The organism is Pseudoalteromonas sp. BDTF-M6, assembly GCF_018334135.1.
In the GTDB taxonomy this organism is placed as follows: Bacteria; Pseudomonadota; Gammaproteobacteria; order Enterobacterales; family Alteromonadaceae; genus Pseudoalteromonas.
Map to the genome: position 1 here is coordinate 461,374 of NZ_JAGXTQ010000001.1, position 57,671 is coordinate 519,044.

Here is a 57,671-nt window from a genome sequence, read left to right on the forward strand (position 1 = left end):
GCGACGACGATGAAGACCATCGCATGGAGCAGTATTTATACCCAAGCAGTAGTGGTGATGAGGCTGGGCTCAGCAGTTATGAATTCCCCAAAGGCCCGGGGCCGGGCAGTTGTTTGCACGATATTCTCGAGCAAATTTCCTTCGCTGGAGTCGCCAATGGCGAGATATCGGCGCTAGCTCAGCTGGAGCAGGTGTGTGAGCAGAGCTTGCACAAGTACGCCCTGGATGAACGCTGGTTACCCCTGGTGCAGCGGTGGATGGTGGATATAGTACGCTGCCCCCTTAATGACAGCGGCCTTAGCCTGGGGGCGCTTCAAGACGGGCACTGTCTGGTGGAAATGGAATTTCATTTACCCCTTGTTGAGCTGGAGCCAACGGCCTTTAACCACACCATGTTAAGTCTGTTCGGCTATGATTTCGATTTTGATTTTGACCGCGTGAAGGGCGTCTTAAAGGGTTTTATCGACCTTATTTTTTGCTATGAAGGTCGTTATTATGTACTGGATTATAAATCAAATTACCTGGGTGACAGCGCCCTTGATTATGATCAGAATGCGCTTACCCATGCCATGAATGCACACAGCTATCATGTTCAAGGAGCCATTTATATGGTGGCCCTGCATCGTCTGTTGCAACAACGTTTGCCAGATTATGATCCAGAGCGTCACTTAGGTGGGATGCTCTACACCTTTATGCGCGCCATGCCCGAGCAACAAGGGGTGTACGGCAAAGCCTTTAGCATCGATGAAATTAAGCAACTGGATGCCTTATTCGCCCAAGGAGAGCGTGGTGATTGAGTTATTACAAGCGCAGGATAAAGTGCGTACCGTAGATATCGAGCTGGCCAAGCTGTTGGTTGGCGAGCCCCTGCACGGCGGCAATGAAATGGGCTTCTATGTGATTTTATTATTGCTTAAGGCCATGAACGAGCAACACTCTTGTCTGGACTTAAGCAGAGTCGATGCCGTCAATCCTTTCGCTCTTGATGTTAGATCTCTTGAGCCGCATCTTGACCTCTGCGTGAACATAGAGCTGGGGCTGTCGCAATTACGCTGTATTGGCGAGCAAATGCCCCTGCGTCTGCGTGACAACGCCCTGTATCTGGCTCGTTATGATGAGTATGAGGCCTTGCTGGCACAGCGTTTTAGTAGCTTGGCCGCTGCGCCACTGGCGTTAGATACTGCGCGTCTGGCGGAGCTGATCGCGCTGTATTTTGGCGCCGATGACGAGCAAAGCCCAAATTGGCAGAAGGTGGCCTGTGCCACCGCGGCGATGCGCAAGTTTTGTGTGATCAGCGGCGGTCCGGGCACAGGTAAAACAACCACAGTGACCCGGCTTTTGGCCATTTTACAATCCCTGTATCGTGAGGCACCCTTGCATATTGAGCTGGTGGCGCCCACGGGTAAGGCCGCAGCGCGCTTAAGCGAGTCCATTCAGGGGGCTAAATTGGACTTACCTCAGGTGGGTGAGGATGTGGCCGCGCTTATCCCCGAGCAGGCACAAACCCTGCACCGATTGCTCGGTACCTTGCCATACTCCAATCAATTCCGTCATAACCGCGCCAACCCGGTGCATGCGGACTTGGTCGTAGTCGATGAGGCCTCCATGATAGATATCAGCTTGATGGCCAAGCTGGTCGATGCCTTGGCGCCACACACCCGGCTGATCTTGCTTGGCGATAAAGATCAATTAAGCTCGGTGGACAGTGGTAATATCATGGCCGACCTGTGCTGCCAGTGTCAGCTTGGTCAGTTACCCAATTACAGCGCCACCTGGGCGCAGCACTTGGCGAGTCTGTGCGGGGAGCACCAGTACCACAGCCAGCAGCAAACCTCCTATCTGCTGCGCGACAATATTGCCTTTTTGCAGCACAGTTACCGCTTTGCCCAGGGCAGTGGCATTGGCCGTCTGGCCTATGCGGTCAATCGCGCCGAGCAAAGCACCGCCAAACAACTGTTGCAAAGCGATGCCAACGACATCAGCTATTTCGATTTGCACGAGGGTTTTTATTCTCAGCTTATCGACCGAGCCGCCCAGCATTATAGCGCCTATTTAACCTTGGCCGGCGAGGGGATGGATGCCAAAACCGTGCATCAGGCCTTTGCTCAGTATCAATTGCTGGCGGCGCTGCGCGAGGGGCCCTTTGGCGTGGAACAGCTTAATCAACGCATTGAGCAGCGTTTGGCGCAGCAAGGGTTGATCGATCTCAGGCAGCGTTTTTATCTTGGTATGCCCTTGATGATCAGCCAAAACGACTACCAATTGCGTCTCTTTAACGGCGATATCGGCATTGTCTTACCGGGCGAGGACGGCACCCTTAAGGCCATGTTTATCGGCAGCGATGGTACTATACGGGCCATTGATCCGGGACGCCTGCCCGGATTCGATAAGGTCTTTGCCATGACCATACATAAGTCGCAAGGCTCTGAATTTGCCCATACCGCCATGGTGTTACCACCTTTGGGTCGTGGCGGGCAGCGCCTTAACCGACAACTGGTGTATACCGGCATTACCCGGGCAAAGCAGCATATTGAGCTCATATGCGATATGCGCACCTTGTCTTTTTCCATTAACCAGCCCATTAGTCGTGCCTCCGGGCTTTACCAGCGGCTGCAAGGATAAAGCGCATGTGGCCATACATTATTTTATGCCTGATCCTGGTAAAAACGTCACTGTTGGGGTTGGGTATGCTTTCAATCGTGCTGGCATTGCTGGGTTTATTACTGCTGCGTTTAGGTCTGGGTCAACCTCGGCCCTGGGCGCACCGGCGGGCGGCGAAAATATTTAAGCTGGCACTTGGGCTGCATTGCCTTGTGTACTCCTTGCTGCTGGTTAAACTCCTGCTGCTGGAGTCCTGGGAGGAGGTCCCCATGTTTATTGCCAGCCACCTGGTCTTGCATCATATGATGGCGGCCTTTATTGGCGCGACACTTATCTTTATGCTGATAAGAAGCTATTTTACCTTTAAATATCAGGTGAATAGCGGCCAGGCGGAAAAGGCGTAGGCAGATTAGATTTTTTACTCTAAACTGGTTTTTACCTATAGAAATATACGTAAAGCAGGTTAGAGACGATGAAAACACTTGTCAGCCAACTGGCTAACTACGCCCACTATCATAGGGATAAGCGCAATATTTACACTCACTTTATTGGCATCCCGTTGATAGTGTATGCCTTGGCGGTGTTGTTATCGCGCCCTAGCTTTACGATCACGCCCGAGCTCACACTCACTCCAGCAGCGCTCGTCGTTGCCATTAGCTGTGTTTATTATTTGTTTCTATCCCTGTCTTTGGGGTTAGTCATGGCGGTACTGATGGCCGCCGCCTTGGTGGGCGCGGCACCCTTGGCCGCCTTACCCTGGCCACAATGGCTGGGGTGGGGCGGTGGGCTCTTCCTGCTCGGCTGGCTATTTCAATTTATCGGCCACTATTTTGAAGGCAAGAAGCCGGCGTTTGTCGACGACCTTATCGGCCTGGTGATCGGCCCGCTGTTTGTGGTGGTGGAGCTGTTGTTTATGCTCGGCCTATACAAGGGACTGAAGCAGAACATTGAACAGATTGTCGGTAAAGTCCGTTAGCAGGTATTGAACTTGGTAACCTGCGGGAAAGCTGCTTACCTGCCTAACCGAACTAGTTCTTTTTTGCGCACCTTGGCACAGGACTTGATTGCCTGTTCTTTATCGCGCCGATACGTTTTACACCTGATTCGCTTTGCTCGCTTAGTGTAAGAGAGCAGGGGGGATGGGCTGGTGAACAGCGGGCGACAACGCGGGAACAATCAAAACCAAAATAGTGCATCACGCACCAAAAGGGGGCAGCAGTGAGTTATTACGAGGTTAATTTTGATGGCCTGGTAGGGCCTACCCACAATTATGCAGGCTTGTCGTACGGTAATATTGCATCTAAATCCAATGCCAATAAGGTCGCTAATCCCAGGCAAGCGGCGCTGCAGGGCCTGGAAAAAATGTGGTCTTTAGTACAACTGGGGCTGTACCAAGGAGTGCTGGCGCCCAATGCCCGCCCTGACTTAGCGACGCTAAGAGCCCTGGGCTTCAGCGGCTCGGATGCGGCGGTGATCGACAAGGCAGCGAAAACCGAGCCCATGCTGTTGAAGGCCTGCTATTCGGCATCATCCATGTGGGCAGCCAACGCCGCTACCGTCTCGCCCGGGTGTGATACGCAAGACGCTAAAGTGCACTTTACGCCGGCCAACCTGAATAACAAGCTGCACCGAGCGATAGAGGCTAAAACCACGGGGCAAATTTTGCGTGCCACCTTTAATGATGATACGCATTTTGTGCATCATCCGCCTTTGCCCCAGCACTCACTCTTTGGTGATGAGGGGGCGGCAAACTACACCAGGCTGGTCGACAGTTATGGTCACCATGGACTTGCCTTGTTTGTCTATGGCGAGGACATGAATGCTAATGTTAGGCCCTCCGCGTTTCCCGCCAGACAAACCCGCCAGGCGAGTGAAGCGATAGCACGTAGTCATCAGCTCGACCCGAAGCGCACCTTGTTTATTCAGCAAAACCCCGACGTTATCGATCAGGGGGTGTTTCACAACGATGTCATAGCCATTGGCAATGAGAACGTGTTTTTGTTTCATGAGCAGGCGTTTTATCAACAGCAGGCGGTGATAGAGCAGATCCGCAACGGATATTCAGGCTCTCGCCCTTTGCACCTGATAGAAGTAAAAACAACAGACGTGACCCTGGAAGATGCGATTAAAAGCTATATATTTAACAGCCAATTGGTTAGCCTGCCAAGTGGGGGGATGGCCATTATCGCCCCAAGCGAGTGCCAGACCATAGGCAGGGTAGAACGCTATCTGTCACTGCTTTGCAAGGCCAGTAACCCGATTAATGAGGTGATCTATATGGACCTGAAGCAAAGTATGCAAAATGGTGGCGGACCGGCTTGTCTGCGTTTGCGTGTCGCACTGTCACAGCAGGAGCTGGCCGCGGTGAACCCCTCCTGCCTGTTGGATGACAGGCTTTACGCCGTTTTATCCGCCTGGGTGAAAAAACACTACCGTGACAGACTCTCAGAGAAGGACTTGGCCGACCCCAGTCTGATGATTGAAGGCCAAACGGCGCTCGATGAGCTGACTCAGATACTGTCCATTGGCTCCGTGTATCCCTTCCAGCAAAATTAAGCTTAGCAATATAAAAAGAGCAGCCACCGGCTGCTCTTTTTTTACCTGAATTTAGCTCTATTCTCGAAGAGAAAGAATGTGTCACAGCGACACGGTGGGTGGGGTGGTCTGACGGTTGACCAGTGCCAATCACACAGCCGCTTAAAAAAACGGATAAGTAAAAACCTGTTAATTATGGGTGTCTTGGCTCGCTATGTAATACTGAAAACCGGCTCGGTTATGTGATGATTAAGGCTAACTTTTTGATGTTGAATGAGAAAATAATTTACATAGCGAGCCACACAAGGCTCGAATAAGTGAAGGCACGTTTTTTATGACTCGTTTCTTGATTGCGCATGAGAAAAACACCTGATAACTTAATGTTATTATTAAGTAAAAATTTTATTGGTGGGAAAAGTTAGGGGTGTGGATAACTTCCTTAACCGGGAATTCGCACTAATAAGCTGTTCTGTCCACACGTAAATGAAACTATGATCGAGATAATTAAATCCATCGACGGCAAAGTTTTAGCAGCTTTAATAAGTGCTATCACTACTATTATTGTTTTGATTTTATCGGCGGTAGGAAAATGGTTCTATTCCAAAAAGTCTTTACATTATAAATTAAAGACTGAATACACCTTTGAGCAGCAAAAATCTATCAAGGAAGAAATTTCAAAAACAAAGGTACCATTGCTACAAGCTGCCGAAACACTTAATTATAGATTGTGGAATCTAGTTGCTCATGCGGATGAGAAATGGTTAGAAATACCCCAAGAAAAATGGAAAGAAGAAAAACATCACTATATTAGAAGCTCGGCATATCGCATATTGTTACTTTGGCACTGGATATTGAAGGCCGAAGTATCCGTAAGCGCTTATGATTCAACACTTTCACCGAAAGAAGATCTCCTTTATTTGAAATATATTAAGGCTATAAAATATTGCCTATGCGATCGGTTGCTTCTTAAGGAACTTGGATACGAGTCCGCAGCTACAGATAATCATTTCTATATTGATGATCTACCAGAGTTTACGTCGTTAATCATTGAGAATGGAGAAGTAATAGATTTTCATGTTTTCGATAAAAAGGTAATCGATGGCACAGTTCAACTAGATAAGGTTCTAGCTTTTCTTTCAGCCTACAGAAAGGAGTGGAATAACTTCACTAGAAATCAGCTGTCAGTTCTACACTTGCTAATAGTTGGTTTTCTCAATGAGTTCGGTCATGAATACCAGAACACAGACAAGAAAAAAGTCAAAGAGCTAGTGCTAGATAAATATGATGGTGTAATGATTACAAGAGAATATAAAAAATTCTTAGAGCGTCATAAGTTACAAAAAGATCAGGCGTTCATTACTAAGAAAATGACAGAACAAGTAGCTGCATCGGACTCGCCAAAGCGTCACGCCTTTTGTTCCAAAAGCCGCGCCACTTTGACGAGCCGATGAGCTAGGCGTTATGCACTGAAAGGATTCGACATCGTGCAAATAAATAGTCATAGAACTCCCTACTATAAAAAAGGTAAGCATGTCGAAAAAGTATTCTAGATCAGACTTCATGAAATTAGCTATAGAAGAACATCTCAAGTGCAGTGAGTATCCCAGAGTTGGTGTCGTAATTGCCAAAAGTGGTGAAGTACTTTCCACAGGGTATAGAGGTGAAACTAGAGGCGTTCATGCTGAAAGAGTAGCGATAAGGAAGATCTCTGATGAAGAGGTGCAAGGATCGACGGTTTTTACTACGTTAGAGCCATGTGTCGAATTACACGATGAGCAAGAAATTAAATCTTGTGCACAATTATTAATTGATTCTGGAGTTCAAGAAGTTGTAATTGGAGTTTTAGATCCAAATGGAACAATTTATTCTCAAGGCTATAGGAAACTGTTGGAGAACAATATAAATGTGGGCTTTTTTAATAGAAGACTGAGGGAAGCAGTTGAAGAAGAAACATTTGAATTTGGTGACATTCATAAAGTTTATGCTAGTGGAAAAAGAAGAATACCCGTAGTGCACAGTGGCACTGATATTGAGGTTCAGTTTAGTAAGAGTGACGAGAGAATAATAAACATAAAGTGGGCAACTCTTCAGCATAATCATGGATGTGTTGATCTTTCAAGTAGCAATGGTTCTGTTAGGGTGGCTGCTGGAGCTAGAGATTTTGGAGATATTAGTGATCCAATGGTGTTTCGGTTTCCAAGTCATTTCGCCAGAATGAAAAAAGGAATGATCGCTATCGTTAAACCAGCAAATACGACATTTTTTGTACTTATTCAGCTGCTTGATATTTTTGAAAACGATATAATTTTTAAGTGGGCTGTTCGAAATGATAGATGAACTCCCGTTTTAAAAAATGCATAACAAGCGCCTGCAATCTGACCTCCGGCCACTGTCACCTTTTGTGCAAAAAGCCGCACAAAAGGTGACAGTGGCCTCCGGCAGTTGAGGCGGGCGGTATATGCACAGAGAGAATCACAGATGATTCGTAATTTTTTAGAAACGGAAAAACAAATACAACATTCTGCTCATGATGGTATTGGGTCCGTCGAGTTATATGAGATTTGGGGGAAATCAGATTTTTTTAGCAACTGTGACTTCATAGACAGACAAATTATCCCACCTAATTCTACGGTTGGTTACCATAAACATGGTAATAATGAAGAAATGTATATAATTCTTGAAGGCTCTGGAACAATGACCATTGATAACCAAATCGTTAAGGTTAAAAAAGGCGATATGATAAAAAATAAGCCTTATGGGGAGCATGGCTTAATAAATGACTCAGATTCAAACATTGATCTTTTAATTATTCAGTTTAGTTTGGATTAATGCGCATATAACAAGCCACTGAAGCAGGACTCGTAATAGCTGGCTCGGTTTCGCTTCGCTACACATTTTAGCCAACTATTACTCGCTCCTTAGTGGAGCGTTATGTTTTCAAGATGTTTTACTCACGTATTTTGTCGCAGGTCTGAGTATTACTGGAAGCCACATATAGCAACCTTCTTTGAGGAATGTCATGTTCAAAAACCTATGCTTACTAAACGTCTTTCTTGTTTTGATTGTTTTTTCGAGTAGATTACATTCCTTAGAGTTCAGTGTGGAAGAGCAAAGCTTCAGTAAGCAGTATTTGTCGAGCGCGAAGGAAAGCAGTAGCTCAAACAAAGTTTTGGTTGCCATCTTAATTGCAAGTCAATTATCTCAATCAGAAGCACTTGATAAATTTTATACCCAAGGACGCACGTTAGCATTCGACAATATTCTCTGGGTTGACCAAGCGACTAAAAGGTGTTTATTCTCAGAGAAAAGAATGATTTGTAATCCTACTGAGTCAATTGAAGAGTTGAAAAAAATGGACCAAGATAACGGTCTTCCTCACATCTACTCAGCAATCTACCATGTCCGTAAGAATGATTTGTTAACTGCATATGAAGAGCTAAATAGCGCAGCGAAAAAGAAGAAGTATGACGATTTTTACTGGAAAAGATTTTCAATATTACTAGAAACGCTAAAAGAAGCTGGCTATCCGAAAACGCATTTACATACAGCGGCGATAATATATTCCCATAATATGGTAGTTCAACCATATCAAGAACTGATGCATTTATGTAACGAACAATCCAAATCAAGCTTAGATTGGAGGAACAGTTGCGTCAAAATAGGCAAATTATTGGAAAATAAAGGAACTATCTTTTTTGCCAACATGGTTGGATTTGCATTACAACGTGAAGCGCTAAAAAATGATACTAATGATGTTGCGAGGCTAAAGAAAGTGATGGAGGAAAGAGAAGCCCTTAATCAGTGGCGAATTAATGCAGTAAAAACTTTGGACTTCATAGAAGCACAAAAGAAAGGGCCCGACTCATATTACAGCGACTTAGTTGAATTTGGAGAGCGTAAAGCAATTGAAAATGCACTTATGCTTAATAATGAACATAACAAACCAAAGCAGTAGATAAACTACTGTTTGGGGCGATATAGAGGGGTGTGACATGAATGTCCAATTTGTTCTAGATGCTTTAGATTGGGTAACTAAAAACAAAGATTGGATTTCAATCCTTATCGCAATAATTTCTGTAGTCGTCTCAATTATAGCATTAAATAAATCTAGGAAGGCGCAAAAGGAACAGTTGAAACTCGAACGGATAACAGCAAAGTTATCGCAGCAGCAAATTGATCAAACTAATAGAATCAAAAGCACTACTCTCGCTTTGTTTTTAAATGAGTTGATCGGACACTTAGCTTCACTATCAAGAACACTAGACCACATTAATCCGATATGGATGCATCGAGGCGCTCAAGGAGTATTTGATAATAGGGAAATATCTCATTCGAACCTTCATGTTATATGCTATGAAAAATACATATCAGGTATTGAGAGTGTTGATACTAGACTTAAACTTAATGCCTACTATCAAGGAGTTCTTGAGTTCAATGCAAATGGCGATGAAATATCGGGGAGTGAAATTAGAAATGCCCTGACTGTTAATTACTTTGTTCGGGGCGCAGACATGCTAATCCGTACAGGTATTGAGTTGAGTGATGAATTAATTGAAATGATCGGCGCAGATTTCCTAGAGAGTGAACAGATTAGACGTTCTGTAGAGAACCTGGAAAACCAAAGAAAGTATTACATAACAATCTGCAATGCCAGTAGGCTTGATTGTGCAAGTTTAGGTAAAATTATCCAGGAATACAGAAACAATTCACACGATAAAGAAGAGTTTGAACGAAAATACCCGGCAAAAGGTTACATTTCTGGTTTATGGGAAGCGGCCTCAAATTCGTGAGTAACTATAACAAAAGCAGGCAGAAGGAACGCAAAAGCATTGCTACGCTCTGGTTTACGTTCCCTGCTGCTGGCGTTATATTTAAAGTCATGTATCGATATATCCTGATAGCATTAGTTCTCAATTTAACCGGATGCTCCTCTCTTAAAATAGGGGAAAATGTTGTGATGATTTCGGGAAAAGTTGCAGATGTATGTCAGCTCAGTTTAAAAACAGAAAATGACTCTGAACTCAACTCCATAAATGTGCGAGACGTATCAGGTAGTTTTTCTAGTGATTTTGTTATTACAGCCGATGAAGGAAATTATATTGTCCAGATCATTTTCAATAATAAACTGGTATTAAATCGTGTAGTTCATTACCCACAAGAAGTGGCTAAATTTAGGTTGGGCGAAGTTAATTAGTCGTGTATTTTAGGAATAACAAGACAATTATGGATGGGACGTTATCTATCAAACTCTTGTGGTTGAGGTTATTTCTAATAACTTTATTGCCGGGCTGTGTAGCACCTTCGCAAATAGAAGACTTTAATCTTGAATATAAGGGTGTATTTGAGAAATATAGTTATAGAAGTGAATCTTATGAAAAAAATTTATGTAGTGACGAAGGCGACTATCGAGCTACTTTGAGGTTAAATAGAACGGATGTTGCTTCAATTTTGAGGGAAGCGGAAAAAATTAAATTTTTTGAGCTCCCAAAAGAGATAAAACACTCTATACCTAGTTTTCATGTCGAATATCCAGATGAAAATGAAGAAGTTATTTATTTTTGGCGCCTTGTCCCGTAACGGAACTTACAATTAGAAACTCAGATAGTGAAAATACAGTGATATGGAACTGTAATTGTTTATCTCGTTCTAATCGAGTACCTGAGAAACTTATTAAACTCGTAAATAGGATAGAGAGGGCGATAAAAAATAGTAGCGCTTACAAAATGGCACCTGATACTAACTGTAGGTTACGTTAACCCTAACAAGCTGTTGAAGAGTGGATGAAATTTAGTTGACTGATTTCGCTCCGATCAAGATTATAGCTAATTAAATTTTATTCATTAGCAGGGCGCTAGCTTTGTTTAGTTTCAACTAACGTAAACAATGGAATCACCAGCTCCTATGTCGACAGTAATTTCAACGGTTCTTATAATTGCATTTTTTTCATACGTAATAAAAAGTAAGCCCCTTTCTGGTCCAGCTGCTGTGGGTTTAGGTTTGGCGTCAATGACTGCGATATTAGTTCTCGGTATTTATGCCGTAAACTTTTTAGATGAATTGTTTTCCTTCCCTGAAAAGGGCATTCCTTTTTATGCTGTTATGAGTTTCTTTCTGGTTACTTTCATGTTGTTTCTCGCTGGATATGCGGCATCAAAGACCTGGGAAAATACTGTCACTATGAATGTAAAAATCGTCATGGTCATAGGGCTTATTCCTTTTATATTCATTGCCTTAATGTCATTTTCAAACATATCGCTTTGGTTTGTATTGGCGTGTTTAGTCGTTTATATTCCGTCAATCTGGGGTGGTCACTTGTGGTTCAACTATCACCAGAACAAAGTTGTAGCTCACGATAATAGCTAACAAGCGCAGTCACAATCGGCCACTGCGTGGCCTGGACCATAACCGCTGCGCGGGTTTTGGCCTGTGCAGCGAGCGTCAGATGCTCATCCTAGAAAGGAGTCTAAATTGAGATTCAATAAAAAGAATTTGGAAGACGCTGTAAGTGAAAATATTATTTCATTAGAGCAGTTTGAAAAACTAATAGAGTTTTTAAATAAACAACCAAACGCAGCTCCTAAGTTTGATTTTACTCACGTTCTTTATTACATCGGCGGAATGATTGCAATTGGCGCAATGACGCTTTTTATGAACTTAGGGTGGGAGTCCTTCGGAGGAATTGGAATACTATTTATTTCTCTGTTTTATGGTGCCGTTGGGCTGAAACTAACTAATATCTTTAAATCTAAAGGATTAGCAATTCCTGCTGGTATTTGCGGCACGTTTGTTATCGCGTTAACGCCATTAGCCGTTTATGGATTGCAACATGCACTGGGTGTTTGGCCTGACGAAAGTGTTTATCGCGAATACCACCGATACATAAAGTGGCATTGGCTTTATATGGAATTAAGTACCCTAGCCGTAGGTACTATTATTGCTTGGAAATATAAATACCCTTTCTTAATCATGCCTATTGCAGTCACGCTTTGGTATTTAACTATGGATGTCGCCGTGATGTTAAATGGGGGAGATTATAGTTGGGAGCTAAGAAAGTTAGTTTCTATGTATTCAGGGTTACTTATGATAGCTCTCGCTTTTTGGGTTGATATTAGATCGCACGCTAAAGCGGATTATTCATTTTGGATATATCTTTTTGGCGTCATAGCATTTTGGGGCGGAATGTCATTTCAACATTCAGATAGTGAATTGTCTAAGTTTATATATTTCACCATTAACCTTTTTATGATCTTTGCAGGTGTTCTCATTGTGAGAAGGGTGTTTGTTGTATTTGGGGCGATAGGTTGTTCTGGTTACATCGGACATTTAGCGTCAAATATATTTAAAGATAGTTGGTTGTTTCCTATTGCATTAACTCTGCTAGGATTGTTCGTTATTTATTTGGGAGTTCTTTGGCAAAAAAATGAATCCCTAATTACAGCAAAAGCGCGAAGCTTTTTGCCAATAGCATTACGTGAATTATTAGCGTCTAAGCATGCGTAATCGCTATCTAACAAGTTACTCAAAAGGACGCAGAACGCTTGGCTTGTGCTCCTTCGTCGCTAAATTTGCCAAGCATTTGTGCGCCCATTAGTAAGGCACTATTTATAAAAGGAATTTGAACTATGTCTATCAATACTACTCTTTTCGGACAACTGATTTTAGCGCTCGCCATCATTATGGCTATTGTTGGTTACTATCTTGGCAAAAGAAAAACTCAGACACCGTTTCTTACTTCATGCTTGGGTTTTTTTAGTGCTTTAATACCTCCCGTTGCACTGATTTTTTTGATTGTTCTTGTGTTGAAAAATGACGTGCAACCAACTCGTAGCCATTAATTTACCTATTTATCGGGCGTTGCCGATCCCCGCCTTTCGCTTACAGCCATCAGTTACTGTGCTCCTTTATGATCGACCTACACCTGTGGGGTCATGGCATGTTGCTTAATCATCCTTTTTAACTAGGCTTTAACCTTAAATACCGAGTTAAACCAAGGGGGTTAATGTGCCTGGGTTAAATGTAATTAAGCCAATTTTGAGCTTTGCTCTGGTCTGTATGTTATCTGCCTGCGAAGCGCCTCAAAGCGAGACTCAAAGTGAAATGGCGAGCAATGAGCAAGAAAAGATGGCGTCACAGGCATTGCCACAGGCTGTGCCAAAGGCGTTGCCACAGGCTGAGCTAACGCCGGTCAATAAGGTGGAGGTCACCACCACAGAATACGCCATTTTGGCGCCGGATTATTTACCCACCGGGTGGACTACTTTTTCTTTTACCAACCGCGGTGGCCAGGAGCACTTTGTGGCCATGTATCGCTTGGTTGAGGGTAAGACCATAGAGGATCAGTTGCGAGAGGTAGCCCCCGCGTTTGACCCCATAATGCAGGGGCTGCGCAGCGGCGAATTAACCAAAGCGGATATAGGTCCATTTCTGGAGCAGAATGTCCCGGACTGGGGGTTGCAAATGACCTGGGTCGGGGGCGCCGGGCTCTTGTCCAATGGCCACAGCGTCGAGGCGACCTTTAATATCGATAAGCCCGGTATCTATTTGCTCGAATGCTATGTGAAAGCCCCTGACGGTCAATGGCACACGCTGATGGGGATGCTGCATCAGATACAGGTCTATCCTGGACCCACAGAGCAACAACTACCAGAGGCCACCCATAACCTGACAGTCGCCAACACGGGCATTAGCGGACCAGAGGTGGTGAAAGCGGGTAAACACACCTTTCGCATCGATATCGGTGAAAACCCGCCGAGCTTTTTACCCTATGACCTACACCTGGCCAAACTCGAAGAGGGCACGGATTTACAACAGGTGTATTTTTGGATGGACTGGACCAATGTCGGTGGCTTACGGGCGCCGGCGCCGGTGACCTTTTTAGGCGGTATTGAACAGATGGGCGCCGGTAACCATGGCTATGTCAGCGTCGATTTGGCGCCAGGCAAGTATCTGTGGGTGTCCGAGGTCAATGCCGCAAACATTAATCTGCCGTTTGTGGTGACCGAGTAATAAGTGACCTTAGGGGGCTAAATAGCCCATTTTTTTTATATGGAAATTATGCCCTAACTCCGTTCTTGCTGGTCACACTTGGTAACAAATATGTTAATATAATCAGCAAGTAAAATTATGGGACAAGCATAATGGCAAGGCGTAGTAAGGCCGATGCAGAGCAGACTCGGGCGGCAATTTTAGATGCCGCCGAACATCAGTTTTTTGAACATGGGGTGTCCTGTACCACCTTGGCGCATATTGCCGCGGCTGCGGGGGTGACGCGCGGTGCCATTTATTGGCATTTTGCCAACAAGAATGACCTTTTTAACGCCATGCTTGAGCGCATTCGCTTGCCGTTTCGCATGATGCTCAGTGAGTTGCAGCAGGCCAATGAGCAAAGCACCCTGGCTCAGGTGAAAGATGTGATTTGCCGCTCCATGTTGCTGGTGGAGCAGCAGCCTCAATATTATCGGGTGCTCACCGTGGTGTTCCATCGCTGTGAATATGTGGAAGAGCTTAATCCCGTGGTGGCACAGCAAAAAGAATTAAATCAGGAAGTGATTGCCACATTAACCCTGGCTTTTAATCGTGCCCTGGATAATGGCGAGTTGAACCCCTGTATTCGCCCCGAAGATGCAGCCATATCGCTCAACGCCTTATTCGTCGGTTTGCTGAGCCAGTATCTACAGCACCCGGGCTGCATGAACCTGACCAAACAGGTTGAGCCGCTACTCGATACCTTATTTGTAGGCCTAAAAAAGCCGGGCTAATTTAGCCCGGCTTGCAGTGCCCGTTGGTTATTTGTTGCGTACAAAGATTTTTTGTACCACCAAATAGAACACCGGGACGAGGAAGATTGCCAGGAAGGTGGCCGTTGCCATCCCGCCTAGTACACCAATACCTATAGCGTTACGACTCGCCGAGCCCGCACCGGTACTGATCGCCAGTGGCAATACGCCCAGTGAGAAGGCCAGTGAGGTCATGATGATAGGGCGTAAACGCAGGCGGATAGCCTCAAGCGTCGCCTTAATCACATCCAGGCCTTGTTGTTGCAGATCTTTGGCAAATTCCACAATCAAGATGGCGTTTTTCGAGGCCAGACCCATGGTAGTCAATAGACCTACCTGGAAGTAGACGTCGTTCTCCAAGCCGAAGATAAAGGCCGCACCCAGGGCGCCGACGATACCTAGAGGCACCACCATGATCACCGAGAATGGAATCGACCAGCTCTCATACAGCGCCGCTAAGCACAGGAATACCACCAGGATCGACAGGGCGTACAAGAAGGGCGCCTGTGAACCAGACATCTTTTCCTGATACGAGGTGCTGGTCCACTCGAAGTCGATGCCTTCTGGTAGTTGGTCTACCAACTCGGCCACCACGGCCATCGCCGTACCCGAGCTGTATCCCGGCGACGGTTGACCTAAGATCTCCATCGCCGAGATACCGTTATAACGCTCTAAACGTTGTGGGCCATACACCCAACGGCTGCTGGCAAAGCTGTCGAACGACACCATCTCGCCTTGGTTGTTACGCACATACCAGTGGCTTAAGTCTTCCGGAGTCATACGGAACTCCGCATCAGCCTGCACGTACACCTTCTTAACGCGACCACGGTCTACGAAGTCATTCACATAGGTTGAACCCCAGCCGATAGATAGGGCGTTGTTGATCTCGCTAATTGGCACACCCAAAGCCTGAGCCTTAAGTTGGTCGATATCCACTTGCAGCTGTGCCGCATCTTCCATGCCGTTTGGACGCACTGCCATCAGCTCTGGACGCTGTGCGGCCATGCCAAGGAACTGATTACGTGCCTGTAACAGGGCTTCGTGGCCCAGACCACCGCGGTCTTGCAAGAACATGTTAAAGCCGGTGGCCTGACCCAGTTCAACGATGGGCGGCAGGTTAAAGGCAAAAATCTGTGCTTCTTTAATGGTCGAGAACTTGCCCATGGCGCGGCCAATAATCGCTTGCACGCTTTGGCTTTCGTCACGCTCACTCCAGTCTTTCAGACGGGTGAAGGCAAGACCCACGTTTTGACCCTGACCGGCAAAACTAAAGCCACTTACGGTGAATACGGATTGCACCGCTTCTTCGCTGCCATAGTGATCCGATACTTGTGTCATGATCGCTTCGGTACGCTCCTGGCTGGCACCACTGGGTAGTTGCACCATGGTCAGGAAGATACCCTGATCTTCTTCCGGTAGGAAAGACGAGGGTAGGCGGGCAAACATCAGTGCCATTACCGCCACGATCACGCCGTACAGCGCCATAGAGCGAACAGGGCGTTTCAACAGGCCGCCTACGGCCTTACCATATTTGTCATTACCGCGGTCAAAGGTGCGGTTAAACCAGCCAAAGAAGCCGCCTTTGTTGTGATGATCGCCATGCAGTGGCTTCAAAATGGTGGCACACAGGGCCGGGGTAAAGACGATAGCGACAAGAACAGACAGCGCCATGGCCGATACTATGGTAATTGAGAATTGCTTATAAATGGCACCGGTGGCACCGCCGAAGAACGCCATGGGTACGAATACCGCCGACAATACCAGACCGATACCCACCAGGGCGCCGGTGATCTGGCCCATGGACTTACGTGTGGCTTCGACCGGGCCCAGGCCGTCTTCGCTCATTACCCGCTCAACGTTTTCTACCACGACTATGGCATCGTCCACCAAGAGGCCGATGGCCAGTACCATACCGAACATGGTCAAGGTGTTGATAGAGAAGCCCATGGCCGACATGATGCCAAAGGTACCAAGTAAGACCACGGGAATAGCCAGGGTCGGGATCAGCGTGGCGCGGAAGTTCTGCATAAACAGATACATGACTACGAATACCAGGATCACGGCTTCAAACAGGGTTTGAACTACGGCGCTGATAGACACTTCAACAAAGGGTGTCGTGTCGTATGGGATGGTGATCTTCACACCCGCCGGGAAATAGGCTTCCAGCTCGGCCAGACGTGCTTTTACCGCGTTGGCCGTGTCCAGGGCGTTGGCACCGGTGGCCAGCTCAATGGCAAAACCTGTGGCCGGCATGCCGTTATAACGACCCATAACCGCATAGTTTTCACCACCGAGTTCAATACGGGCAACGTCGCTTAGCAAAACGCGAGAGCCGTCGGCATTAACGCGCAGTAGGATTTGTCCAAACTCTTCCGGGCTGCTGAGACGGCTTTGTGCCGTGATTGCAGCATTATACTGCTGACCTGGTAATGCCGGTGCACCACCTAGCTGACCTGCGGTCACCTGGTTGTTTTGCACACGAATGGCGCTGGTTACATCCGTGGGTGTTAGCTGAAACTCGTTCAGTTTGTCTGCATCCAACCAGATACGCATGGCGTATTGGCTACCGAACACGGTGAGGTTACCCACACCAGGAGTACGGCTGATTGGATCTTTAATATTAGACACTACGTAATCGGAGAGGTCTTCACGAGTCATTGAACCGTCTTCGGAAATAAAGCCGATTACCATCAGGAAGCTACCGCTCGATTTAGCAACCGCCACACCTTGTTGCTGCACTTCTTGTGGCAACAGTGGGATCGCACGCTGTAACTTGTTTTGTACCTGAACCTGAGCGATGTCCGGATCGGTGCCGGTTTCAAAGGTGAGGGTCAGGGTCACGTTACCCAAAGAGTCACTCTGCGCCGACATGTACATTAGGTTGTCGATGCCGTTCATGGCTTGCTCGATAACCTGGGTAATGGCGTCTTCAGCGGTTTTCGCCGTTGCACCCGGGTAGCTGGCGGTGATGGTCACCGCAGGTGGTGCCACCTGCGGGTACTGCTCCACCGGCAGTTGTTTAATTGATAGCAGACCGGCCAGCATGATGACAATGGCTATCACCCATGCAAAGATTGGCCGGCTAATAAAGAAATTCGCCATGCTTATGCCTCCGATGGGTTATTGGTAACTTTAACCAGCGCCCCTGGGCGGATTTTTTGTAAACCCGAGGTCACAACCATATCGCCTGCTTTAAGGCCCTTGCTGACGAGCCAGCTTTGATCAACCTGCTGTGCCAGCTCGACCACGCGCACCTCAATGGTGTTTTCGGCATTCACCACCATCACGGTGGCTTCGCCCTTAGGCGTGCGCACTACCGACTTTTGCGGTACCAAAAGGCCGTTATCTGTATTACCTAGTTCAAGCTGGGCACGTACGAACATACCAGGTAGCAATTCACCATCTGGATTTGGGAATACCGCACGCATGGTGACCATGGACGTAGAAGGGTCAACGCTGACCTCGGAGAATTGCAGCTCGCCGGAGTGGCCATACCAAAGCGCTTCATCAAGCTTGAGTTGTACCGCTGGGGCAACGCCTTTGTTACTGGCGTTCGTAGTAATGGCCTGACGTAAAGACGCGAGCTTTGAGGCCGCCTTGGTCATGTCCACATAGATAGGGTCTAACTGACGAATGGTGGCCAAGGCATTGCCTTGGTTGGCGGTCAGCAGGGCACCCTCGGTGACCAAAGAACGACCGATTTGACCGCTGATCGGCGCACGAATGCCCGTGTAATCCAGGTTTATTTGGGCGCTGAGCACCGCGGCTTTGGCGGCAGCTAAGTCAGCCTGCGCCTGAAGACGCTGGGCATCGGCATCGTCGAAATCCTGTTGGCTAACGGAGTTGGTGCCAAGCAGGCTTTTAATACGCTTAGCGCGGGCGGTGGAATTTTTAACCGCGGCCTCGGCTTTTGCCAGGCTTGCCTTGGCACTGGCCAGGGCGGCTTCAAAAGGCGCGGGGTCGATGCGATAAAGCACATCGCCCTTTTCGACCATTTGTCCTTCTTCAAAGAGGCGAGATTGCAAAATACCACTTACCTGAGGGCGAATTTCCGCCTGGCGGTAATCCACCGTGCGGCCCACCAACTCGGTGTGTTGCATCACGGTTTGTGGTTGCAACTGATACGCTTCGATTTCCACCGCGCGTGGCGCGCTTTGGGTTTGAGCTTGAGCGCCCGACTGTTCACAGCCGCTAAGGCCAAGCGTCGCAACTATGGTTAAGGCGACCAGGGTTTTTGCTTTCATATCCTACCTTCTAAGAACAACAAATCGATCATATAGAGCGCAAATATACATACATGAACGTATGTAAGCAAGGTAAACTATTCCGTTTACACGTAACCCATTGTAACCGAAGGTAATAAACTTGGTATTAGAATGTGGTTTTTAGGCTTTTTTGGTGGCTGAGTGGCCGCCTATCCGGTTGGGAAGGCGGCGCAGAAGAGGGGCAGTTTTTGCCTTAGAGGGCGTAACTTAGGTGTTGATAGAAGCGCGTATTGATGTCTTGACGTTCGGGGTTGACGTGCAGCTCCATACACAGGGATTTGATTACACTTTCTACCTGATTCATAAAGCGGCCATAGCCCATATCATGTCGGTCTTCGGTGCCGGCGACGATAACGAAGTCGATACTTTGTACCAGTTGGCTGCCATCATAAAGCAGGTAATTCTGGGTGCTGTCGACACAAGGTAGAAAGCTCAGCTTTTCCAGCTCTTCATTGTGGGCACTGGTATCTATGTCGCGGTGGCGAATAAGCGGCGTGCGGCCATTGGCCACCATGGCACGACGGGGCAGGCGCTTGGCTTCACAGGCGGTGACAAAGGCATCGGCGATACGGGCGTAAAACGGGGCAAAGTCGGTGGCGTCGTTGTCCAATAATTGGGTTTTGACCTGCCGAGTTAGGGGCAAAGTAAAGCGCGCGTAAGTGAGATCTCTGTGTTCCGGCAGCGGGCAGCCACGGGCTTCATAGCGAGAGTCCAGGGCTCTAAGCTTGTAGCCATAACTTTCTTTATAGCCCTTGGCGCGGGCAAAAATATCATAGGTTAGGTGCTGGTGATCGCGCACCCTAAATGGTTGCGCCTGATTTGGTAGCTGCTCTTGCAGTTTTGTTAAAACCTTGGCGACGCGTAAATGAAAATCGGCGCTGTGGGCGCGAATATCCTCGCCGGTGGCCAAAAACAGCAAGCGCACCTTGCGTGCCTTTTGTGTGTCGTCGCCATGCAGGGTATGAGCCTCGTGGTAACGCGGGTTGTAGAAAAACATTTGCTGACGTTTGGTTTCTAAGCAATAAGCTTCTTCGTGGAAACGTACGATTGGTAGCTTGTCATTAACCAATACGTGGACATTGTACAGTTCGGCGTCGTCACACAGGGCAAATAGCTGGCGAACTATGCGCTGATGGGCGCTGGCATAATCGCTAAAGCAGGCATAAAAATCCTCGTCGGGTTTGAACTCGGCGAGGATGTATTGGTTAGCTCGGGCGTTGGTGGGTATATAGACCCTATGTTGATTTTGTGAAGCCATGGTTGTTCCTTATTCCTTGGTGTTTTCATTGGCTTCATTCTAGTGCTCATAAATGTCAACGATGTTGCGCTAGATTAAACTTTTATGACTTTTCCATCAGGGTAATACTGAGTCTGACAAAATCCGATGAAGTTAGTACGCCCACTAACTTTTTCGCCTCTAAAACCGGCATGCAGCCGTGGCGGTTATTTAAAAAAAACTTCGCTATATCAATGAGCTGATCGCTTGATTCCACGGTATCAAAGCTGGTCAGCATGATATCCCTAACATGGGTTTGCTTTTCTTTGCGCTCGAGGGCATCGGCGCCAAACACAGAGATAATCTTCATCACCTGGGCGATGATCACTTTTTGCGTCAGCATGCCCACCAAATGCTGCTTATCGTCGGTGACCGGGATATGGCGAATATTGTACTCACGCATCAGTTGATGAACGTCATACAAAGAGGCATCCGCATTTGTAGTGACGGGGGAGGCCGTCATTAGATCGGCTGCACACTCCAGAGTAGGAGTTAGCTCAGGCTCGTTCGGCTTAGACATAGTGGTTCCTTATCTCTTCGAATTATGTGCTTTTAACGCTACCTTTAAATATATAAACAAGTTTAGATCTCAATCAAACAAAGGTGGCATATGCAATTACAAGGCTTAGATCACGTGGTCATTCGTACTTCAAAGGTAGAGCAGCTACTGGCGTTTTACCAGCAGGTGCTGGGGGCTACACTCGAGCGGGTGCTGGAGGATGAAGGCTTGTATCAATTGCGTGCCGGTGCGGCGTTAATAGACTTACTGAGTACCACAGGCAGCCTAGATAGTGGTGCGCCACCGGATGCGCGTAGCTCACCTATCGCCCATATTTGCTTGCAGGTGAGGGCGCCAAGCGAACAGGCGCTCATTCGCAGCCTTAAACGCAAGGGGGTAATGGAGACATTGGTCTTTGCCACGCGCTATGGTGCCACCGGTTTTGGTCGTTCTTTATACATTCACGACCCCGACGATAACACCCTTGAATTAAAACTGGTTTGACCCTACTAAAAGCTGTATGTTAACGCCAGATTTTGTCATAATGACTCAGGGTCTGTTGACCTTTGCTGTTTGTTTCTGCAGCAGTTTGTAGTGTATTTATACAAGGCAGAGCAGGTGTGGTGTAGTTATTCTACATGAGCATGCGATAACACAGTAGAAATATACTACAAGGGCTGCCCTATGGGTTCATCTAAACGCCTCCTGCTCTTTGTTGCTCGCTATGTACATAGAATGACTATGCAGCATAACGAGCGTCGTGATCAGAATGCGTTTAGATTGAACATAAAGTAAACTGCAAAGATAAACAGACCCTAGTTAAAAGCCACGTAAAATTCAGAGGAAAGTATCCCAATGGCGGAGATTGAAAATCGCCCAACGAACTTTATTCGTAATATTATCGATGCAGACTTGGCGTCGGGTAAACATCAAAAAACACACACCCGTTTTCCGCCTGAGCCCAATGGTTTCCTGCACATTGGCCACGCTAAATCAATTTGCTTAAACTTTGGTATCGCCCAAGACTACCAGGGCCTGTGCAACCTGCGTTTTGATGACACCAACCCGGAAAAAGAAGACATAAACTATGTTAACTCAATCAAAGAAGATGTGAGTTGGCTAGGCTTTCACTGGGATGGCGAGATTCAATATTCTTCAAACTATTTCGATAAGCTCTATGAGTATGCGGTTGAGTTGATCACCAAGGGTTTGGCTTATGTGTGCTTCCTAACACCTGAGCAGGCTCGCGAATACCGTGGCACGCTAACCGAGCCGGGTAAAAACAGCCCATACCGTGATACGCCGGTGGAAGAAAACCTGGCGTTATTCGAGAAGATGAAAAACGGTGAGTTTAAAGAAGGCGAGTGTGTGCTGCGTGCCAAGATAGATATGGCCAGCTCATTTATGGTGCTGCGCGATCCTATTATCTATCGTATTCGTTTTGCTCATCACCACCAAACCGGTGATAAGTGGTGCATCTATCCTATGTACGACTTCACCCATTGTATCAGTGATGCCTTAGAAGGCATTACCCATTCATTGTGTACTCTGGAGTTCCAAGATAACCGTCGTCTTTACGACTGGGTGCTTGATAACATCAGCATTGAATGTCATCCGCAGCAAATCGAGTTCTCACGTTTGAACCTTGAATACACCATGATGAGTAAGCGTAAGCTTAACCAATTGGTGGTTGATGGTCATGTAGACGGTTGGGACGATCCACGTATGCCGACCATTGCAGGCTTGCGTCGCCGCGGTTATACACCGGCGTCTATTCGTGAGTTCTGTAAGCGCATCGGTGTGACTAAGCAGGATAACCTGGTTGAAATGGGCATGCTTGAAGCCTGTATCCGTGACGATCTGAACGAAAACGCCGCGCGTGCCATGGCGGTACTTGACCCAGTGCGTATCGTGATTGAGAACTACCCGGAAGATCAGGTAGAAATGCTCGATGCGCCTAACCATCCTAACAAGGAAGAGATGGGCTCGCGTCAATTGCCATTCACCCGCGAAGTATTTATTGAGCGTGACGACTTCCGCGTAGAAGCGAACAAGAAGTTTAAGCGTTTGGTTCTGGGTAAAGAAGTGCGTTTACGTAACGCCTATGTGATCAAGGCCGAGCGTATCGAAGAAGACAACGATGGCAACATCACCACCATCTACTGTACATACGATGCCGAGACGCTAGGTAAAAACCCCGCCGACGGCCGTAAGGTAAAAGGTGTTATTCACTGGGTGAGCGCAAGCCACTGTATCGATGCCGAAGTGCGTCTGTACGATCGCCTGTTCAATGTGCCAAACCCAGGCTCTGCGGATGATATTGCCGATGCTCTGAACCCTGAGTCACTCACCATTGTCAGCAATGCCAAACTTGAGCCAAGCCTGGCGGATGCAAAAGCACTTGTAGGCTATCAATTTGAGCGTACTGGCTACTTCTGTCGTGACGATCATTTTGAGCACCTGGTATTTAACCAAACCGTTGGTTTGCGTGATTCTTGGGCCAAGATTGAGCAACAAGACTAAGCAATACGCTGAACACTTAACTAACTACTAAGTTAATTGAAAACGGATACTTTTATAGGTATCCGTTTTTTTGTGCTAGCGTAAAAGGAGCGTAACAACTTTAAGAAACAAGCATGCCCTCAACAAGTCACGAAAAGTTTAATTACATCGAGTACCCGGCCCGGGATTTAAGCGCCACCAAAAATTTCTTTACCCAGGTCTTCAACTGGCAATTTACCGACTATGGGCCAGAATATGCCGCCTTTAGTGGCGCCGGGCTAGACGGGGGCTTCTATGCCAGTGAGCAATGTGCCAGCACGCAAAAAGGCTCGGCACTGATGGTGTTTTATTCCAGCGCCCTGGAGCAAACGCAGCAAAAAATAGAAGCCGCTGGCGGGATTATCTGTAAGCCGATATTTTCGTTTCCCGGTGGCCGGCGTTTTCATTTTATCGAGCCCAGTGGCAATGAATTTGCGGTCTGGTCTGAGCCTGAATAAGTAACGGCGCCTTGGTAAGGGGCGAGTAAAAAAAGATGAGACTGAGGTACTTGAATAGGTGTGAGGTTAAAAAATAACCAAATATTCATTAAGTCGTCATATAGGGCTAGCGTCGTGGCGACGGATGTGTTTTGATGACAAGAAAACAATAATAACCTTTGTATTATGCTTAACAATCTGTCCCTTCGAAAAAAGATACTTCTATTGATTGGCGGCACCTTAAGCGTGCTTATGGTCCTGGTGGCCGCGTTTTTTATCAATCATATTGCCGACCTTTCGCGCAACAGTGTGGAGCGCGAAGCGCAGAATTATCTGCAAGCCGAGCAAATGTCCATGCGCTCTTTCTTTGCACAGTACGGCAAGGTGGTTGAAACCTATATAAGCAACCCTTCCTTGGTCGCCTTTTTTGAAGGTTACCAACAGCGCGGCGTTAACCTAGATAGGATGCCTGGCTATAACCTGATCAATCAAGATTTCCAGCGTATCAGTGGTCGTGACAGCAATATTTTGTCGGCATTTTTTGCCTCTGCTAATACCGGCGAATATTTTAAGGAAAACGAGCGAACCTCCAGCTATGCCGACGGTCGACCTTATTACGCCTATGAGCGCCCCTGGTGGCAGGATGCCATGGACAAGGGCAGCTTGTATGTCGGCGCCATCTCGGTGGATATCAGCACAGGTGATGTATCGGCTGTTGTGCAGCAACCCGTGTATAACGATGCGGCTAAATTAGTGGGTGTAGGCGGTGTAGACCTGCAAATTAACGCCATTAAAGAAATGGTAGAAAATATCTCTTTCCAGGGTCAGGGTTATGGCTTCTTGCTCGACAGTGATCTAAATGTAGTGCATTTATCGGAGCGCACCGAGCACCAACTCTCCATCACAGATGAGAACGGCGGCAAGGATAATTTAAGCGCTCTTGAACAGCAGTTTACCGACACCCAAGGTTTTAGCGCCCTAAATAAGGCGATGAAGGATCAGCCAAGCGGCATAGTCGAGGTAACACTCAAGGGCGTGCGATATTATGCGCTTTTTAACGCCCTGCAGTTGGATAAGCCGATGATCGACTGGCACGTAGGTGTGCTGGTTCCAGTGAGCCTGATTGAAGAGCCGGTTAATGCTGCCGTGATGTCGGCGTCGGTGGCCGTGGTGGTGATCCTCGCGGTCATCGTGGCGATGATCTTCTGGGTAACGCACCTGGTTATCCAGCCCATCAGCTCGCTTAGTTCCGTGATGCGGGATATTGCCACCGGGGAGGGCGACTTGACTCGTCGTATCGAGGTAAACAGTAACGACGAAGTAGGGCAGCTTGCACGCCATGTAAATACCTTTATCGATAAGCTACGGGCGCTAATGGTGGAGACCGCGCAGCAGGCGCAGCAACTCAGTCATGCCGCGAATCACTTACAAAGCGTCTCCAGTGAAACCAATACCGAGATCCAAAAAGAAAAGGTCCAGGTCGACAGCGTTAGCACCGCGGTCACGGAAATGGCCACAACGGTAACCGAAATATCCCGTAACGCCCAACATACCAATGCCGCCGCCGAGTCTGTGCAGGCGATCAGCGAGCAAGGAAGACAACAATCGGGCGACTCTCAGCGGGTAATGAGTGAGCTGGCCTTGCACATTGGCGCCGCCGCTGAGGTGGTTACCGGTTTGGCACGTGAAAGTAACAATATTGGCGCCGTTGTCGATGTGATCAATGGCATCGCCGAGCAAACCAATCTGTTGGCACTGAATGCCGCCATTGAAGCGGCCCGTGCCGGCGAGCAAGGTCGCGGTTTTGCCGTGGTTGCCGATGAGGTGCGTTCCTTAGCCAGCCGCACCCAGGAGTCCACCGATGATATCCGTACCATGATAGACAAGTTGCAACGCATTGCCGAGCAGGCCTCTGAGATGATGCAACAAGGGCAGGAGCGGGCGCAAAGTTCGGTGACTCAAACCGAAGCAGTTCTCGATTCTTTGCAGCAGATCAGTGAGGCGGTAACGCATGTGCTCGATCAGAGCCATCAAATCGCCACCAGCACCGAGCAGCAAAGCATAGTCGCCGAAGACATCAATACCAGCCTTAATGCCATCAACGAGCTGGTAAACAGCACCGCCAGTCATGCGGATGTGCTCGCCCATGAAGCCAGTGAGTTAAATGCGTTAGCGAGTTCACTCAATGGCACGGTAAGCCAATTTAAACTTTAATTTTCAGCGCCTAAGCTATTAATCAAAGAACAAACCAGCCCTCGTTTTCGGGGGCTTTTTTATGTCCAGTTTTATGCCGAGAAATACACGGAGAAATTTGGTACGACCGAGTGGATTCGAACCACGGGCACGGGATACGGGTCATAGAGAGTAGGTAGTGCTCTAAAGTGCAGAGGGAGTGATTATAAAAACTCGAAAGGTATTGAAATGAATTGGTACGACCGAGTGGATTCGAACCACCGAGCCTTGGTACGGGTCATAGATAGCGGGTAGTGCGCTAAGCAACTGAGCTACAGTCTTAGTGAATAAAAATGTGTTGTGAAGGTTTGGTACGACCGAGTGGATTCGAACCACCGACCCTTGGTACGGGTCATAGAGAGTAGGTAGTGCTCTAAAGTGCAGAGTGAGTGATTATAAAAACTCGAAAAGTATTGAAATGAATTGGTACGACCGAGTGGATTCGAACCACCGACCCCCACCATGTCAAGGTGGTGCTCTAACCAACTGAGCTACGGTCGTACAGAATACGAGATGTATTTTTAAGAATTGGTACGACCGAGTGGATTCGAACCACCGACCCCCACCATGTCAAGGTGGTGCTCTAACCAACTGAGCTACGGTCGTACAATCTAGTTTTCGTGCCAAAACGTTAACCCTTGGCAACGCCGTGTAATATATAGTGTGTCTAGGACCTTAGCAAGTGCAATTGGCTAATTTCCTGATTGTTTGCTTTTTTTTTATTCATACCGGACTAATATCGCACTGCTTGTAAAAACCTTGCCACCAGCGGACATGGTTTCTGCTCGATGCTTTAAGGCGTGCCAATAAACTTGCTTGCTCCTGGGTGCCGATAAGAGATCGCCTTATATCGCTGTCACTGCCGGTAAATTGCCAGACTTGTGCCAACAGCGGCGTAAATTCCTCCAAGGAACCGGAAAGTTGCCCCTGGTACCCCTGCAATTCCTTAAGAAAGAAGAGATTAAAGATATTATGTAAGATACCGGCCGCATCACTGTGGCGCCCCGGTCGGCACACCTCGGTGGTTAAACTCACTCCCGCCAACTGCGAGGTCAAATGATTGTTTAGCGCAATTTGCTGGCGCGCACCGGTCAGAAGTTTACGCACATAGTCATTGCCGTTGAGTTTGGCTAGCGCCGGGGTAATCGCCTTGGCATCTATCGCCTGCCAATCTTCTTTGGCCACGGCATTGGCGACATCAGCCAATGTGGTTAAGGCTTCGGCGCTCGCCGCTCGACCCGCTTGTTCATCATAATCCAATTCGCGGGCGGCAAGCGTAAAGAGGCGGGTAAGCTCGGGTTCTTGGCTTAGCATCAGGTTAAACGCCTGTTTGGCGTGAGTGATTTTAAAGCGTTTTTCCGCTTCCAGAGCACTGCGTAGTTCCTCTGACAGGGCGTTGCTCTGGTCGTGAGCCAAGCAGGGGTCGACCAGTTGTATAAAGCGAATATGGTACTTAAAGCGTTCGGAGGCACTGGCCACCTTGCCAAGTTGATTATTGCGGGCGGCAATATGGGTCGCCAAGCGGCAATGATTTATGTCTGCCAGCGCCAGCAAACTAATGTTTTGGCTTGGGGGCAGTGGTTCGCTGTGAAGGCGCTGCCAGGGTGTTAACCGAACCTGGGCTTGCTGATCTATGGTTAAATATTTACCAAGGCGATATTGGTATTCGTTATAGCGGGCGCTCGAGGGATCGCTACACCCCCCAAGTATTATTAGTGTGCTAAAAATTAAAAGGAGCTTGTGCAAGGCGCCTCCGCAGCACGTAAATTAACAGTACTGCAGCACAGGATAGCCCAACTATGATGCCGAGCCAAAACCCTTGTGCGCCCATGGCGGGCACAATCAGGTCTGTGCGACCCAAAACATAGCCCAAGGCAAAGCCCACCAACCAATAGGAAATAAAGGTGATATAAGAGATGGGCGCTGTGTGTTTAATGCCGCGCAGCATGCCGCTGGTCACCACCTGCAGCGCATCCGGCAATTGATAGAAACACGCCAGAACCATAATGGCCGTGGCCAGAGCCAACACCTCGGGGTTGTCGCTGTATAAGGCACTAATATCTTCACGCAGCAGGTAGGTTATTAGCGCAACAAATGCGGCGATAGCAATGGCGAGTATAAAGCTGGTGCTCATACAACGGCGTAAGGCTTGATAGTCCTTTTGCCCATAAAGGTTGCCAAAACGAATTGCCACCGCCATGGACAGGCTATAGGGCAGCATAAACAACAAGGTGGTCACCGACGCGGCAACCTGGTGTCCGGCGACAACCACGGCTCCGAGAGAGGCGATAAACAAAGGGATACAGGCGAACAGGGTGACCTCAAAGAAAATCGCCAGGGAAATGGGCACGCCTAGCTTAAATTGTTGCCACATCGCCTTTGTGCTGGGGCCGGCAAAAGCGGTGATAAGGTAGCGTCCGTTAATGCGCTTGCTCATCATGCTGTAGACCAACAAGGAAATGCCCATTGCACTCATGACAATCGCCGTAGCCACACCGCAGCCGGCCCCACCGAGGGCTGGAGCACCCAACTTGCCATGGATAAAGATGTAGTTTGCGGGGATATTGACCAGCAGACCGATAATAGAAATATAAAAGGCAGGGGTGGTGTACGCCTTGCCCTCGGCAACATTGCGAAACAAGGAGTAAATGATAAAGCCCGGCAAGCCAAATTGTACGTAGGTAATGTAATCCCCGGCCAGTGATTTAACCTTTTCCCCGGTGTCGAGTAAGGCAATCACCTCATCCGCGAAATGGCCAAGGACAAAGCCGAGTAAACACAAGAGCACGGCAAGATAGCAGGCTTGTTGGAAATGCCCGGCGATGGCCTTTTCATCGTCGGCACCAAAGCTGTGCGCTACCAGCGAGGTCAGCGCAATCAAAATTCCAAGGAGAGCGAATACCACAGGGTTCCATAAACCGGTAGCGATAGACAAAGCCGCTAAGTCGGTGGCGCTGACCTGACCGGCCATAATGGTGTCAACGACAGACATTAATACCAGCGTCACCTGGGCAAAAAACACCGGTGCAGCAAGGCGCAACAGGCGGCTTGCTTCCCAAGTACAAAACTTCATAAGTGAAAAAACATCAGATAAGATAAAGCGCTATTCTATCTTGTTGGTTTCAACTTAAAAAGGAAATACGATGTTTACCGGTATAGTGCAATGCCAAGCTCAGGTGCAAAGTAAAACACTTACAAGCGGCGTACAGCGCTTAGTCTTGGGCGTGTCGCCCAAATACCTGCAAAACCTGGAGTTGGGCGCCAGCATTGCCGTTAACGGCTGTTGTTTAACCGTGGTTGAATATAACGCCGATACCGGCCCTTTAGGGAGCGTGCAGTTTGATGTGATTGATGAAACCTTGGCGCTGACCAATTTGGGTCAACTGGAATGCGGTGATAAGGTCAATTTTGAGCGCTCCATGACCTTTGGCAGTGAATTGGGCGGACATATTCTGTCCGGGCATATTCATTGTGTTGGCAGCCTGTTAGAGCGTATCGACACCGAGGACAACTGCCGTATGCATATTGCGTTGGATGCCAAGTGGCATGAATATGTTCTCTATAAGGGATTTATTAGCGTGAATGGCGCGAGCCTTACGGTAGGGGAGTTATCCGAGCGGGGGTTTTGGTTGCATCTTATTCCGGAAACCTTGGCTATCACCAATCTAGGTCAGATGGCGCCCGGTGCCGCGATTAATATTGAGGTCGATCAGCAAACCTACACCATAGTGCAAACGGTGCAGCGCTATTTACGTCAGCAGCATTAAAAAATTTGTTCGTCGTCGGCATCTATCCGTAATTGCACCGTGTTCAGTGCATGGTCTATGTGCATATTGACATGAATCGGGTTGCAGCAGGCGGCGCAATCTTCATAGTAATCCTGATCGCCCGAGCTGGTGTCGACGTCGACAAAAATGTGGTGACCGCAATGTGGGCATCTCACCCTTTGTAAGCTGTAGTCTTTCATAACTACCTCGTGTGACAGTCTAATGACATCACTTAAAGTATAGTTATGTTTTGCCTGCGCTTTGGGAAAATTTCCACCTTAATCGTACTCTTTCATCACGCTGTCTATGGTCTCTTTGGCCTGGGTTAGGTAGTGACCAGCAAAGATGTTGGCATGATTAAGCAGATGATAGAGATTATAGATGCGCTCCCTTTGTTCATAGCCTTCGGCTAATGGGTAGACGCTTTGATAGGCATCGTAAAAGGTGTCTGGAAAGGCGCCGAAAAAACGGCTCATGGCGATATCCACTTCTCGGTCACCGTAATAGCAGGCCGGATCGTAAACGCAGGGAACGCCGCCATGAAAGCCGACATTGCCACGCCAAAAATCGCCGTGTAATAACGAAGGTTTTATGTGATGGTGGTGCAGGGTGTCTTTAACCTGGCTGACAAACTCATCGATGTCGCAAAAGTAGAAGCCCTTTTCGGCCAATAATTGCAACTGCCAGCCAATGCGGTCTTCACTGAAAAATACGTCCCATTTTTTATGCCAGCAGTTAGGCTGTGCGGTGATACCGATAAAGTTATCCCTTTCATTACCAAACATGCCCTGTTCGTGTTTGGCGTGCAGCTGCGCCAGATACTCGCCCATATGGACCCACCCCATCTGCTTGGCATGGTCGGTAGTGGGTTCTAAATCGAGCCACTCGAGCACATTAAAGCAATACTCCAAGGTGGTGCCGGTGAGCAGGCAATCGGGCACCATAAACAAGGATTCTTTGGTCAGCAACTCAAGGTCGGCGGCTTCGCATTCGAGCCGCTCAAGGGACGCTATAGGCGCCACCTTAACAAAAAACTGGTGCTGGCCATCGGAGATTTTAAACAGGTGATCGGCGGAAGAATTCGTTAATTGCTGTTTGTGCGCCAAGGTAAAAGGGCTGTTTAGTGTCTCGCTGAGTAACTGAGTCAAGGTATTCCACATAACCGCAAACCGCTTAATTTCAGGGGTACCTCAAGTATGGCAAAGTTCTGATTCACTGCAAAAATAATCATGGCTTAGTCAGGCCAATGTGGTGTGAGACGAAGTGATTCTAGATGCTTAACAAGCGCTAACGGGGCTCAAAGATTACGCTAGCACCCCTGGATATAGAAGAAGCCCGCAGGTGCGGGCTTCAGGGAATGCTGTGGCTAGTTATTTAGAGCCAGATACCACCAAGATGGTGTCGCCATGTACTTGGGCCAAATCGTGAATTGATGTCTCAGTAAGTGGAGTTAGGCGTAGCTTTTTAAGGCTGCGTTCAAAACCATAAAGGCTTGCAAACTCACGGACGCTTAGGTCATTGCATAACAATTTTTTAGTCATAATATGATGACGAATGTGATGTTTATCCATTTCCCGATCCAGTTTAAAAGGATTATCCTTTGTAATTGCCATACACAATTGCGTACCGACGGTGTTGTCAGCAGCAACAAATTGTTCATTGGCCATAGCGTGTGATGAAAGCGCTCCAAGTATAAGGGCGCCAGCAGAGCCTAACAGAGTTGTGCGTTTCATGGAGTTTCTCCTTATTTGTGCGTTGGGTGCTGATTAAGTATGAACCGTGTTTGTTGTCATGGAATGAATAGGATAAGTCAGAATGTAAGAAGCTATTTCAATTGTGAACACCCATGCTTAACCGCCTAATTTTTATCATTTTTCCAATCTCATTTGTTTACATTGGAGGCAAAAAAAAAGCTTTTTTTTTGTACAGCCCGTACTTGTACCCATTTCTTCAGGCGCTTTTGCTTTGCCTTGTAACATTTGCCCTCAAAATGGTACCAAGCCACAGGGGAGACTGGATAAGGAGCAAGGCGCAGTGACGTTTATCTCGATTTACCGTCTATTAACCTTTTTTCTTCGCAATTCGTAGCGCTATTCGATACAGTTAGGCGAAAAATAGGAGTAACAAAAACAATGCTAACTAAAACACCAAGCCTCAGCGTGTTAGCCTTAGCTATCACGCTCGCCGGGTGCCAACAAAATGAAGGTCCTCAAGGCGAAAAGGTAACCATTAATAAAAATCCTTACCCCAGCACCTATCAACCGCTTCCTCGTCAATCGATGCTGATCACTAACGCCACCGTACTGACCGGTGACGGCCAGCGTATCGATGACGGCGACGTATTTGTGGTCGACGGTAAGATCCAACAAATTGGTACCGATCTGCAGGTAGAGGCCGATGTAACACTTGATGCCCAAGGCAAGTGGCTAACGCCGGGCCTGATCGACGTGCACTCACATTTAGGGGCTTACCCTAACCCAGCGGTGGCCTCACACCAGGATGGCAACGAAATGACCAGCCCGGTTACCGCAGAAGTATGGGTTGAACACTCGGTATGGCCACAAGATCCCGGTTTTAACCGTGCTCGTGAAGGCGGTATTACAACCTTACAAATCCTGCCAGGCTCAGCCAACCTGATCGGCGGCCGCGGCGTGACTCTGAAAAACGTACCCGCGCACACCATGCAGGCGATGAAGTTCCCACAAGCACCTTATGGTTTGAAAATGGCCTGTGGTGAAAACCCTAAACGTGTTTACGGCAGCAAGGGCGTATTGCCATCTACCCGTATGGGTAACATGGCCGGTTATCGCAATGCCTGGATTGATGCGACAGAATATAAGCGTGCCTGGGAAAAGTACGATGCCGACTATGCGGCCGGTAAGAATGTTGAAGCGCCCGAGCGCGACCTGACCATGGATACCCTGCGTGGCGTTCTCGATGGTGACATTCTGATCCACAACCACTGCTATAAGGCAGAGGAAATGGCGATGATGATCGACCTGTCTAAAGAATTTGGTTATCACGCGGGCACCTTCCACCATGGTATCGAAGCGTACAAGATTGCTGATTTACTGGCAGAAAACCGTAACTGCGCGGCTCTGTGGCCAGACTGGTGGGGCTTTAAGATGGAAGCCTACGACATGGTTCAGGAAAACGTTGCCATCGTTGATGCGGTTGAAAACTCTTGCGCCATCGTCCACTCTGACTCAGACACCACCATTCAGCGTCTGAATCAGGAAGCGGGCAAGGTGATGTATCGCGCCAACGAAAATGGTTTTGATATTGATGAAGCCCATGCCATTAAGTGGTTGACCTCAAATGCGGCTAAGGCCCTAGGGATCGACGACAAGACCGGCTCTCTTGCCACGGGTAAACAAGCGGACCTGGTGTTGTGGGACAACAATCCGTTTAGTGTTTACGCTAAAGCCGAGCAGGTATTTATCGATGGTGCCAAGGTGTATGACCGTGATGACGAGAAATACCAAGCCCAAAGTGACTTTATGTTAGGCCAACGCTAAGGAGAACAAGATGAAACTGTTTACAATGACATCGGTTGCCGCAGCCTTAGCGATGAGTGTATCCGTTGGCGCGCAAACATTGGCTATTACCAATGCCACCATTCACACCGCCACCGAGCAGGGCGTGTTAAAAGACGCGTCTGTGCTAGTCAAAGACGGCAAAATTGTTGCCGTTAATCCGGCGCAAATTGATGCCGACGAAGTGATTGATGCCGACGAAGTGATTGATGCGCAAGGTAAAATTTTAACACCTGGCTTTATCGGCTCGCTGAACCACCTGGGTTTGGTGGAAGTGGGTGCGGTGGCTGGTTCACGTGATGGCAGCGATAAAAAAGCGTCGATTACGTTTGACCCAAGCCTTGCCTTTAATCCGCGTTCGTCGCTGATCCCATATGCCCGTAAAGGCGGTATCACCCGTGACGTGATTGTGCCAGGTGGCAGCGAAGACATTTTCAACGGCTTGGCTTCTGTAGTGTCGCTCAGCGGTGAGTTCGACAGTGTAAGTCAAAAGCAAGTGGCCTTGGCCATTGAGCTTGGTCAAAAGAGCAAGGGTTCACGCGCCTTATCTATGCAGACCCTTATTGATAAGCTAGAGGGCCATAAGCAACGTGAAAAGAAAGACAGCGATGCGCATAATCGCGAAATTCAGGTGTTAGACGCCGTATTTGCGAAAGAGATACCTTTACTTGTTGGCGTATCACGTGCCGCTGAAATGCTTGAATTGTTGAAGCTTAAAGCCAAGTACGATATCAACATGGTGTTTGCTGGGGCTCATGATGCAGTATTGATTGCCGATCAGCTGGCTGCCAGCAATACGCCGGTGATCATCAGTGCCATGGATAACCTGCCAGGCAACTTTGATTCCATGCATGCCGATCTGGCCAATGCCGGAAAGCTTGAAAAAGCCGGAGTTAAGGTGATCTTGACCATCGCCGGTGACAGCGCTCATAACCTGTATCAGCTGCGTTTTGACGCCGGTAACGCGGTGTCTTATGGCATGAGCCAGCAAGGTGCCATGGAAGCTATCAGCAGCAATGTTGCCGAGGTGTTCAACATTGATGCCGGCGCTATCAGCGCGGGCAAAGCGGCGGACCTGGTACTTTGGAGTGCCGACCCGTTTGAGCTGAACGCCAAGATTGAAAGCATTTGGATTGATGGTGAAAAGGTATCGACCGAGGCCCGTCAAGACAAGCTACGAGAGCGTTATACTACGCCTTCGGACATGCCGCGTGGTTACACCAAGTAATTGCTGATGCATAGAAAAAAGGAGCCAATGGCTCCTTTTTTACTTTAACGTGGCATTAAATGCAGCGGGCGGGTTTGGGCAGGCCGGCAATCTTCGTGGCTTGTTTCGCTGGGCCCTTAGGAAACAACTTATACAGGTATTTACTGTTACCCTTGTCTTCACCAAGCTTTTTAGCCATGGCCTTTACCAGCATGCGGATCGCCGGGCTGGTGTCGAATTCTTCGTAAAACTCACGGACAAAAAAGATAACTTCCCAATGGGCGTCGCTGAGCTCGATGTTTTCCGTTGCGGCAATAATAGGGGCTAGCTCACGGTTCCACAGGCTGCTATCAAGCAGATAACCCTCTTTGTCGGTCTCAAGTTGTTGGCCGTTAAATTCAATCATGGTTACTCACTAATACATCTTTGAAATTGAAGGGTTAATGCGACCCATTCCAGGTCATCGATCAGCTGCACCTTGCTACAACGTGACTGCGCGCCACGGGCATCCACATCCGTTTTCAGGGCATAAACGGGCACCTCAAACATACTAAAGGCCGCTGGGTTGTAGCAGGCATCGCCACGCAGCAAGAGCGCATCGTTTTTGCTGAGCTTGCTTGCTAATAAAGGCAATGAGGCAAGGGGGCGGCTGAGGATAAATAAATTGTTGTGACTCATAGTACTGCCACCTGAGTTGCCTTTGCTAACAGGGCTTGTTTATCCTGCGCTAGAGCGTTTTTTACATCCAGGATGAGTTCACTCTCATCCATACCTCGGTCGCTCAAAGACTCGCTGCACACATAAATGCTGTCGATATCGTAAAGCTCAAGCATCTTCAGGGCCTTGGTGAAGTCCTTCTGACCAAGTAGTTTGGGCTGCTGCTCGGCCAATAGCGCGAACACCGCATCGCCTTCAATCAGCCAAGACACTTCCTGGTCGATGGCGGCAAAGATAAGCAGCAAATCAAGCGCTTCCTTAAGGCTTTGCTGCTGATAGGGGGCCTGTTGGCTAATAATCACTATATGCTTCATTTAAATTGCACCCATCTGTCTGCCTGTGCCGCCTCCATGGCAAATTCTGCTAAACCGGAGACACTAAAGTGTTTGCATTGGTCCAAGTCGATGCCGCGCTTAGTGGCTGCGGTAACGCACAGATGTAATTCAATGCCTTGCTTGTGCAGGTCTTGCCATATCTTGGCCGGGTCAAATTCATCGCTGGCTAAATCAAAGCAAGGGGAGGCGTGATAGACCCCATCCTGATACAGGAAAATACAGTGAATTGTGTGCCCCTGCGCCAGCGCTGAAGTGGCAAAGCGTTGCAGGGCATTGAGCGTGTCGGTATCGCTCGGCGCACTGTGTAGTGAAAGTACGAAACTGGCCAAATTCAATCCAAAAAAAAGCCCCAATGAATGGGGCTTATTCTAACAAATTCTATTTATTAGTCATCTGTTGCGCCAAGTAGGTGCAGAAGTGACGTAAACAGGTTGTATACGTTAAGGTATAGGGCAACCGTGGCGCGGATATAGTTAGTTTCGCCACCATTGATAATACGGCTGGTATCGAACAGGATCAGACCCGACATGATAAATACCACCGCCGCGTTGATCGCCATAAAGGCAATTGAGCTGCCGATAAAGATATTAACGATACTGGCAACGATCACCACCAATAGACCGACGGTCAGAAAACCACCCATAAAAGAAAAGTCTTTTTTGGTAGTAAGTGCATAGGCAGAAAGACCAAAGAAGATTAGCGCCGTAGAACCCAAAGCTTGCATGATCAAGAACGGGCCACTTGGCATTGCCGCGTAGTGGTTAAGCAGGGGACCCAGGCCGAAACCCATAATGCCAGTAAAGGCAAATACCCACATGACGCCTGATGCTGTTTCGGCTTTCTTGTTTACAACAAAAAGCAGACCCAAACCTACTAACGAGCAAATGATCCCCGTGAAGAACGGAGGGTTAAGCGCCATAGAAATACCCGCAGTCACAGCACTGAATGCCAACGTCATCGCGAGTAAAAAGTAAGTGTTCTTTAAAACCTTATTCGTCTCAATGGTCGACATCATCGGCTTAGCCGTGCTGTACGAGTTATTAAACGCCATTGTTAAACTCCTTCAAATTAATCAATCCTCGGATGCAACTTACATCCAGGTTCAAGATTATCAAGTCTTATAAATATGGGCAAACCTTTCACTTTCAATACCGAGGAAATAGCTCCTTTTGTGTGATACTTATACAAAACAGTCAAAAATTAGGCGGTTAAACAAAAAAATGAAAATAACACTTCACAAACGCAATTCATTTATCTAATATTCGCCCCGCTGCGGAGAGATGGCTGAGCGGTTGAAAGCACCGGTCTTGAAAACCGGCATAGGTTAATAGCCTATCTAGGGTTCAAATCCCTATCTCTCCGCCACTAAATTTCACTTGGATGATACGTCGTCCGGGTACCGCGTTTGGAGAGATGGCTGAGTGGTTGAAAGCACCGGTCTTGAAAACCGGCATAGGTTAATAGCCTATCTAGGGTTCAAATCCCTATCTCTCCGCCATATAAGAAAGGGCTGCTTTATTTAAGCAGCCCTTTTTTGTGCTTGGTGCAACGGCATCGCATCTTATCCTTCGCCACGATTTCTGTCTGGTTTTACACCATGCCCAAGGTCGGTTAAAGCGATGCGACTAAGGTCGTAATTGGCAAGGGCCGCATTCTTTGCCACTCTGCATAGATGCAAAATTTAAGAATTCTCCTTCTATGAAACAACATTTGGCGAAGGCCGTACTCTATTCATTACTAGCCCCCGTGCTGGTGGGGCTGGTGCTTGGCATCTACTATGCGTTATCGGTCCAGGAAAATGGCTCGGCCATCTTTTTCACCGTGTTGTTGTCTGCACTGGCGAACGCGCATATCGTAGGTTTGGCCATGGCGGTGCTGGTGGTCCCCGGTTACTTATTGATGTACAAATATAACAAGGTGCATTACAGCGGTATTTTGACGCTCGGCTTACTGGGAGGGGCGATGTTTAGTTTCCTTTTTGGTGCCGGAGCCGGATTCTTACTTATCGTCAATGCGCTGATGGCAGCCTTGGGCAGTGGCTTATTCCTGTTCGGTTTGCGCCGTGGTCGTGCCAAAATTGCTTAACCGCTTTGTAACGAGTGATTTAAATTTAAGCAACCAACGCGTTTTCAAGTGTTCACAGCACTTTTTTCAAGATAAAAGGTTTCATTTGCCCGCTACAAAGAGTACCTTAAACACTGCGTATTCTATGTGAAGTAGTATTTAAATGAGCAAAGCGGAATTTTATCGCTCTGTGACGGAGCAGGCGCAAGCACTGATTTGTGACGAGCCCAACTTAATTGCCAATTTAGCTAACATCAGTGCCTTGTTGTATATGTCGATGGACGATATCAACTGGGCTGGTTTTTACCTATTGGAGTCGCCTGAGCAATTGGTGCTGGGGCCATTTCAGGGGAAACCCGCATGTGTGCGTATTGAAGTTGGCAAAGGGGTGTGCGGCACTGCCATCGCGGCGGATCAAACTCAGTTAGTCACAGACGTGCATCAATTCCCAGGCCATATCGCTTGTGATGCGGCATCCAATTCAGAAATTGTCCTTGTGGTTAAGAAAAACGGTGAGGCCATTGGCGTATTGGATATCGACAGCCCTACGGTTGGACGCTTTGACGAGCATGATAAGGCAGGCCTTGAGCTTTTGGTTGAGTGTTTGGAAAAGCATCTCGCATGAAAGATCTACTGAATGTACAAGACTACCTATTTTCAATAGCAGACGTAGGTGATTGGGAAGGCGATGAAGAGCTGGTGTGTGAACGCTTGAATGAGCTAATTCACCATGCTTGGGAGCGACTCCCCGATGATCTAAGCTGTGAACAAATTGACAGCATTATATCCGGAATATGGGAACATCTTCGCGGTGACTTGGCATTGGTTGATGCCGAGTTAGAAGAGTTACTTGACTGGGTGGAGCACTATATCGACTCGGCTCAAGATGAGCAGATGTAACTGAAGGTTCAGAAATGGAAACCACAAACAAGCTAAAAGACATTAACGAAGTGTTGGCATTCCTTTATGAGGAATTTCCAAACTGTTTTAAACAAAAAGACGGTATCAAGCCTCTTAAAGTAGGTATCTTTAAAGACATCGCCGAGCGTATTGAAGGCAATGAAAAAGTCAGCAAAACGCAGGTTCGTCAAGCGCTGAGAAAATACACCTCACACTGGCGCTACCTAGAAGCGGTGGTTAAAAACGAATTCCGCGTCGATCTTGACGGCAACCAAGCCGAGAAGGTGGAGCAAGAGCATGTTGAGCATGCACAAACGGCACTTGAGCAAAGTCGTGCAAAAATGGCTAAGCGTAAAAAGCCAGCACGTGGTGCCAAAGAAGGTGACACAAAGGGTTACAAAAAACGCCCGCAGGGCAGTGGTAAACCTGGCGCAAAAGGCGCTAAAGTCAAAAAAGCCCCAGCCGCCGAACCTCGTCGCAGCAATAAAGTTGAACCTTTGCCAAGCGAACAGGTCAAGGCTAATACCAAAGTTAAAGTAAAACTAGGTCAGGCATTGGTGAACGGTACCATCACGGAAGTTAATAAAGAAGACATCCATGTTGAGCTGGTAACCGGCATGCAAGTTAAGACAAAAGCCGATAGCCTATACCTGGTTTAATAAAAGGAGTTGTGCATGAGTAAGACGTTTTCACTCATCCCCCTGGTTGCTGCCCTTATCGCGGCGCCGGCCTTGGCCTCGTTGGACAAGGTCACCATGGCAGATTTGCCCCTGTTGCAGCAAGAGTCGCAACACAGTACTGCCAGTAAACGAGTAACCAATCTTTTTACCCGTGCACACTACAAACCGATTCGATTTAACGACGAGCTCTCGGCGCAGATGTTCGACCGTTATATCGAATCCCTAGATTTTAATCGCAGTATTTTCTTAGCCGGCGATGTTGCCCAGTTTGAACAATACCGCGAAAAGTTCGATAACGCCCTCAAGTCAGGCAAGTTAGACTTTGCCTATGACTTATTTAACCTCAGCATGAAACGCCGGTTTGAGCGTTATCAGTATTCTTTGTCCTTACTCGACAAACCGTTCGATTTTAGTAAAGACGACAAGTACTACTTCGATCGTGAAGACGCACCGTACGCGAGCACCGAAGCCGAGCTCAACGAGCTGTGGCGCCAAAAGGTGAAGTATGATGCGCTACGCCTGAAAATGACGGGTAAGGATTGGGAAGGCATTAAAGAGGTGTTGGAGAAGCGTTATACCTACACCCTAAAGCGTTTGGTGCAAACCAAGAGCGAAGATGCGTTCCAGATTATTATGAATGCCTTTGCCCGCTCCATTGAGGCTCACACCTCCTATCTTTCGCCACGTCGTGCCGAGCAATTCAAAATGGACATGGACCTTGAGCTCGAAGGCATAGGTGCGGTGCTCAGTTACGATGAAGATTATACCGTGATCCGTTCCTTGGTCCCTGGTGGTCCAGCCGATAAAACCGGCGCCATTAAACCGGAAGACCGCGTAATTGGTGTGGCCCAGGGCGACGATGATTTTGTTGATGTGATCGGTTGGCGTCTTGATGACGTTGTCGATCTTATCAAGGGCCCGAAAGGCACCTTGGTACGCTTACAGTACCTCCGCGGTAAGGACGATCACGGCACTCCCAAAGTGGTGGAGATCACCCGTGATAAAGTCCGCCTTGAAGACAGAGCGGCGAAATCGCATGTTTTTGATGCCAGCTACTCACCAATGAGCAGCAAGATTGGCGTGATTGAAATTCCAGGCTTTTATAACAACCTCTCCGAGGATGTAAAAGGTGAACTGGTAAAGCTTAAAGAGCAAAAGGTCGACGGTATCATCATCGACTTACGCCAAAATGGCGGTGGCTCTTTGTATGAAGCAACCAAATTATCCGGCTTGTTTATCGACCAGGGCCCAGTGGTGCAAATTCACACTCTGAATGGTCGTATCGAACAGCAAAAAGACAGTGACGGCGTAACTTATTACGACGGCCCGATGACGGTACTTGTTGACCGCTACAGCGCATCGGCGTCAGAAATCTTCGCCGCAGCAATGCAAGATTATGGCCGTGCGGTGATCATCGGCGAACAAACCTTTGGTAAGGGAACGGTACAGCAACACCGTGGCTTGGGCCGAAACTATGATTTGTACGATAACCCGCTTGGCAGCGTGCAATACACCATTGCGAAGTTTTACCGTATCGATGGCGGCAGCACGCAGCATAAAGGGGTGATACCGGACATTAAATTACCATCGCCTATTAATCCGGCGGAGTGGGGCGAGAGCCAAGAAGACAATGCACTTCCTTGGGACAGCATTATTCGTGCTAAATACGCCATGGTTGATAGTTTAGGCGACACCATTGGTTACCTTAATTCCGAACATGACAAGCGCATAGCCAAAGAGCCTGAATTCGGCTATGTAATGCAAGACATCGCCACTTATAAAGAAGAGAAAGACCGTAAGTTTATTTCGCTTAATGAAAAAGAACGCCTTAGTGAGCGTGATGAGCGTGAGCAATTGGCGCTGCAGCGCACTAACGAACGTTTAGCCCGATTGGGTCTGGACAAGGTGGCCGATATTGATGACGCCCCCGAGGTGTTGGACGATTTTGACCCATATCTCGAAGAAGCGGCATTAATCACCCAAGACTTTATCAGGCAAGGGCGTTTGGTAAAGAATAATAAGTAAACAATTACAAAGACAAAAGGCGCGTTAAGCGCCTTTTTTATTGCCTAAACGCTGTTAAATCTGCGCCGCTCTGGTAATCTTTGCGCTTATAATAAAAATAACCCTTGCCGCGTTGTGCTAAGAGGTGAGGGCTGGAGAGCGATTTTGACGACAATAAAACAAGCTAAATTACTCGATGCAATGATCCCTATCACGGTGTTGATTTGCTTATTGGGCGCGGCAGTGTATCTCTACGGTGATAATTCATCATCGGGTCCAAACCAAATAGCCTTACTTTTCGCTACCTTCACGGCGGCCTTGGTTGGCCTGAAAAATGGCTACACCTGGAAGACCCTTGAAGAGGCGATGATAAAGGGTATCACCATTTCTCTAGGTGCCATATTGATCCTCCTCATGGTGGGGGCACTTATCGGCACCTGGCTGCTTTCAGGTACCGTACCAACCTTGATCTATTATGGTCTGCAGATCATCAATCCTCATTGGTTTTATGCTGCCAGCTGTATTATCTGTGGCGTGGTAGCCATGAGTATCGGCAGCTCCTGGACTACGGCGGCGACCATAGGTGTGGCCTTGCTGGGCGTGGCCAACGGCTTGGCCCTAGACCCGGTTGTGACAGCTGGTGCGGTTATTTCGGGCGCCTACTTTGGCGATAAGCTGAGTCCGCTCTCTGAAACCACAAATCTGGCGCCTGCGGTAGCGGGTGCCGAGCTATTTACCCATATTCACCACATGCTTTGGACCACGGTACCAAGCTTTGTGATTGCCGTTATTATCTTTATTTTTATGGGCTTTAATGCCGATGTAAGCAGTGACGCAACCAGTATCGATACTATGGTAAATCTGCTCGCGGCGAATTTTAACATTAATATTCTTAATCTGGTGCCTTTACTGGTGCTGTTGGTCTTAGCTATTCGCAAGATGCCGGCATTCCCTGCGATTTCTATCGGGGCCGTGTTAGGGGCGGTATGGGCGCTGCTATTTCAAAGTGATTTACTCGCGACTCAGGTAGATGTCAGCCAGGGTCAGTTGGTCGGCTATTTTAAACTGGTGTGGGCAACCTTCTTCGATGGCTTTGCTATTAGTACAGGGGATGCGAAAATGGACGACCTGCTTTCCGGCGGCGGCATGTCGGGTATGCTCAACACCACCTGGTTAATCATGATGGCGTTGATGTTTGGTGCCATTATGGAAAAAACTGGTCTCCTTGAGGTGTTTGTCCGGAGTATCTTAAAGGTAGCTAAGTCCACCGGCTCCTTGGTGGCGGCCACCATCTGTACATGTATTGGTACCAACCTGGTGGCAGCGGACCAATATATCGCCATTGTTGTGCCCGGGCGTATGTTTAAAGAAGAATATAAAAAGCGCGGCTTAAGACCGGTCAACCTGTCTCGTACCCTTGAAGATGGCGGTACCATTACCAGCCCCTTGATCCCTTGGAACACCTGTGGTGCCTATATGCAAAGCGTACTTTTGATTAACCCGTTTGATTATGCCTTTTATGCCTTCTTTAATTTAATCAATCCGGTACTCGCTGTGATCTACGCCTACCTAGGCATAAAAATTCTTCGTATCGAGCCCAAGCACCTGCAGCCTGAGGTAAAAGAGCAGGGGCAGGCGTAAGCCAAACACAGCCATTTATTGCAGCTCGGGCATCAAATAGATGCCCGCTTTAAGTTTTAGGAGACAGTCACCTTATGACCGCGACCCAACCCCATGCCCAATATTTGCGCGATTACCAAGCGCCTGCTTTTTTTATCGATGAACTTGAGCTGGAGGTACAATTAGCGCCACTTAACACACAAGTGGTGGCTCGCTCATTGGTGCGTGCCAACGCCGACAACCCCAGCGCTCAATTGGTACTTGATGGCATAGATTTAACCTTGCTCAAGGTTCGCATTAATGAGCAAATACATTCTGCTTATCACCTAGAAGATGAGCAGCTGGTGATTGAACAACTCCCGCAGCAACCCTTTACGCTTGAAATTACCACCGAATGCGCGCCGCAAAGTAACACCTCACTGGAAGGCCTGTATTTGTCCGATGGTGCCTATTGCACTCAGTGTGAAGCGCAAGGTTTTCGTAAAATCACTTATTTCCTTGACCGCCCTGATGTAATGGCCAGCTATAAAGTGACCATCGTCGCTGACAAGGCTCAGTTTCCTCACCTTTTATCAAACGGTAATAAAATTGATAGCGGTGATTTAGCCGACGGCAAGCATTTCGCAACCTGGCAAGACCCGTTTAAAAAACCCAGTTATCTCTTTGCCTTGGTAGCAGGCGACTTCGATGTGCTGCGCGATACCTATATCACAGCTTCAGGGCGTGAGGTGGCACTGGAGCTTTATGTCGATAAGGGGAACCTCTCTAAAGCCCCCCATGCCATGGCGTCACTTAAGCGTGCCATGCAATGGGATGAGCAACGCTTCGACCTGGAATATGACCTGGACGTTTACATGATAGTTGCGGTCGACTTTTTCAATATGGGCGCCATGGAGAACAAGGGCCTTAATATCTTTAACTCCAAGTGCGTATTGGCCAATAGTGACACCAGCACAGACAGAGATTTCCACCTGATCGAATCGATTGTCGGTCATGAGTATTTCCACAACTGGACCGGCAACCGAGTAACCTGCCGTGATTGGTTCCAGCTCTCCTTAAAAGAAGGCTTAACGGTATTTCGCGATCAGGAATTCAGTAGCGATCTTGGGTCGCGGGCCCTGAACCGTATTGATGCGGTGAAGGTGATGCGCACCCACCAGTTTGCCGAAGATGCAGGTCCCATGGCGCACCCCATTCGGCCAGAAAAAGTTATCGAAATGAATAACTTTTACACCGTGACCGTGTATGACAAGGGCGCCGAAGTGATCCGCATGCTGCATACCTTGCTTGGTGAAGCGGGTTTTCAAAAAGGCATGAAGCTGTATTTTCAGCGTCATGACGGCCAAGCGGTGACCTGTGATGACTTTGTGGCGGCGATGCATGATGCCAATGACACGGATTTATCCCAGTTTTCGCGCTGGTATGGACAAGCGGGCACGCCCTTGGTGTCGGTGCAGGAAGAATATGACAGTGCAGCCAAACGCTATACCCTGACCTTAACACAAACCCATAAGCCGACCGCCGAACAGCCCCACAAGGAAAACTTGTTAATTCCGGTGGCGATCGAACTGTTGGACCAACAGGGACAGCCCATGACGCTGATGCGCGACGGCAAGGTCCTGGATAAAGTTTTGCACCTCACTGAGGAGCGTCAGGACTTCGTTTTTGAGCAAGTTGACGAACGTCCGGTAGCCGTACTTTTTGAAGACTTTTCGGCGCCGGTGCAGGTGCAGTTTGATCAGGCCCTCGCGGATCAGCTTCATATTGTCCGCCATGCCAGCAGCGACTTTAGCCGTTGGGATGCGCAGCAAGCGGCATTAAGTCATTGTGTTAACCAGGCGTTGGTAAAGGGTGAAGCCAAGCCTGAGTTACCCAAGGCAGTGCTAGACACCATGAGCGAACTGTTAAATGGTGTTTTATCTGGCAGCGAAGTCGATTTGGCTCTGATTGCCGAGTTATTGTATTTACCTAGCTTTGAAACCCTAAGCAGCAGCCACAGCGAGATACCGGTCGATGCGCTCAACAGTATTATTAATGCTTTTGAAGCCGAGATAGCGACGCATTTACAACAACACTTGCAAGCGGTGTTAGTGCACTTTAACGATGATAAGCAGCAAAATGCACACAGTGCAGCGGTACGCGCCTTGCTTGGTGCTTGCATGTACTATCTAGCCCGAATTGACGGTGCCACAGACTATATTGCCGAGCAGGCCAACACCGGGTCTATGACTTTGTCGCTGGCGGCGCTAAAGGCCTTGGTATTGGCTGAACATGAGCAGCAAAATACCTTATTGGCTGCGTTTGCAACGCGCTGGGCCAATGACGTACTGGTATTGGATAAGTGGTTTAATTTGCAGGCTTTGAAGCGTGGTGAGCACGCCTTGGTTGAAATTAACGCCTTGTTTGAGCATCCACATTTCTCTTGGCAAAACCCTAACCGGGTAAGAGCCTTGTTGGGGCCATTGACCATGAGTAACCCCAGTGTTTTTCATCATAAAGATGGCCGTGGCTATGAGTTACTCGGCGATGCACTGGTGAAACTAAATGAGATCAACCCGCAAAATGCATCGCGTTTAATAACGCCGCTGTTGGCATGGCGCCGTTATGATTCGGGTCGCCAGCAACTGATGCGAGCTCAATTGCAACGTTTGATGACATTGCCGAAACTGAGCAAAGATCTCTATGAAAAGGTAGAAAAAGCGTTAGGTGAATGAGCACTAAAACCTATTACTTTACCTTATCGTTAACCTATGAGCAGTGCTTGGCCTATTACCGAGGCCAAGTCACTGCCATTCAGGTATGCGATGATAATCGTCGTCGTATCCGTTTTCCCGCCGCCAAAATATTACCGCATATGTCCCAGCTGGGCATTCGTGGTCGGTTTCGCCTTACCCTGACCCCGGAAAATAAATTCGTCGCCCTGGAGCGAATTTAAAAACAAAAACTTTTTAGATTGTTTTACGTTAATGTAAATTGCATTTGTCGTTAACGTTATTGTCATGTATAAAAATAGTGGTAGGATGTCATACCATTAGCAGATGAAACGGAAATTTAACGCCAGGTACAACACATTGATGTAGACTGTTTGTAACTGTAGCGTATCCTTTCAAATGCACAAGACTACACTAAAAACAATAACTTGATCTAAAAATTACCCGCGCTAAGGGGGAAGCAACAATGATAAGACAGCCACTATTTGCAAAGCATCGATTAGCGCTCAGCGTCGGCGCAGCGATGTTGGGCATGAGTAGCGCCGCACACAGTGCCAGCTTTACGGTTGGTGATTTCGATATCAATTTTGATTCGACTTTTTCATACGGTCAGAGCATTCGTACCGAAAACCGTGATTTCGATCAGTACGTGGGGAAGAGTAATCACCCACGTTTCGACTGGAGCAATTACAACGCAGCGCTTAATCCCATCTATAGTTCCAGCGACGTTTGGAGCCAACCCGGTGCCTATTCCAACAATGGTGACGCCGGTAACCTGAATTTCGACAAGGGCGATACGTTTTCGCAATTGTTAAAAGGGACTCATGAACTAGCGATCAATGGCGACTCTTACGGCTTATTCACCCGTTTCATGTATTTCTATGATTTTGCGCTGATGGATGGCGACTATGCCTATACCAACCCGGTATCTGGCGAAAGCGTTGACCCATGCGATTACGACGAAACCAAAGAGCAGGTGTGTGCCGACTTCCGCCTTCTTGATGCCTTTGTGTGGGCCGACTTCGATTTTAATGATGGTCAAAACCCGCTATCACTGCGTTTAGGCCAGCAGGTTGTAAACTGGGGTGAAAGTACCCTGATTTCACACGGCATCAACGTGAACCCGGTTGATATCGACCGTTTAAAAGCGCCGGGCGCTGAGTTAAAAGAAGCCTTTATCCCCGTGGGGATGTTTTGGGCCTCGCTGGGTATCACCGAAAACCTGTTCCTTGAAGGTTTCTATCAATATGAGTGGCATGAAACCCGCTTACCGGCGACGGGCAGTTATTTCTCTACCAATGATTTCGCCTCGGAAAACGGCTTTAACCAAAACGTTCAATTAGGCTTTACCTCCAACCCGGACATTGACCTGGCGTTTTTAACCGACAGCCTGAACAACCTCACTTCAGATTGGCAGGCGGCTGCGGCGGCGCAGGGCATCGACCCGACTTCTGCAGCAGGCCAGGAACTGCTTGCAAACATGTACCTGGCCTATCCAACCAAGGTGGCCCTTAAGGGCGAGGGTAAGCGCGGTAAAACAGAGCCCAGCGATGGCGGTCAATACGGTTTACGCTTAGGCATGTTTATGCCTGAATTGAACGACACCGAGCTGGCCTTGTATTACATCAATTACCACAGCCGTCGTCCGGTGATCTCAGGTCAGGTTTCTGACTTCACCGCCATTGGTGAAGACCTGGCGATGATCATGAGCACAGAGATCAATAGCGATAATGTTAACGATCTGAAGGCCTTTACCAAGGCTAAGCTGGACTACCCAGAAGATATCAAACTCTATGGTTTAAGCTTTAACACCTCCATTGGTGAAACCGCGCTGGCCGGTGAATTCGCTTTCCGTGAAGACGAGCCATTCCAGGTGGATGACGTAGAGTTACTGTACGCGGGTATGCCAGAGCAATTAGCATTGGCGGGATTACGTACGGAATTTTCGGGTATTTCTCAGCTAAGCCCAGGCGATGCTACCGCGGTAGTTGGCCCAGGTGGTACGGCTCAAGGCTATATTTTGCGTAATACAGCACAAGTGCAATTTACCGCAACGCATCTGTTTGGCCCAGCACTCGGTGCCGATAGCTGGGCGGTGCTTGGTGAAATCGGTGGTGTGCGTATCAATAACATGCCGGCCTATGATGAATTACGCTTAAATGTATCCGGCACCGGTCGTAGCGGCGTTATTCAAGGTCCATTGGCGGATGATTATTCGGCGTTACATATGGCGCTGTCTAACGGCCCAGAGACTAACCCATTCCCAACGGCGTCGGCCTGGGGTTATCGCCTAGTCGCCAAGGGCGATTATTATGACCTGTTCTCGGGTGTTAACTTCTCGCCACGCTTCGTATTCTCACACGATGTTAATGGTATTACTCCAGATCCCATGTTCCTGTTTATTGAAGACAGAAAATCATTGGGAATTAATATGAATTTTAACTATCAAAATACTTGGTCTTTTGATTTAGGTTACAACTCATTCTGGGGCGGCGGCGCCACTAATACTTTTGCCGATCGTGATTTTGTTTCCTTTAATATCAAATATTCAATTTAAAAGGGTATCCGTATGTTGACTAAACCTACCCTCATTGCAGCAGCATTCTGTGGTTTATTTGCCACCACTGCAGTACAGGCTAAAATTTCGCCGGAGCAGGCGGCTCGCTTAGGCGCGGATCTGACGCCAATCGGCGCCGTTAAAGCGGGGAGCGAAGATGGCTCTATTCCAGCCTGGAATGGTGGTATCACCGAAGTGCCGGCAAACTACAAGCCAGGCATGCACCACCCGGATCCGTTTGCCGCGGATCAGGTGTTGTACACCATAGATAAATCTAACCTGGAGCAGTACAAGACCCTGCTAAGCCCAGGTCAGATAGCCTTGTTTGAAGCTTATCCTGATACCTTTAAGATGCAGGTGTACCCAACTCGTCGTAGTGCCTCTTACCCGCAGTTCTTCTACGATGCAACGAAAAAGTACGCGACCCAAGCCGAGTTGATCGAAGGCGGCAATGGCATTAAGAACACCGCTATCGGTATTCCATTCCCAATGCCTGAAAACGGCCTTGAAGCGATTTGGAACCACCTGTTGCGCTATCGTGGTCAGTCGATCTCACGTTTCGGTGGTCAGGCAATGCCTACCGCTTCCGGTGCCTATAACCTGATCGGTTTCGACGAGCAGCTATTGATTAAATACGCCGATAATGATGCCACGCCAGAGCAATTGGAAGAGTCTAATATTCTTTTCAAATTTAAGCAGCGTGTCACCGAGCCGGCGCGCCTTGCCGGTACCGCTTTGCTGGTGCATGAAACCATGGACCAGATTCTGACGCCACGTCAGGCATGGACCTACAATACGGGTCAGCGCCGCGTGCGTCGTGCTCCTAACGTTGCTTATGATGCACCGGGAACGGCGTCGGACAACCTGCGTACTACCGATGACTTCGATATGTTTAATGGCTCACCAAACCGTTACAACTGGGAGCTAAAAGGTAAACAAGAGTTGTTGATCCCTTACAACAGCTACAAGCTTCACAGTGACTCACTAAGCTATGATGACATCATCAAACCGGGCCATGTGAATCCTGAGCACGTGCGCTATGAAAAGCACCGTGTATGGGTTGTTGAAGCCACGTTGAAAGAGGGCACTCGTCACACCTATAAGAAGCGTACCTTCTACATCGATGAAGACAGCTGGCAGATCTCGGTTGCCGACTTGTATGACAACCGCGATCAACTCTACCGTGTCGCTATGGCCCATGGTCTAAACTATTACGAAGTACCGACTCAATGGAGTACGCTTGAGGTTTACCACGACCTTAATTCGCGTCGTTACCTGGCCATTGGCCTAGATAACCAAGAAGAGATGTATGACTTCTCAGAGTCGTTCAATGACAACGAGTTTACATCTAACGCCCTTCGTCGCGAAGGTCGTCGTTAATCCTCGCACTTCGCTAGGCGCACGCTAGTGGGCCTAGCTCCATAATTTTATTTCTCTATTTGGGCGCAAATTTATATGAAGTACTTGCTTAGTTGGGCAACGTTGCTTTTGTCACTGCACAGTGTGGCTCAAACAACGCCTCAGCCCGCTTATCGTGCCGAGCAGGCTACGCAAACGCTTTTCACCGATATTACCGCCACCGAAGAGCGAGTGGTTGCCGTCGGCCAACATGGCACCATTGTTGTGAGTGACGATACTCAGCAATGGCACCAAGCGCAGTCACCGGTCGATGTACTGCTCACTTCGGTGTATTTTATTGATAATAACAAGGGCTGGGCCTGCGGTCATGACGCCACTATTTTGAATACCCAAGACGGCGGGCAAAGTTGGCAAATTCAGCAGTTTCTCCCCGAGCTTGATAAGCCTTGTTTGGATATTACCTTTATGGACGCGCAACAGGGTATCGCCGTCGGGGCATACGGTATGTATTTTGTCACCGAGGACGGCGGCCAAAGTTGGCAAAAGAGATTCCTCGATAGCTTGTTATTCGCCGAAGACCGAGACTACCTAAACCAGCTTAAAGCAGAAGACCCCGAAGGTTATGAAATCGAAACCGCATCGATTCTCCCGCACTTTAACCGCATTGCTAATACCAGCAAGGGCTTATATATAGTCGGCGAAATGGGGTTAATCGCGCACAGCGATGATGGCGGCCAAAATTGGCAGCGTGAAGAAGAAATTTATCATGGGTCATTTTTCGATATCACTGAAATGGCCGGAAACCTTTATGTGGCCGGATTACGTGGCAATGCCTTTCGTTACAGCGACGATGCCGGCTGGGAGCAGCTGATGGCCAACGAGCAGGCAACCATGAACAGCATGATGACCACAGCCGAAGAGCAGTTGTACATATTTGCCAATTCTGCAGTGATTTACCATCTTGATGATGCCAGCGGTACGCAACTGCAAAGTGAGCAGCTCAGTGATGGTAAGGCGATCTTAAATGGGGTGCAGTTCAGGGGTAAATTAATAATGGCCACAGAAGCTGGGATCCAAAGCAAGGAGTTTAACTGATCATGCATAATATAGTGGAAGCATTAGAACGTAGCTTATTCCGCCATCGCATGTGGGTGATAGTGGCCTTTGCTTTAGCCACCGTGGCGCTGGCTTTTCAGGCTACCAAGCTTAAGCTCGATGCGTCATTTAACAAGAATATCCCCCTTAATCACGAATACATGAAGGTGTACACCAAACACGAAAAACAATTTGGTGGCGCTAACAGTATTTTAATTTCGGTCTGCGATGCGGATGGCGACATCTTTAATGAAGAGTTTTTTACTCAGCTAAAATCGGTGCACGATCAGCTTTACTTTATCCCAGGTGTTAATCGTCCACTGGTCAACTCCATCTTCTCACCAAGCGCTCGCTTTGTTGAGGTGGTGGAAGATGGCTTTAGTGGTGGTCCGATTATTCCTGCTAACTTTCGCCCGGATGAGCGTGGTTTAGCACGGGTTAAAGAAAACATCGAAAAGGCCAAGGTAGTAGGGCGCATGGTAGCCTCAGACTATTCCTGTGCCATGGTCAGTGCTCAATTGATGGAGTTTGACCCGCAAACTGGTGAAAAGCTTGATACTTTGGCGATAGCCGAACAGCTTGAAAGCAAAATTCGTGATGATCTAAGTACCGAACAGGTTAGCATTCATATTATTGGCTTCGCCAAGATGGCCGGTGATATCGCCAATGGCGCTAAAGATGTACTGCTGTTTTTTGCCATAGCCATAGTGATCACCTTTATTATGGTGTGGTTGTTCTGTAAGAGCTTTAAGCTCACCTTGTTGCCGATTGTCTGCTCCTTTATTGCCGTGGTATGGCAGCTTGGCTTGCTCTCTAGCCTGGGCTTTGGCCTTGATCCCATGTCTATCTTAGTGCCGTTTTTGGTGTTTGCTATCGGCGTCAGCCATGGCGTTCAGATGATTAACGATATCGCCAAAAAAGTACAACTGGGCAGCAGTGCTAAGAACGCCGCGGAGTCGAGCTTTAAAGCCTTGATGATCCCAGGCGGCATCGCCTTGCTTTCGGACACGGTTGGCTTCTTGACCTTGCTGGCTATCGATATAGGTATTATCCGTGAGCTCGCGATAACGGCGAGCTTAGGCGTGGCGGTGATCATCTTGACCAACCTCGTCTTATTACCCGTGATAGCGTCTTATTTAGAAGTGAAAAAGTTGCGCGTGCTTTCCGCCGATAATAGAAATAAGGATGCCTTGTTTAAGATCCGCGAGTTGCTGGTGTGCGCGACCGATAGAAAATATGCAGCCATCATCTTGGTGTGTACGGCATTGCTGTTTGCCTTTGGTTTCTGGCAATCGCAAAAGATGCATATCGGTGACTTACACGCCGGTGCACCGGCATTGCATGAGGACGCCCGTTATAACCAGGATACCTTCTTGATCTCCGACAGGTACGAGATCTCGTCGGATATCCTTAAGGTAATAGTGGAAGCGTATCCGGCGGCCTGTACCGAGCATGATGTGATGGAACGTATCCGCCAATTTCAATGGCGTATCGAAAACGTGCCGGGAGTGCAAAGCAGTGTCTCCCTAGCCAGTGTGGCGCAGGCAGTGAATGCAGGCTACAACGAGGGCAACTTGAAATGGCAAACCCTGCCGCGTAATACCGCATCACTAGTGCAGGCGTCATCACGGGTGGAAACCAGTTCAGGCCTGCTCAATGGCGATTGCTCGGTGATGCCGGTGATCATCTTTATGGCAGATCATAAAGCGCAAAGCATCGACCGTGTGGTTGAGGCGGTGAAAGCAGTAGGCGCCGAGTTTGGTACCGACAAGCTGCAATTCCGTTTGGCTTCTGGGCCTATCGGCGTGATGGCGGCGACCAATGAGTCGGTATCTGAAGCGCAAACGCCGATGATGCTGTACGTGTACGGTGCGGTTATCGCCTTGTGTCTGGTTAGCTTTCGCTCGCTGCGCGCAACCATTGCCGTGGTGTTGCCATTATATATCGTCTCGACCCTGGCCCAGGCACTGATGGTGGCATTGGAAATCGGTCTGACGGTGTCAACCCTGCCAGTGATTGCCCTAGGTGTGGGGATAGGTGTCGATTACGGCATTTATATCCTATCCTCTAAGATGATTCAGCTGAACCAGGGGGTCAGCCTGAGCCAGGCTTATCGAAATGCCCTGGTTGAACGAGGCAGTGCGGTACTATTTACCGGTATCACTTTAGCGGTAGGTGTGAGTACCTGGATTTTCTCGGCACTGAAGTTTCAGGTCGATATGGGTATCTTGTTGACCTTTATGTTTCTGGTGAACATGATCGGTGCGCTGCTCATAATTCCAGCAATTAGTACCTTCTTATGGTCTGACCAGAAAAAATGATGTGAATGTTTGTTAACAGAAATGGCCGGTAACGGCCATTTCTATCTATATTTTGTGAATAGTTAGCCAAGACGCTGAAATCATTGGTCTGATTTCAACGAAAAGGCTGTTTATTAGCTGTAAAAGCGTTAGAATTTAGCCCGACTCCACGCTATTCAGTCACCCGTTCACAAGGCGGTATAGATTAAGGAACACACAATGACACAAAATGACGGTCACGCTAGCGTTATTCTGAATAACGTCAGCAAGCTTATTAAGAGCAAAGTTAATCCAGACAAGGTGTCACTGGTCGACAAATTCGCCCAAGCTTTATACAGCAATATGTCGGCTGAAGACCTAGTACACAGAAATGACAGTGACCTCTACGGGGCCGCGCTGAGCCTTTGGAATTCGTTAGAAGGAAACCAGGGCGACGAAGCGGTGATCCGTGTAATTAACCCTGAAGTAGCAAAACACGGTTGGCAATCCTCTCACACCATCGTTGAAATCATCGCTAAGGACATGCCATTTTTGGTGGACTCGGTGCGCATGTCACTCAACCGTGCCAACATTGCATCACACCTGTTGCTACATACGCCGTTAAAAATCCAGCGCGATAGCGATGGCGCCATTATCAATCTTTCGAACCTAAAAGCCGAGCAAGAGTCGAACTCGACTAAAACCGTGTTCTTTATTGAGATTGACCGTCAAACAGATGAAGCGGAAATCAGTGCTTTTAAAGCCGAGCTTGAGTCGGTACTTAACGATGTATCACTGGCCGTTGAAGACTGGCAGCCAATCCGCAGCAAGCTGTTGGAAGTGATCAAAGACCTGCCTAAGCGTCCGAACAATGTTGATGCCGTTGAGCTTAATGAAACCATCGAGTTTCTTGAGTGGTTGGCAGGCGACAATTTTACCTTCATGGGTTACCGTCAATACCAGCTTACGCCGGTAAAAGGCGACCACCAGTTGAAGGGCGTGGAAGGTACCAGCCTGGGTTTAATGAAGAACTCAGATGAAGGCCAGATCCGCTTGTTATCAACCATGCCAGAAACCGCACGTAAAGAAGCGCGCAGTGACAACCTATTGGTACTTACTAAAACCAACTCTGTTTCTCGCGTACACCGTCCGGCGCACACCGATTACATCGGTATCAAGCGTTTCGATAAAGACGGTAACGTGGTCGGTGAAGATCGCTTTATCGGGTTGTTCTCATCGAGCTTCTATAACAACAGTGCCGCCGATGTGCCTGTATTAAAGTCGAAGATTCGCCGCGTCTTGGAAATGAGTGATTTCGCCGTGGGTACGCATGCCTACAAAGCGGTGCTCAATATTCTTGAAACCTATCCTCGTGACGAATTAGTACAAGCCCGTGAAAGCGAGTTGCTTGACGTTGCTATGGGCGTATTGCATATCCAAGAGCGTGATATGTGTCGTCTATTCGTGCGTAAAGACACCTATGGGCGTTTCTTCTCTTGCATGGTGTATGTGCCGCGTGAGCGCTACAACACTGCGCTACGCCGCGAAACCCAGCAAATCTTAGCCGAAGCCTTTGGCTCGACCGACAAAGTGGCCTTTACCACTTATTTCTCAGAATCAAATCTTGCCCGTACCCACTACATAGTGCGCGTGCAAGAAGACAACGTAGATTACGACGTGAAAGAAATCGAAAACAATTTAGTAGAAGCTGCCCGCACCTGGGAAGACAAACTACAATCGGCCTTACTGGGCAACAATGGCGAAGCCCGTGGTAACGAACTAAACCGCAAATACGCCAACGCCTTTGCCAGTGCTTATAAAGACCAGGTATTGCCAAGTGCCGCTGTGGTTGATATCGAAAAGTTAGAGCTACTTGATGACGACAACAAGCTGGAAATGCTGTTCTACCGTCCACAAGAAGAAGTAAGCTCAAACATAGTTCGCCTGTCCTTGTTCCATAAAGACGAGCCAATTCACCTGTCAGACGTGATGCCGATGTTAGAGAACTTTGGTCTGCGCGTTATCGGCGAAACGCCGTACGCGGTGAAAACATCCGACGGCCAGGTAAACTGGATCATGGACTTTTCTATGTTGCTAAGCAGCAAAGAAGTAGCTGATTTTGACAAGGTATCGGCACGTTTCCAAAAAGCCCTGACCGATGTATGGAACAACCGCCTGGAAGACGATGGCTTTAACCGTCTGGTCTTGGTTGGCGGTCTAACAGGTCGTGAAGCGTCAATCCTACGTGCCTACGCCAAGTACATGCGTCAGATCGGCGTAACCTTCTCACAGAGTTACATCGAAAGCACGTTTGCAAACTATCCGGACATTGCCACGCAGATCGTTAAATTATTTGCCAAAAAATTCTCGGTTAAAGCCCCAGGCACCGACAAGGCGCTGGATAAGCTGATCACGCAAATTTATGAAGCCCTTGAAAACGTAGCCAACCTAGACGATGACCGTATCATTCGTTTGTATGTTGATATGATCAAGGCAACGCTGCGTACTAACTACTACCAAAAAGCAGAAGACGGCCTGTTTAAGTCGTATATCTCATTTAAGATCAAGCCCAGCCTGATCCCGGATGTACCACTGCCGCTGCCTGCGTTTGAAATTTTCGTTTATTCACCGCGCGTAGAAGGTGTGCACCTGCGTGGTGGTAAGGTTGCTCGTGGTGGTCTACGTTGGTCAGACCGTCGTGAAGACTTCCGAACCGAAGTACTGGGTCTGGTTAAGGCACAGCAGGTTAAAAACACGGTTATTGTTCCGGTGGGATCTAAAGGTGGTTTCGTTTGTAAGCAGCTACCTAGCGAGCGCGAAGCTTTCTTTACTGAAGGTCAAGAGTGTTACAAGATCTTCATCCGAGGCCTACTTGATATCACCGATAACATTGTGCATGGCGAAATCAAAGCCCCTGACAATGTAACCCGTCATGACGAAGACGACCCGTACTTAGTTGTAGCAGCCGATAAGGGTACCGCAACCTTCTCAGATATCGCTAACGGTATCGCTCAAGAGTACGGCTTTTGGTTAGGCGACGCCTTTGCTTCAGGTGGTTCTATCGGTTATGACCATAAGAAGATGGGTATTACCGCCAAGGGTGCTTGGGAGTCGGTTAAGCGTCACTTCCGCGAAATCGGTATTGACTGTCAGAACACTGACTTTACCGCAATAGCTATCGGTGACATGGCCGGTGACGTATTCGGTAACGGTATGTTGCTTTCTAAGCACACTCGCTTACAAGCGGCATTCAACCATATGCATATCTTTATCGACCCGAATCCGGACGCCGCCAAGTCTTGGGAAGAGCGCAAGCGCTTATTCGAGCTGCCGCGTTCTAGCTGGGAAGATTACAACAGCGAATTGATCTCTCAAGGCGGTGGTATCTTTAACCGTAGCGCCAAGTCAATCACCTTGACCCCAGAGATCAAGAAGATGATCGGCACTAAAAAAGCGGCCATGACGCCAAACGAGCTGATCAAAGCACTACTGATGATGCCGGTAGACCTGCTATGGAACGGTGGTATCGGTACCTACATCAAGGCTAAGTCGGAAACCGACACAGACGTGGGTGACCGTGCTAATGACGCATTGCGTATTAACGGCGGCGAGCTGGGTGCCAAGATCTTCGGTGAAGGCGGTAACCTGGGTGCGACGCAACTGGGTCGTATCGAGTTTGCGGCCAAGGGTGGTCGTATCAACACCGACTTTATCGACAACGTAGGTGGTGTAGCCTGTTCTGATAACGAAGTTAACATCAAGATCCTGCTTAACTCCTTGGTGAGTGAGGGCGACTTAACCAAGAAACAGCGTGATGAATTGCTGTATGCGATGACGGATGAAGTATCTGAGCTGGTACTGAAAGACTGTTACCGTCAAACGCAGACCATTTCTGTGACGCAATCTAAAGGTACATCAACGCTGAAAGAGAAGATCCGCTTTATCCACGCCTTGGAAAAAGAAGGCAAGCTGGATCGCGTTATCGAATTCTTACCAAGCGATGAAGAGCTGGCAGAGCGCGCTGCGGCAGGTAAAGACCTGACTCGTCCAGAGCTATCAGTGTTGGTGTCTTACGCGAAAATGGTGCTTAAAGAGACATTAGTAACGGACGAAGTATCGGAAAATCCATACTACCGTCAGCTATTGGTGCAATCATTCCCTGTGCCGCTGCGTGAGCGCTTTAATGCCGCCATGGACAACCACCCGCTACGCAGCGAAATTATCGCGACCAAGTTGGCTAATAACATAGTCAACGACATGGGTCTGAACTTCATGGTGCGCATGCACGAAGAAACCGGTGCATCGGATGCTGAAATCGCCTTGTGTTACAGCATTGCCCGCGAAATCTTCGCCTTGCCGGCAACCTGGAGCGAGATCAGTGCACTAGACAACCAGGTTGATGCAGAAGTACAGACGGAAATGCTGTATCAGCTTCGCCGTACCGTACGTCGTGCCACACGCTGGTTCTTACGCCATCGCAATAAAGCATTGACCATCGAGCAGAGCATTGAGCACTTTGCACCTTGCTTTAAAGATCTTACCGACAATCTGCACAGCTACATGGTGAGCGCTGAGAGCGAGCAGATCCGTAAAAACGCGACTGCCTTGGCCGACAAGGGCGTACCAGCCCAACTGGCTATGCGTATCGTCTCGCTTTCGAGCTTGTTCTCGGCAATGG

General features: G+C 48.2%; 51 protein-coding genes and 4 tRNA genes (2 of these 55 only partly in view). 39 read left to right on the forward strand and 16 right to left on the reverse strand.

Annotated elements, in window-relative coordinates; genetic code table 11:
* The 17 genes from recB to KD147_RS02125 form a co-directional block, all read left to right on the forward strand.
* On the forward strand, positions 1-797 hold the final stretch of the coding sequence (gene recB / locus KD147_RS02045) for an exodeoxyribonuclease V subunit beta (RefSeq protein ID WP_212546704.1). It extends 2,776 nt beyond the left edge of the window; only the last 797 of its 3,573 coding nucleotides appear in the window; its start codon lies off the left edge, out of view; it ends in the stop codon at positions 795-797.
* Positions 745-2,622 (forward strand): exodeoxyribonuclease V subunit alpha, encoded by a 1,878-nt coding sequence (gene recD, locus KD147_RS02050; RefSeq protein ID WP_502710209.1) that lies wholly within the window; start codon positions 745-747, stop codon positions 2,620-2,622. Before recB ends, recD begins: the two co-directional genes overlap by 53 nt.
* 5 nt (positions 2,623-2,627) lie before the next feature.
* On the forward strand, positions 2,628-3,005 hold the full coding sequence (locus KD147_RS02055; RefSeq protein ID WP_212546706.1) for a hypothetical protein: 378 nt from the start codon (positions 2,628-2,630) through the stop codon (positions 3,003-3,005).
* A gap of 68 nt (positions 3,006-3,073) precedes the next feature.
* Complete coding sequence (locus KD147_RS02060) at positions 3,074-3,577, forward strand: Mpo1 family 2-hydroxy fatty acid dioxygenase (RefSeq protein WP_212546707.1); 504 nt, start codon at positions 3,074-3,076, stop codon at positions 3,575-3,577.
* 242 nt (positions 3,578-3,819) lie between these two features.
* Positions 3,820-5,157: an N-succinylarginine dihydrolase gene (gene astB / locus KD147_RS02065; RefSeq protein WP_212546708.1), complete on the forward strand. Its 1,338-nt coding sequence runs from the start codon at positions 3,820-3,822 to the stop codon at positions 5,155-5,157.
* Between the two features lie 470 nt (positions 5,158-5,627).
* A complete protein-coding gene (locus KD147_RS02070) occupies positions 5,628-6,587 on the forward strand; it encodes a hypothetical protein (RefSeq protein ID WP_212546709.1) in 960 nt (319 codons plus the stop codon).
* Positions 6,588-6,696: 109 nt separating this feature from the next.
* A complete protein-coding gene (locus KD147_RS02075; RefSeq protein WP_212546710.1) occupies positions 6,697-7,473 on the forward strand; it encodes a hypothetical protein in 777 nt (258 codons plus the stop codon).
* Positions 7,474-7,614: 141 nt separating this feature from the next.
* On the forward strand, positions 7,615-7,965 hold the full coding sequence (locus KD147_RS02080) for a cupin domain-containing protein (RefSeq protein WP_212546711.1): 351 nt from the start codon (positions 7,615-7,617) through the stop codon (positions 7,963-7,965).
* 271 nt (positions 7,966-8,236) lie between these two features.
* Positions 8,237-9,091, forward strand: a complete 855-nt coding sequence (locus tag KD147_RS02085; RefSeq protein ID WP_212546712.1) for a hypothetical protein — start codon at positions 8,237-8,239, stop codon at positions 9,089-9,091.
* A gap of 37 nt (positions 9,092-9,128) precedes the next feature.
* The gene (locus KD147_RS02090; RefSeq protein ID WP_212546713.1) at positions 9,129-9,926 is read left to right on the forward strand and encodes a hypothetical protein; all 798 of its coding nucleotides are present in this window, start codon (positions 9,129-9,131) and stop codon (positions 9,924-9,926) included.
* Positions 9,923-10,330, forward strand: coding sequence for a hypothetical protein (locus KD147_RS02095; protein ID WP_212546714.1), 408 nt, complete (start codon positions 9,923-9,925; stop codon positions 10,328-10,330). The genes KD147_RS02090 and KD147_RS02095 overlap by 4 nt, the downstream gene beginning before the upstream one ends.
* Before the next feature lie 29 nt (positions 10,331-10,359).
* On the forward strand, positions 10,360-10,713 hold the full coding sequence (locus KD147_RS02100; RefSeq protein WP_212546715.1) for a hypothetical protein: 354 nt from the start codon (positions 10,360-10,362) through the stop codon (positions 10,711-10,713).
* A gap of 324 nt (positions 10,714-11,037) precedes the next feature.
* Positions 11,038-11,499 (forward strand): hypothetical protein, encoded by a 462-nt coding sequence (locus tag KD147_RS02105; RefSeq protein WP_212546716.1) that lies wholly within the window; start codon positions 11,038-11,040, stop codon positions 11,497-11,499.
* Between the two features lie 105 nt (positions 11,500-11,604).
* Positions 11,605-12,636: a DUF2157 domain-containing protein gene (locus KD147_RS02110; RefSeq protein WP_212546717.1), complete on the forward strand. Its 1,032-nt coding sequence runs from the start codon at positions 11,605-11,607 to the stop codon at positions 12,634-12,636.
* A gap of 122 nt (positions 12,637-12,758) precedes the next feature.
* Complete coding sequence (locus KD147_RS02115; RefSeq protein WP_212546718.1) at positions 12,759-12,971, forward strand: hypothetical protein; 213 nt, start codon at positions 12,759-12,761, stop codon at positions 12,969-12,971.
* A 166-nt stretch (positions 12,972-13,137) separates the two neighbouring features.
* The gene (locus tag KD147_RS02120; RefSeq protein ID WP_212546719.1) at positions 13,138-14,142 is read left to right on the forward strand and encodes a hypothetical protein; all 1,005 of its coding nucleotides are present in this window, start codon (positions 13,138-13,140) and stop codon (positions 14,140-14,142) included.
* A 131-nt stretch (positions 14,143-14,273) separates the two neighbouring features.
* The gene (locus KD147_RS02125; RefSeq protein WP_105189865.1) at positions 14,274-14,894 is read left to right on the forward strand and encodes a TetR family transcriptional regulator; all 621 of its coding nucleotides are present in this window, start codon (positions 14,274-14,276) and stop codon (positions 14,892-14,894) included.
* A gap of 27 nt (positions 14,895-14,921) precedes the next feature.
* On the opposite strand, the gene KD147_RS02130 is transcribed toward KD147_RS02125, so the two are convergent.
* From KD147_RS02130 to KD147_RS02145, 4 genes are all read right to left on the reverse strand, one after another.
* The gene (locus tag KD147_RS02130) at positions 14,922-18,014 is read right to left on the reverse strand and encodes an efflux RND transporter permease subunit (protein WP_212546720.1); all 3,093 of its coding nucleotides are present in this window, start codon (positions 18,012-18,014) and stop codon (positions 14,922-14,924) included.
* Between the two features lie 2 nt (positions 18,015-18,016).
* Entirely contained in the window at positions 18,017-19,156 is a 1,140-nt protein-coding gene (locus KD147_RS02135) for an efflux RND transporter periplasmic adaptor subunit (protein WP_212546721.1), read from the reverse strand.
* 214 nt (positions 19,157-19,370) lie between these two features.
* The gene (locus tag KD147_RS02140) at positions 19,371-20,435 is read right to left on the reverse strand and encodes a DUF3083 family protein (RefSeq protein ID WP_105254055.1); all 1,065 of its coding nucleotides are present in this window, start codon (positions 20,433-20,435) and stop codon (positions 19,371-19,373) included.
* Between the two features lie 82 nt (positions 20,436-20,517).
* Positions 20,518-20,973 carry a CBS domain-containing protein gene (locus KD147_RS02145; protein ID WP_212546722.1) on the reverse strand — a complete coding sequence of 152 codons (456 nt, stop codon included), beginning with the start codon at positions 20,971-20,973 and terminating at the stop codon, positions 20,518-20,520.
* 90 nt (positions 20,974-21,063) lie between these two features.
* Between KD147_RS02145 and KD147_RS02150 the strand changes: the two genes are divergently transcribed.
* The 4 genes from KD147_RS02150 (at position 21,064) to KD147_RS02165 (ending at position 26,144) form a co-directional block, all read left to right on the forward strand.
* Positions 21,064-21,456 (forward strand): VOC family protein, encoded by a 393-nt coding sequence (locus KD147_RS02150; protein WP_212546723.1) that lies wholly within the window; start codon positions 21,064-21,066, stop codon positions 21,454-21,456.
* 351 nt (positions 21,457-21,807) lie between these two features.
* Positions 21,808-23,475, forward strand: coding sequence for a glutamine--tRNA ligase (gene glnS / locus KD147_RS02155; RefSeq protein ID WP_212546724.1), 1,668 nt, complete (start codon positions 21,808-21,810; stop codon positions 23,473-23,475).
* Positions 23,476-23,588: 113 nt separating this feature from the next.
* On the forward strand, positions 23,589-23,951 hold the full coding sequence (locus KD147_RS02160) for a VOC family protein (protein WP_212546725.1): 363 nt from the start codon (positions 23,589-23,591) through the stop codon (positions 23,949-23,951).
* Positions 23,952-24,116: 165 nt separating this feature from the next.
* On the forward strand, positions 24,117-26,144 hold the full coding sequence (locus tag KD147_RS02165) for a methyl-accepting chemotaxis protein (protein ID WP_212546726.1): 2,028 nt from the start codon (positions 24,117-24,119) through the stop codon (positions 26,142-26,144).
* 442 nt (positions 26,145-26,586) lie between these two features.
* Here the strand turns inward: KD147_RS02165 and KD147_RS02170 are convergent.
* The 4 genes from KD147_RS02170 to KD147_RS02185 form a co-directional block, all read right to left on the reverse strand.
* Positions 26,587-26,663, reverse strand: a tRNA-Val gene (locus tag KD147_RS02170).
* 28 nt (positions 26,664-26,691) lie between these two features.
* Positions 26,692-26,768, reverse strand: a tRNA-Val gene (locus tag KD147_RS02175).
* A 117-nt stretch (positions 26,769-26,885) separates the two neighbouring features.
* Positions 26,886-27,908 (reverse strand): DUF3080 family protein, encoded by a 1,023-nt coding sequence (locus KD147_RS02180; protein WP_212546727.1) that lies wholly within the window; start codon positions 27,906-27,908, stop codon positions 26,886-26,888.
* Positions 27,883-29,235 (reverse strand): MATE family efflux transporter, encoded by a 1,353-nt coding sequence (locus KD147_RS02185; protein ID WP_212546728.1) that lies wholly within the window; start codon positions 29,233-29,235, stop codon positions 27,883-27,885. Before KD147_RS02185 ends, KD147_RS02180 begins: the two co-directional genes overlap by 26 nt.
* A 70-nt stretch (positions 29,236-29,305) precedes the next feature.
* Here KD147_RS02185 and KD147_RS02190 point away from each other — a divergent pair, with 70 nt between their 5' ends.
* Positions 29,306-29,929 carry a riboflavin synthase subunit alpha gene (locus KD147_RS02190; RefSeq protein WP_212546729.1) on the forward strand — a complete coding sequence of 208 codons (624 nt, stop codon included), beginning with the start codon at positions 29,306-29,308 and terminating at the stop codon, positions 29,927-29,929.
* Here KD147_RS02190 and KD147_RS02195 read toward each other — a convergent pair.
* The 3 genes from KD147_RS02195 to KD147_RS02205 all read right to left on the reverse strand — a co-directional run bounded on the left by KD147_RS02195 (position 29,926) and on the right by KD147_RS02205 (position 31,662).
* Positions 29,926-30,129 (reverse strand): CPXCG motif-containing cysteine-rich protein, encoded by a 204-nt coding sequence (locus KD147_RS02195; protein WP_105189854.1) that lies wholly within the window; start codon positions 30,127-30,129, stop codon positions 29,926-29,928. The genes KD147_RS02190 and KD147_RS02195 overlap by 4 nt on opposite strands.
* A gap of 78 nt (positions 30,130-30,207) precedes the next feature.
* Positions 30,208-31,089, reverse strand: coding sequence for a fructosamine kinase family protein (locus tag KD147_RS02200; RefSeq protein WP_212546730.1), 882 nt, complete (start codon positions 31,087-31,089; stop codon positions 30,208-30,210).
* Between the two features lie 210 nt (positions 31,090-31,299).
* Positions 31,300-31,662 carry a DUF3718 domain-containing protein gene (locus KD147_RS02205; RefSeq protein ID WP_212546731.1) on the reverse strand — a complete coding sequence of 121 codons (363 nt, stop codon included), beginning with the start codon at positions 31,660-31,662 and terminating at the stop codon, positions 31,300-31,302.
* Between the two features lie 399 nt (positions 31,663-32,061).
* Here KD147_RS02205 and KD147_RS02210 point away from each other — a divergent pair, with 399 nt between their 5' ends.
* On the forward strand, positions 32,062-33,447 hold the full coding sequence (locus KD147_RS02210; RefSeq protein WP_212546732.1) for an amidohydrolase: 1,386 nt from the start codon (positions 32,062-32,064) through the stop codon (positions 33,445-33,447).
* Positions 33,448-33,457: 10 nt separating this feature from the next.
* Positions 33,458-34,693, forward strand: coding sequence for an amidohydrolase family protein (locus tag KD147_RS02215; protein ID WP_212546733.1), 1,236 nt, complete (start codon positions 33,458-33,460; stop codon positions 34,691-34,693).
* A 55-nt stretch (positions 34,694-34,748) separates the two neighbouring features.
* Here KD147_RS02215 and KD147_RS02220 read toward each other — a convergent pair whose 3' ends face one another.
* From KD147_RS02220 to KD147_RS02240, 5 genes are read right to left on the reverse strand one after another with little or no spacing between them, the layout of a single operon-like run.
* On the reverse strand, positions 34,749-35,078 hold the full coding sequence (locus KD147_RS02220; RefSeq protein WP_212546734.1) for a TusE/DsrC/DsvC family sulfur relay protein: 330 nt from the start codon (positions 35,076-35,078) through the stop codon (positions 34,749-34,751).
* A 2-nt stretch (positions 35,079-35,080) separates the two neighbouring features.
* Positions 35,081-35,350: a DsrH/TusB family sulfur relay protein gene (locus KD147_RS02225; RefSeq protein ID WP_105254069.1), complete on the reverse strand. Its 270-nt coding sequence runs from the start codon at positions 35,348-35,350 to the stop codon at positions 35,081-35,083.
* Positions 35,347-35,703 (reverse strand): sulfurtransferase complex subunit TusC, encoded by a 357-nt coding sequence (tusC, locus tag KD147_RS02230; protein WP_105254070.1) that lies wholly within the window; start codon positions 35,701-35,703, stop codon positions 35,347-35,349. Before tusC ends, KD147_RS02225 begins: the two co-directional genes overlap by 4 nt.
* Positions 35,700-36,053, reverse strand: a complete 354-nt coding sequence (gene tusD, locus KD147_RS02235) for a sulfurtransferase complex subunit TusD (protein ID WP_105254071.1) — start codon at positions 36,051-36,053, stop codon at positions 35,700-35,702. Before tusD ends, tusC begins: the two co-directional genes overlap by 4 nt.
* Before the next feature lie 56 nt (positions 36,054-36,109).
* A complete protein-coding gene (locus tag KD147_RS02240) occupies positions 36,110-36,775 on the reverse strand; it encodes a Bax inhibitor-1/YccA family protein (protein WP_105198872.1) in 666 nt (221 codons plus the stop codon).
* 223 nt (positions 36,776-36,998) lie between these two features.
* Here KD147_RS02240 and KD147_RS02245 point away from each other — a divergent pair.
* The 15 genes from KD147_RS02245 to KD147_RS02315 form a co-directional block, all read left to right on the forward strand.
* A tRNA-Ser gene (locus KD147_RS02245) sits at positions 36,999-37,089 on the forward strand.
* A gap of 42 nt (positions 37,090-37,131) precedes the next feature.
* Positions 37,132-37,222, forward strand: a tRNA-Ser gene (locus KD147_RS02250).
* Between the two features lie 200 nt (positions 37,223-37,422).
* Entirely contained in the window at positions 37,423-37,809 is a 387-nt protein-coding gene (locus KD147_RS02255) for a hypothetical protein (protein WP_212546735.1), read from the forward strand.
* Positions 37,810-37,951: 142 nt separating this feature from the next.
* Positions 37,952-38,413, forward strand: a complete 462-nt coding sequence (gene msrC / locus KD147_RS02260) for a free L-methionine (R)-S-oxide reductase MsrC (protein ID WP_105254073.1) — start codon at positions 37,952-37,954, stop codon at positions 38,411-38,413.
* Positions 38,410-38,688 (forward strand): hypothetical protein, encoded by a 279-nt coding sequence (locus KD147_RS02265; protein ID WP_212546736.1) that lies wholly within the window; start codon positions 38,410-38,412, stop codon positions 38,686-38,688. Before msrC ends, KD147_RS02265 begins: the two co-directional genes overlap by 4 nt.
* Positions 38,689-38,702: 14 nt before the next feature.
* Positions 38,703-39,347, forward strand: coding sequence for an RNA chaperone ProQ (gene proQ, locus KD147_RS02270; protein WP_212546737.1), 645 nt, complete (start codon positions 38,703-38,705; stop codon positions 39,345-39,347).
* A gap of 15 nt (positions 39,348-39,362) precedes the next feature.
* Positions 39,363-41,393, forward strand: coding sequence for a carboxy terminal-processing peptidase (gene prc, locus KD147_RS02275; RefSeq protein ID WP_212546738.1), 2,031 nt, complete (start codon positions 39,363-39,365; stop codon positions 41,391-41,393).
* Positions 41,394-41,546: 153 nt separating this feature from the next.
* Positions 41,547-43,013 carry a Na+/H+ antiporter NhaC gene (gene nhaC / locus KD147_RS02280; protein ID WP_212547034.1) on the forward strand — a complete coding sequence of 489 codons (1,467 nt, stop codon included), beginning with the start codon at positions 41,547-41,549 and terminating at the stop codon, positions 43,011-43,013.
* A gap of 74 nt (positions 43,014-43,087) precedes the next feature.
* A complete protein-coding gene (gene pepN / locus KD147_RS02285) occupies positions 43,088-45,706 on the forward strand; it encodes an aminopeptidase N (RefSeq protein WP_212546739.1) in 2,619 nt (872 codons plus the stop codon).
* Complete coding sequence (locus tag KD147_RS02290) at positions 45,703-45,927, forward strand: DUF2835 domain-containing protein (RefSeq protein WP_105254077.1); 225 nt, start codon at positions 45,703-45,705, stop codon at positions 45,925-45,927. Before pepN ends, KD147_RS02290 begins: the two co-directional genes overlap by 4 nt.
* A gap of 242 nt (positions 45,928-46,169) precedes the next feature.
* A complete protein-coding gene (locus tag KD147_RS02295; protein WP_212546740.1) occupies positions 46,170-48,260 on the forward strand; it encodes a DUF1302 domain-containing protein in 2,091 nt (696 codons plus the stop codon).
* A gap of 12 nt (positions 48,261-48,272) precedes the next feature.
* Positions 48,273-49,640 (forward strand): DUF1329 domain-containing protein, encoded by a 1,368-nt coding sequence (locus KD147_RS02300; RefSeq protein ID WP_212546741.1) that lies wholly within the window; start codon positions 48,273-48,275, stop codon positions 49,638-49,640.
* 75 nt (positions 49,641-49,715) lie between these two features.
* The gene (locus KD147_RS02305; RefSeq protein WP_212546742.1) at positions 49,716-50,714 is read left to right on the forward strand and encodes a WD40/YVTN/BNR-like repeat-containing protein; all 999 of its coding nucleotides are present in this window, start codon (positions 49,716-49,718) and stop codon (positions 50,712-50,714) included.
* A gap of 2 nt (positions 50,715-50,716) precedes the next feature.
* A complete protein-coding gene (locus tag KD147_RS02310) occupies positions 50,717-53,035 on the forward strand; it encodes an efflux RND transporter permease subunit (protein WP_212546743.1) in 2,319 nt (772 codons plus the stop codon).
* 198 nt (positions 53,036-53,233) lie between these two features.
* Positions 53,234-57,671 carry the 5' portion of an NAD-glutamate dehydrogenase gene (locus tag KD147_RS02315; RefSeq protein WP_212546744.1) on the forward strand. 401 nt of this gene lie beyond the right edge of the window, so only the first 4,438 of its 4,839 coding nucleotides appear in the window; its start codon is at positions 53,234-53,236; the stop codon falls past the right edge of the window.

What these genes read in the sequence shown, in the direction of transcription:
- recD (WP_502710209.1), top strand. Translation starts at nt 745, where the DNA reads ATGAAATTAAGCAACTGGATGCCTTATTCGCCCAAGGAGAGCGTGGTG.
- KD147_RS02055 (WP_212546706.1), top strand. Translation starts at nt 2,628, where the DNA reads ATGTGGCCATACATTATTTTATGCCTGATCCTGGTAAAAACGTCACTG.
- KD147_RS02060 (WP_212546707.1), top strand. Translation starts at nt 3,074, where the DNA reads ATGAAAACACTTGTCAGCCAACTGGCTAACTACGCCCACTATCATAGG.
- KD147_RS02070 (WP_212546709.1), top strand. Translation starts at nt 5,628, where the DNA reads ATGATCGAGATAATTAAATCCATCGACGGCAAAGTTTTAGCAGCTTTA.
- KD147_RS02075 (WP_212546710.1), top strand. Translation starts at nt 6,697, where the DNA reads ATGAAATTAGCTATAGAAGAACATCTCAAGTGCAGTGAGTATCCCAGA.
- KD147_RS02080 (WP_212546711.1), top strand. Translation starts at nt 7,615, where the DNA reads ATGATTCGTAATTTTTTAGAAACGGAAAAACAAATACAACATTCTGCT.
- KD147_RS02090 (WP_212546713.1), top strand. Translation starts at nt 9,129, where the DNA reads ATGAATGTCCAATTTGTTCTAGATGCTTTAGATTGGGTAACTAAAAAC.
- KD147_RS02100 (WP_212546715.1), top strand. Translation starts at nt 10,360, where the DNA reads ATGGATGGGACGTTATCTATCAAACTCTTGTGGTTGAGGTTATTTCTA.
- KD147_RS02105 (WP_212546716.1), top strand. Translation starts at nt 11,038, where the DNA reads ATGTCGACAGTAATTTCAACGGTTCTTATAATTGCATTTTTTTCATAC.
- KD147_RS02115 (WP_212546718.1), top strand. Translation starts at nt 12,759, where the DNA reads ATGTCTATCAATACTACTCTTTTCGGACAACTGATTTTAGCGCTCGCC.
- KD147_RS02125 (WP_105189865.1), top strand. Translation starts at nt 14,274, where the DNA reads ATGGCAAGGCGTAGTAAGGCCGATGCAGAGCAGACTCGGGCGGCAATT.
- KD147_RS02130 (WP_212546720.1), bottom strand. Translation starts at nt 18,014, where the DNA reads ATGGCGAATTTCTTTATTAGCCGGCCAATCTTTGCATGGGTGATAGCC.
- KD147_RS02135 (WP_212546721.1), bottom strand. Translation starts at nt 19,156, where the DNA reads ATGAAAGCAAAAACCCTGGTCGCCTTAACCATAGTTGCGACGCTTGGC.
- KD147_RS02140 (WP_105254055.1), bottom strand. Translation starts at nt 20,435, where the DNA reads ATGGCTTCACAAAATCAACATAGGGTCTATATACCCACCAACGCCCGA.
- KD147_RS02145 (WP_212546722.1), bottom strand. Translation starts at nt 20,973, where the DNA reads ATGTCTAAGCCGAACGAGCCTGAGCTAACTCCTACTCTGGAGTGTGCA.
- KD147_RS02150 (WP_212546723.1), top strand. Translation starts at nt 21,064, where the DNA reads ATGCAATTACAAGGCTTAGATCACGTGGTCATTCGTACTTCAAAGGTA.
- glnS (WP_212546724.1), top strand. Translation starts at nt 21,808, where the DNA reads ATGGCGGAGATTGAAAATCGCCCAACGAACTTTATTCGTAATATTATC.
- KD147_RS02160 (WP_212546725.1), top strand. Translation starts at nt 23,589, where the DNA reads ATGCCCTCAACAAGTCACGAAAAGTTTAATTACATCGAGTACCCGGCC.
- KD147_RS02165 (WP_212546726.1), top strand. Translation starts at nt 24,117, where the DNA reads ATGCTTAACAATCTGTCCCTTCGAAAAAAGATACTTCTATTGATTGGC.
- KD147_RS02185 (WP_212546728.1), bottom strand. Translation starts at nt 29,235, where the DNA reads ATGAAGTTTTGTACTTGGGAAGCAAGCCGCCTGTTGCGCCTTGCTGCA.
- KD147_RS02190 (WP_212546729.1), top strand. Translation starts at nt 29,306, where the DNA reads ATGTTTACCGGTATAGTGCAATGCCAAGCTCAGGTGCAAAGTAAAACA.
- KD147_RS02195 (WP_105189854.1), bottom strand. Translation starts at nt 30,129, where the DNA reads ATGAAAGACTACAGCTTACAAAGGGTGAGATGCCCACATTGCGGTCAC.
- KD147_RS02200 (WP_212546730.1), bottom strand. Translation starts at nt 31,089, where the DNA reads ATGTGGAATACCTTGACTCAGTTACTCAGCGAGACACTAAACAGCCCT.
- KD147_RS02205 (WP_212546731.1), bottom strand. Translation starts at nt 31,662, where the DNA reads ATGAAACGCACAACTCTGTTAGGCTCTGCTGGCGCCCTTATACTTGGA.
- KD147_RS02210 (WP_212546732.1), top strand. Translation starts at nt 32,062, where the DNA reads ATGCTAACTAAAACACCAAGCCTCAGCGTGTTAGCCTTAGCTATCACG.
- KD147_RS02215 (WP_212546733.1), top strand. Translation starts at nt 33,458, where the DNA reads ATGAAACTGTTTACAATGACATCGGTTGCCGCAGCCTTAGCGATGAGT.
- KD147_RS02220 (WP_212546734.1), bottom strand. Translation starts at nt 35,078, where the DNA reads ATGATTGAATTTAACGGCCAACAACTTGAGACCGACAAAGAGGGTTAT.
- KD147_RS02225 (WP_105254069.1), bottom strand. Translation starts at nt 35,350, where the DNA reads ATGAGTCACAACAATTTATTTATCCTCAGCCGCCCCCTTGCCTCATTG.
- tusC (WP_105254070.1), bottom strand. Translation starts at nt 35,703, where the DNA reads ATGAAGCATATAGTGATTATTAGCCAACAGGCCCCCTATCAGCAGCAA.
- KD147_RS02240 (WP_105198872.1), bottom strand. Translation starts at nt 36,775, where the DNA reads ATGGCGTTTAATAACTCGTACAGCACGGCTAAGCCGATGATGTCGACC.
- KD147_RS02255 (WP_212546735.1), top strand. Translation starts at nt 37,423, where the DNA reads ATGAAACAACATTTGGCGAAGGCCGTACTCTATTCATTACTAGCCCCC.
- msrC (WP_105254073.1), top strand. Translation starts at nt 37,952, where the DNA reads ATGAGCAAAGCGGAATTTTATCGCTCTGTGACGGAGCAGGCGCAAGCA.
- KD147_RS02265 (WP_212546736.1), top strand. Translation starts at nt 38,410, where the DNA reads ATGAAAGATCTACTGAATGTACAAGACTACCTATTTTCAATAGCAGAC.
- proQ (WP_212546737.1), top strand. Translation starts at nt 38,703, where the DNA reads ATGGAAACCACAAACAAGCTAAAAGACATTAACGAAGTGTTGGCATTC.
- prc (WP_212546738.1), top strand. Translation starts at nt 39,363, where the DNA reads ATGAGTAAGACGTTTTCACTCATCCCCCTGGTTGCTGCCCTTATCGCG.
- pepN (WP_212546739.1), top strand. Translation starts at nt 43,088, where the DNA reads ATGACCGCGACCCAACCCCATGCCCAATATTTGCGCGATTACCAAGCG.
- KD147_RS02290 (WP_105254077.1), top strand. Translation starts at nt 45,703, where the DNA reads ATGAGCACTAAAACCTATTACTTTACCTTATCGTTAACCTATGAGCAG.
- KD147_RS02295 (WP_212546740.1), top strand. Translation starts at nt 46,170, where the DNA reads ATGATAAGACAGCCACTATTTGCAAAGCATCGATTAGCGCTCAGCGTC.
- KD147_RS02300 (WP_212546741.1), top strand. Translation starts at nt 48,273, where the DNA reads ATGTTGACTAAACCTACCCTCATTGCAGCAGCATTCTGTGGTTTATTT.
- KD147_RS02305 (WP_212546742.1), top strand. Translation starts at nt 49,716, where the DNA reads ATGAAGTACTTGCTTAGTTGGGCAACGTTGCTTTTGTCACTGCACAGT.
- KD147_RS02310 (WP_212546743.1), top strand. Translation starts at nt 50,717, where the DNA reads ATGCATAATATAGTGGAAGCATTAGAACGTAGCTTATTCCGCCATCGC.